46 protein-coding genes, 8 tRNA genes, 1 pseudogene and 1 riboswitch are annotated in these 56,238 nt (G+C 72.1%); of the genes and pseudogenes, 27 read left to right on the forward strand and 28 right to left on the reverse strand.

From position 1 onward, the window contains the following. Positions 1 to 217: hypothetical protein (locus ACFV9M_RS29975; protein ID WP_385071359.1), on the forward strand; the 217-nt coding region annotated here is incomplete at its 5' end. 275 nt (positions 218 to 492) lie between these two features. On the opposite strand, the gene ACFV9M_RS29980 is transcribed toward ACFV9M_RS29975, so the two are convergent. Next, positions 493 to 1,053, reverse strand: coding sequence for a MarR family winged helix-turn-helix transcriptional regulator (locus ACFV9M_RS29980; protein WP_385071362.1), 561 nt, complete (start codon positions 1,051 to 1,053; stop codon positions 493 to 495). A 140-nt stretch (positions 1,054 to 1,193) separates the two neighbouring features. Here ACFV9M_RS29980 and ACFV9M_RS29985 point away from each other — a divergent pair, with 140 nt between their 5' ends. Continuing rightward, complete coding sequence (locus tag ACFV9M_RS29985) at positions 1,194 to 2,480, forward strand: MFS transporter (RefSeq protein ID WP_385071479.1); 1,287 nt, start codon at positions 1,194 to 1,196, stop codon at positions 2,478 to 2,480. Between the two features lie 82 nt (positions 2,481 to 2,562). Here the strand turns inward: ACFV9M_RS29985 and ACFV9M_RS29990 are convergent, their stop codons facing one another. Beyond that, positions 2,563 to 4,215, reverse strand: a complete 1,653-nt coding sequence (locus ACFV9M_RS29990) for a SpoIIE family protein phosphatase (RefSeq protein ID WP_385071363.1) — start codon at positions 4,213 to 4,215, stop codon at positions 2,563 to 2,565. 304 nt (positions 4,216 to 4,519) lie between these two features. After that, the gene (locus ACFV9M_RS29995) at positions 4,520 to 6,025 is read right to left on the reverse strand and encodes an NAD(P)/FAD-dependent oxidoreductase (RefSeq protein ID WP_385071366.1); all 1,506 of its coding nucleotides are present in this window, start codon (positions 6,023 to 6,025) and stop codon (positions 4,520 to 4,522) included. Between the two features lie 381 nt (positions 6,026 to 6,406). Here ACFV9M_RS29995 and ACFV9M_RS30000 point away from each other — a divergent pair, with 381 nt between their 5' ends. Together ACFV9M_RS30000 and ACFV9M_RS30005 are read left to right on the forward strand one after the other, a co-directional pair. After that, on the forward strand, positions 6,407 to 7,177 hold the full coding sequence (locus tag ACFV9M_RS30000; protein ID WP_385071369.1) for a TetR/AcrR family transcriptional regulator: 771 nt from the start codon (positions 6,407 to 6,409) through the stop codon (positions 7,175 to 7,177). Positions 7,178 to 7,650: 473 nt separating this feature from the next. After that, a complete protein-coding gene (locus ACFV9M_RS30005) occupies positions 7,651 to 9,648 on the forward strand; it encodes a sigma-70 family RNA polymerase sigma factor (RefSeq protein ID WP_385071372.1) in 1,998 nt (665 codons plus the stop codon). A 15-nt stretch (positions 9,649 to 9,663) separates the two neighbouring features. Here the strand turns inward: ACFV9M_RS30005 and ACFV9M_RS30010 are convergent, their stop codons facing one another. Both ACFV9M_RS30010 and ACFV9M_RS30015 read right to left on the reverse strand, forming a co-directional pair. Further along, on the reverse strand, positions 9,664 to 9,798 hold the full coding sequence (locus ACFV9M_RS30010; RefSeq protein WP_385071375.1) for a hypothetical protein: 135 nt from the start codon (positions 9,796 to 9,798) through the stop codon (positions 9,664 to 9,666). A gap of 41 nt (positions 9,799 to 9,839) precedes the next feature. Further along, positions 9,840 to 12,017, reverse strand: coding sequence for an asparagine synthase-related protein (locus ACFV9M_RS30015; RefSeq protein WP_385071377.1), 2,178 nt, complete (start codon positions 12,015 to 12,017; stop codon positions 9,840 to 9,842). Positions 12,018 to 12,741: 724 nt separating this feature from the next. Here ACFV9M_RS30015 and ACFV9M_RS30020 point away from each other — a divergent pair. The 4 genes from ACFV9M_RS30020 to ACFV9M_RS30035 all read left to right on the forward strand — a co-directional run bounded on the left by ACFV9M_RS30020 (position 12,742) and on the right by ACFV9M_RS30035 (position 18,184). Then, the gene (locus ACFV9M_RS30020; protein WP_385071379.1) at positions 12,742 to 14,166 is read left to right on the forward strand and encodes an MFS transporter; all 1,425 of its coding nucleotides are present in this window, start codon (positions 12,742 to 12,744) and stop codon (positions 14,164 to 14,166) included. Between the two features lie 201 nt (positions 14,167 to 14,367). Beyond that, positions 14,368 to 15,627 carry an L-2-hydroxyglutarate oxidase gene (gene lhgO / locus ACFV9M_RS30025; protein ID WP_385071382.1) on the forward strand — a complete coding sequence of 420 codons (1,260 nt, stop codon included), beginning with the start codon at positions 14,368 to 14,370 and terminating at the stop codon, positions 15,625 to 15,627. A gap of 127 nt (positions 15,628 to 15,754) precedes the next feature. Next, positions 15,755 to 16,558, forward strand: coding sequence for a tRNA (guanosine(46)-N7)-methyltransferase TrmB (gene trmB, locus ACFV9M_RS30030; RefSeq protein WP_385071385.1), 804 nt, complete (start codon positions 15,755 to 15,757; stop codon positions 16,556 to 16,558). 171 nt (positions 16,559 to 16,729) lie between these two features. Further along, entirely contained in the window at positions 16,730 to 18,184 is a 1,455-nt protein-coding gene (locus ACFV9M_RS30035) for a PrsW family intramembrane metalloprotease (RefSeq protein ID WP_385071388.1), read from the forward strand. A 221-nt stretch (positions 18,185 to 18,405) separates the two neighbouring features. On the opposite strand, the gene ACFV9M_RS30040 is transcribed toward ACFV9M_RS30035, so the two are convergent. The 3 genes from ACFV9M_RS30040 to ACFV9M_RS30050 all read right to left on the reverse strand — a co-directional run bounded on the left by ACFV9M_RS30040 (position 18,406) and on the right by ACFV9M_RS30050 (position 21,244). After that, positions 18,406 to 19,434, reverse strand: a complete 1,029-nt coding sequence (locus ACFV9M_RS30040) for a M23 family metallopeptidase (protein ID WP_385071391.1) — start codon at positions 19,432 to 19,434, stop codon at positions 18,406 to 18,408. Positions 19,435 to 19,441: 7 nt separating this feature from the next. Next, positions 19,442 to 19,600, reverse strand: a riboswitch (cyclic di-AMP (ydaO/yuaA leader). Between the two features lie 349 nt (positions 19,601 to 19,949). Continuing rightward, a tRNA-Met gene (locus tag ACFV9M_RS30045) sits at positions 19,950 to 20,023 on the reverse strand. Positions 20,024 to 20,107: 84 nt separating this feature from the next. Next, a complete protein-coding gene (locus tag ACFV9M_RS30050; RefSeq protein ID WP_385071393.1) occupies positions 20,108 to 21,244 on the reverse strand; it encodes a dihydrofolate reductase family protein in 1,137 nt (378 codons plus the stop codon). Between the two features lie 132 nt (positions 21,245 to 21,376). Between ACFV9M_RS30050 and ACFV9M_RS30055 the strand changes: the two genes are divergently transcribed. Both ACFV9M_RS30055 and ribA read left to right on the forward strand, forming a co-directional pair. Continuing rightward, a complete protein-coding gene (locus tag ACFV9M_RS30055) occupies positions 21,377 to 21,898 on the forward strand; it encodes a MarR family winged helix-turn-helix transcriptional regulator (protein WP_385071396.1) in 522 nt (173 codons plus the stop codon). Positions 21,899 to 22,058: 160 nt separating this feature from the next. Beyond that, complete coding sequence (ribA, locus tag ACFV9M_RS30060; protein ID WP_385071399.1) at positions 22,059 to 22,694, forward strand: GTP cyclohydrolase II; 636 nt, start codon at positions 22,059 to 22,061, stop codon at positions 22,692 to 22,694. A 34-nt stretch (positions 22,695 to 22,728) separates the two neighbouring features. Here the strand turns inward: ribA and ACFV9M_RS30065 are convergent, their stop codons facing one another. From ACFV9M_RS30065 to ACFV9M_RS30080, 4 genes are all read right to left on the reverse strand, one after another. Beyond that, positions 22,729 to 23,409: an NUDIX domain-containing protein gene (locus ACFV9M_RS30065; protein WP_385102571.1), complete on the reverse strand. Its 681-nt coding sequence runs from the start codon at positions 23,407 to 23,409 to the stop codon at positions 22,729 to 22,731. Further along, entirely contained in the window at positions 23,406 to 23,795 is a 390-nt protein-coding gene (locus ACFV9M_RS30070) for a DUF4406 domain-containing protein (protein WP_385071482.1), read from the reverse strand. Before ACFV9M_RS30070 ends, ACFV9M_RS30065 begins: the two co-directional genes overlap by 4 nt. 61 nt (positions 23,796 to 23,856) lie before the next feature. Beyond that, positions 23,857 to 24,645 (reverse strand): DeoR/GlpR family DNA-binding transcription regulator, encoded by a 789-nt coding sequence (locus ACFV9M_RS30075; RefSeq protein WP_385071405.1) that lies wholly within the window; start codon positions 24,643 to 24,645, stop codon positions 23,857 to 23,859. A 119-nt stretch (positions 24,646 to 24,764) separates the two neighbouring features. Continuing rightward, positions 24,765 to 25,196, reverse strand: coding sequence for an ArsI/CadI family heavy metal resistance metalloenzyme (locus ACFV9M_RS30080; protein WP_385071408.1), 432 nt, complete (start codon positions 25,194 to 25,196; stop codon positions 24,765 to 24,767). A 199-nt stretch (positions 25,197 to 25,395) separates the two neighbouring features. On the opposite strand from ACFV9M_RS30080, the gene ACFV9M_RS30085 reads away from it, so the two are divergent. Next, positions 25,396 to 25,773, forward strand: a complete 378-nt coding sequence (locus ACFV9M_RS30085; RefSeq protein WP_385071410.1) for an ArsR/SmtB family transcription factor — start codon at positions 25,396 to 25,398, stop codon at positions 25,771 to 25,773. A 67-nt stretch (positions 25,774 to 25,840) separates the two neighbouring features. Here the strand turns inward: ACFV9M_RS30085 and arsB are convergent, their stop codons facing one another. Further along, a complete protein-coding gene (gene arsB / locus ACFV9M_RS30090) occupies positions 25,841 to 26,998 on the reverse strand; it encodes an ACR3 family arsenite efflux transporter (RefSeq protein ID WP_385071412.1) in 1,158 nt (385 codons plus the stop codon). After that, on the reverse strand, positions 26,995 to 27,303 hold the full coding sequence (locus ACFV9M_RS30095) for an ArsR/SmtB family transcription factor (protein ID WP_385071415.1): 309 nt from the start codon (positions 27,301 to 27,303) through the stop codon (positions 26,995 to 26,997). The genes arsB and ACFV9M_RS30095 overlap by 4 nt, the downstream gene beginning before the upstream one ends. 80 nt (positions 27,304 to 27,383) lie before the next feature. Between ACFV9M_RS30095 and ACFV9M_RS30100 the strand changes: the two genes are divergently transcribed. Together ACFV9M_RS30100 and ACFV9M_RS30105 are read left to right on the forward strand one after the other, a co-directional pair. Continuing rightward, complete coding sequence (locus ACFV9M_RS30100) at positions 27,384 to 27,806, forward strand: arsenate reductase ArsC (protein WP_385071417.1); 423 nt, start codon at positions 27,384 to 27,386, stop codon at positions 27,804 to 27,806. Next, positions 27,803 to 28,339, forward strand: a pseudogene (locus ACFV9M_RS30105) (hypothetical protein); the annotation flags it as partial. The gene ACFV9M_RS30100 and the pseudogene ACFV9M_RS30105, both read left to right, overlap by 4 nt. 266 nt (positions 28,340 to 28,605) lie before the next feature. Here the strand turns inward: ACFV9M_RS30105 and ACFV9M_RS30110 are convergent. The 5 genes from ACFV9M_RS30110 to ACFV9M_RS30130 form a co-directional block, all read right to left on the reverse strand. Continuing rightward, positions 28,606 to 28,678 (reverse strand) — tRNA-Lys (locus ACFV9M_RS30110). Positions 28,679 to 28,769: 91 nt separating this feature from the next. Further along, complete coding sequence (locus ACFV9M_RS30115; RefSeq protein ID WP_385071419.1) at positions 28,770 to 30,323, reverse strand: amino acid permease; 1,554 nt, start codon at positions 30,321 to 30,323, stop codon at positions 28,770 to 28,772. 142 nt (positions 30,324 to 30,465) lie between these two features. Further along, positions 30,466 to 32,718, reverse strand: coding sequence for a DEAD/DEAH box helicase (locus ACFV9M_RS30120; protein ID WP_385071422.1), 2,253 nt, complete (start codon positions 32,716 to 32,718; stop codon positions 30,466 to 30,468). Positions 32,719 to 33,042: 324 nt separating this feature from the next. Next, the gene (locus tag ACFV9M_RS30125) at positions 33,043 to 33,576 is read right to left on the reverse strand and encodes a hypothetical protein (protein ID WP_385071424.1); all 534 of its coding nucleotides are present in this window, start codon (positions 33,574 to 33,576) and stop codon (positions 33,043 to 33,045) included. An 85-nt stretch (positions 33,577 to 33,661) separates the two neighbouring features. After that, a complete protein-coding gene (locus ACFV9M_RS30130) occupies positions 33,662 to 34,012 on the reverse strand; it encodes a metallopeptidase family protein (protein WP_003999986.1) in 351 nt (116 codons plus the stop codon). A gap of 84 nt (positions 34,013 to 34,096) precedes the next feature. Between ACFV9M_RS30130 and ACFV9M_RS30135 the strand changes: the two genes are divergently transcribed. The 7 genes from ACFV9M_RS30135 to ACFV9M_RS30165 all read left to right on the forward strand — a co-directional run bounded on the left by ACFV9M_RS30135 (position 34,097) and on the right by ACFV9M_RS30165 (position 40,851). Next, positions 34,097 to 35,692: a metallophosphoesterase gene (locus tag ACFV9M_RS30135; protein WP_385071427.1), complete on the forward strand. Its 1,596-nt coding sequence runs from the start codon at positions 34,097 to 34,099 to the stop codon at positions 35,690 to 35,692. Positions 35,693 to 35,772: 80 nt separating this feature from the next. Then, positions 35,773 to 35,845, forward strand: a tRNA-Glu gene (locus tag ACFV9M_RS30140). A 38-nt stretch (positions 35,846 to 35,883) separates the two neighbouring features. Continuing rightward, positions 35,884 to 35,958: transfer RNA gene (locus ACFV9M_RS30145), tRNA-Asp, on the forward strand. 24 nt (positions 35,959 to 35,982) lie between these two features. Further along, a tRNA-Phe gene (locus ACFV9M_RS30150) sits at positions 35,983 to 36,056 on the forward strand. Between the two features lie 266 nt (positions 36,057 to 36,322). Next, positions 36,323 to 40,267, forward strand: coding sequence for an ATP-dependent RNA helicase HrpA (gene hrpA / locus ACFV9M_RS30155; protein WP_385071429.1), 3,945 nt, complete (start codon positions 36,323 to 36,325; stop codon positions 40,265 to 40,267). A 94-nt stretch (positions 40,268 to 40,361) separates the two neighbouring features. After that, positions 40,362 to 40,436, forward strand: a tRNA-Asp gene (locus ACFV9M_RS30160). A gap of 226 nt (positions 40,437 to 40,662) precedes the next feature. Then, entirely contained in the window at positions 40,663 to 40,851 is a 189-nt protein-coding gene (locus tag ACFV9M_RS30165; RefSeq protein WP_385071432.1) for a DUF6274 family protein, read from the forward strand. A gap of 561 nt (positions 40,852 to 41,412) precedes the next feature. On the opposite strand, the gene bldC is transcribed toward ACFV9M_RS30165, so the two are convergent. After that, complete coding sequence (gene bldC / locus ACFV9M_RS30170; RefSeq protein ID WP_003949541.1) at positions 41,413 to 41,619, reverse strand: developmental transcriptional regulator BldC; 207 nt, start codon at positions 41,617 to 41,619, stop codon at positions 41,413 to 41,415. 576 nt (positions 41,620 to 42,195) lie between these two features. Then, positions 42,196 to 43,038 (reverse strand): hypothetical protein, encoded by an 843-nt coding sequence (locus ACFV9M_RS30175; RefSeq protein WP_385071435.1) that lies wholly within the window; start codon positions 43,036 to 43,038, stop codon positions 42,196 to 42,198. Between the two features lie 220 nt (positions 43,039 to 43,258). Here ACFV9M_RS30175 and ACFV9M_RS30180 point away from each other — a divergent pair, with 220 nt between their 5' ends. Continuing rightward, on the forward strand, positions 43,259 to 44,359 hold the full coding sequence (locus ACFV9M_RS30180; protein WP_385071438.1) for a Leu/Phe/Val dehydrogenase: 1,101 nt from the start codon (positions 43,259 to 43,261) through the stop codon (positions 44,357 to 44,359). Between the two features lie 337 nt (positions 44,360 to 44,696). Continuing rightward, a complete protein-coding gene (locus tag ACFV9M_RS30185) occupies positions 44,697 to 44,942 on the forward strand; it encodes a DUF3073 domain-containing protein (protein ID WP_385071441.1) in 246 nt (81 codons plus the stop codon). 105 nt (positions 44,943 to 45,047) lie between these two features. Here the strand turns inward: ACFV9M_RS30185 and purM are convergent, their stop codons facing one another. The 7 genes from purM to purS form a co-directional block, all read right to left on the reverse strand. Further along, positions 45,048 to 46,127 (reverse strand): phosphoribosylformylglycinamidine cyclo-ligase, encoded by a 1,080-nt coding sequence (gene purM / locus ACFV9M_RS30190; RefSeq protein WP_385071444.1) that lies wholly within the window; start codon positions 46,125 to 46,127, stop codon positions 45,048 to 45,050. 37 nt (positions 46,128 to 46,164) lie between these two features. After that, positions 46,165 to 47,691: an amidophosphoribosyltransferase gene (purF, locus tag ACFV9M_RS30195; RefSeq protein WP_385071446.1), complete on the reverse strand. Its 1,527-nt coding sequence runs from the start codon at positions 47,689 to 47,691 to the stop codon at positions 46,165 to 46,167. 222 nt (positions 47,692 to 47,913) lie between these two features. Further along, positions 47,914 to 48,711 carry a sterol carrier family protein gene (locus ACFV9M_RS30200; RefSeq protein WP_385071449.1) on the reverse strand — a complete coding sequence of 266 codons (798 nt, stop codon included), beginning with the start codon at positions 48,709 to 48,711 and terminating at the stop codon, positions 47,914 to 47,916. Between the two features lie 160 nt (positions 48,712 to 48,871). Beyond that, positions 48,872 to 49,681: an META domain-containing protein gene (locus ACFV9M_RS30205; RefSeq protein WP_385071452.1), complete on the reverse strand. Its 810-nt coding sequence runs from the start codon at positions 49,679 to 49,681 to the stop codon at positions 48,872 to 48,874. A 182-nt stretch (positions 49,682 to 49,863) separates the two neighbouring features. Then, positions 49,864 to 52,122, reverse strand: a complete 2,259-nt coding sequence (gene purL, locus ACFV9M_RS30210; protein ID WP_385071455.1) for a phosphoribosylformylglycinamidine synthase subunit PurL — start codon at positions 52,120 to 52,122, stop codon at positions 49,864 to 49,866. Next, positions 52,119 to 52,799, reverse strand: coding sequence for a phosphoribosylformylglycinamidine synthase subunit PurQ (gene purQ / locus ACFV9M_RS30215; protein ID WP_385071458.1), 681 nt, complete (start codon positions 52,797 to 52,799; stop codon positions 52,119 to 52,121). Before purQ ends, purL begins: the two co-directional genes overlap by 4 nt. Next, positions 52,796 to 53,068 (reverse strand): phosphoribosylformylglycinamidine synthase subunit PurS, encoded by a 273-nt coding sequence (purS, locus tag ACFV9M_RS30220; protein WP_385071461.1) that lies wholly within the window; start codon positions 53,066 to 53,068, stop codon positions 52,796 to 52,798. Before purS ends, purQ begins: the two co-directional genes overlap by 4 nt. A 333-nt stretch (positions 53,069 to 53,401) precedes the next feature. On the opposite strand from purS, the gene ACFV9M_RS30225 reads away from it, so the two are divergent. The 5 genes from ACFV9M_RS30225 (at position 53,402) to ACFV9M_RS30245 (ending at position 56,180) form a co-directional block, all read left to right on the forward strand. Next, entirely contained in the window at positions 53,402 to 53,719 is a 318-nt protein-coding gene (locus ACFV9M_RS30225; RefSeq protein ID WP_385071463.1) for an Lsr2 family protein, read from the forward strand. A gap of 136 nt (positions 53,720 to 53,855) precedes the next feature. Beyond that, positions 53,856 to 53,927 (forward strand) — tRNA-Gly (locus ACFV9M_RS30230). Between the two features lie 80 nt (positions 53,928 to 54,007). Continuing rightward, a tRNA-Gly gene (locus tag ACFV9M_RS30235) sits at positions 54,008 to 54,080 on the forward strand. Positions 54,081 to 54,342: 262 nt separating this feature from the next. Then, positions 54,343 to 55,272, forward strand: coding sequence for an ABC transporter ATP-binding protein (locus tag ACFV9M_RS30240; protein ID WP_385071466.1), 930 nt, complete (start codon positions 54,343 to 54,345; stop codon positions 55,270 to 55,272). Between the two features lie 164 nt (positions 55,273 to 55,436). After that, positions 55,437 to 56,180: an ABC transporter permease gene (locus ACFV9M_RS30245; RefSeq protein WP_385071485.1), complete on the forward strand. Its 744-nt coding sequence runs from the start codon at positions 55,437 to 55,439 to the stop codon at positions 56,178 to 56,180. Positions 56,181 to 56,238: the final 58 nt, after the last annotated feature.

Consider the following 56,238-nt stretch of genomic DNA (forward strand, 5'->3'; position numbering starts at 1 on the left):
TTTTGGCACGCTGTTGAGTTCTCAAGGAACGGACGCTTCCTTTGTACTCACCCGAGAGACTCTCTCGCGGCTTTCCTCCGGGCGCTTCCCTTCGGTCTTGCGTTTCCGACTCTATCAGATCTTTTCTCGATCCGATTTCCTCGGTGCTTTCCAGGTTTCCGCTTTCGCGGTTTCCTTTCCGGCGGTTCCGACTCTATCAGATCCTTTCGGCGTCTGATTCCCAGTCAGAGGGGGGTGTCTTCCCGGCTGTTGGGCCGTTCCGACGTCTCAAACCTTAGCGGATCCGCCCCGGCGAGCGCTAATCGAGCCGCCGGCCCCAATTCGAATTGCATTCGGGCATGCCGAATTCAGTCCCGTTGGGAGATCTTGCTGTGGTGTGAGGTGCCGCTTCAGCGGCGGAGGTGCTGTCGAAGAACCGTTACGGCTCCGCGGCAACCCGAAGAACTTTACGGATCGGGGAGGGGGGTGTCAAGCGCCCCCTGTCAAGATCTTTTAATCGAGGTCGGTGAGTCGTCCGCCGGCGTCCGGCTGGGCGTGCTCCACCCGGCGCAGCAGCCTGGTCAGGACGTCTCCGAGGGCCGTGCGGTCCTCCGCGGAGAGGTCCTGGAGCAGGTCCTCCTCGAAGACGGTCGCCAGGCGCATCGCCTCCAGCCACTTCTCACGGCCCTCGGGGGTCAGCTCCACGATGACCCGGACCCGGTTGGATTCGTCCCGCTCCCGGGTCACCAGTCCCTCGGCGACCATGCGGTCGATCCGGTGGGTCATGGCGGCCGGCGTGAGACCGAGACGCTTGGCGAGGTCGCTGGGGCCCAGGCGGTAAGGGGCGCCGGAGAGGACGAGTGCCTTGAGCACCTCCCACTCGGCGTTGCTGATGCCGAGGGCGGCGGTCTGACGGCCGTAGGCGACGTTCATACGGCGGTTCAGGCGGGACAGTGCCGAGACGATCTTCTCGACCTGGGGGTCGAGGTCCTGGAACTCGCGCTGGTAGGCGGCGATCTGCTCTTCGAGGGTCGGCTCGCCGCCGATGCCGGTGCTGCCGGAGGTGTCGCCCATGGACCTCAGTATCGCACGCGGGCCGTTCACGTTGAAGTTCTTCGAGGTGTACTGTTTAGCTTCGAAATTTATCTTCGAAGTCTTCGGTTCCAAGCACTGTGCTTCGCGAACCAGTGAGCCACCATCTGAGAGAGGTGAACGTGACCAGGGCGATGGGCGCGGCGATGCGCCGGATCCACGTGGGCAACGCACTCAGCGCGTTCGGACTCGGTTTCACCGTCCCCTATCTGTATGTCTATGTGGCGCAGGTGCGGGGGCTGGGCGCCGTGACGGCGGGGCTCGTCCTCGCCGTCTTCGCCGTGGCCGCGCTGATCGTGCTGCCGTTCGCCGGTCGGGCGATCGTGCGGCGCGGCCCGCTGCCGGTCCTGACCGCCGCCCTGGTCACCGCCGCGGTGGGTGCGCTGAGCCTGGGGCTGGCCGGCAGCGCCACCGCCGTACTGGCCGCAGCGGCCGCGCTCGGGGCCGGGCAGGCCGTGATGCAGCCGGCGCTCGCGACGATGATCGTGGACTGCTCGACCGCGGAGACGCGGTCGCGGGCGTTCGCGACGCAGTTCTTCCTGCAGAACCTGGGGCTCGGTGTCGGTGGGCTGATCGGCGGGCACCTCGTCGACACCACGCGCGTGTCGTCGTTCACGCTGCTGTTCGCGATCGAGGCGGCGATGTTCCTGCTGCTGGTCGCGGTGGTGGCGACCGTGCGGATGCCGCACGCGCCGCGGGTCGGGGACGCTCCGCGCGGATCCGCGAAGGGAAGCTGGAGGCAGCTGCTCGGGAACCGGGCGATGGTGCGGCTGTGCGTGCTGGGCTTCGTGCTGTTCTTCGCCTGCTACGGGCAGTTCGAGTCGGGGCTGAGTGCGTACGGGGTCGAGGCCGCGGGGATCTCCACGTCCGCGCTCGGGACCGCGCTCGCCGCGAACACGGCGATGATCGTCGTCGCGCAGTTCGCCGTCCTGAAGTTCGTCGAGCGGCAGAAGCGGTCGCGGGTGATCGCCGCGGTGGGTCTGATCTGGGCGGTGGCGTGGGCCGTGGCCGGGTACGCGGGGCTGGGGCACGGCAGCCGGGAGATGGCGACGGCTGCCTTCGTGTCGACGTACGCGCTGTTCGGGCTGGGGGAGGCGCTGCTGTCCCCGACGGTCGCGCCGCTGGTCGCCGATCTGGCGCCGGCCGGGCTGGCGGGTCAGTACAACTCGGCGTTCGCGCTGGTCAAGCAGTTGGCGCTGGCGATCGGGCCGGCCGTGGGCGGGCCGATGGGTGCCTCGCTGCACGGGCCGTACGTGGTGACGTTCCTGGTGTTCTCGCTGGGGATCAGCGTGCTCGCCGTGCGGCTGGGGCGGCGGCTCACCGCCGAGCAGGATCAGCCGTGGCTGGTGCGGAACCGGGTGGTGGCCCGGGGCGGGGCGGCCGTGGAGCCGGTCGGCGCCGAGGCGTGAAGCCGTCGTGAGGCCGTGCGGAGGCGGCCGTCGTCGTGGACGACGGCCGCCTCCGTGCTGTCTGCCCCGGGCCGTGGCGGCGTCAGTCCGCCGTGCGGGGCAGGGCGAACTCGCACCACACCGCCTTGCCGCCGCCCGGGGTGCGTCTGCTGCCCCAGCCGGAGGCGATGGTGGCCACGATCGCGATGCCGCGGCCGGACTCGTCACCCGGTTCGGCGCGGCGGCGGCGCGGCAGGTGGTCGTCGCCGTCCGTGACCTCGATGATCAGGCGGCGGTCGGTGCGGCGCAGACGCAGGCGCATGGGCGGAGTGCCGTGCTGGAGCGAGTTGGCGACGAGCTCGCTGGTGGCGAGGACGCCGAGATCGTGCAGCTCGGTGGGGAAGCGCCAGCTGGTGAGGACGCCGGACGCGAAGGCACGCGCGCGGGGGGCCGCCTCCACGCCGCCGAGCAGATCCAGGGCGGCGTTGCGGAACAGCTCGCCGTCGGCGCCGGTGCGGTGGGGGTGCTGGAGGACCAGGACGGCGACGTCGTCGTCGTGGTCGGCGGTGACACCGGCCGAGCGGACCAGGCGGTCGCAGATCACCTGGGGGGTGCCGGTCGCGCCGGCCAGGGCGCGTTCCAGGGAGGCGATGCCCTCGTCGAGGTCCTCGTTCCTGCGTTCCACCAGGCCGTCCGTGTAGAGGACGGCCGTGGAGCCGGGGGTGAGGGGGACCGTGCCGGAGGCGTGCATCCAGCCGCCGGTGCCGAGCGGGGGGCCGGTGGGTTCGTCGGCGCGCCGGACGGTGCCGGTCTCGTCGCGGACGAGGATGGGCAGGTGACCGGCGGAGGCGTACACCAGACGTCCCTCGTTCGGGTCGTGGACGGCGTACACGCAGGTGGCGATCTGGTTGGCGTCGATCTCGGCGGCGAGGCCGTCGAGGAGCTGGAGGACCTCGTGCGGGGGCAGGTCGAGGCGGGCGTAGGCGCGGACGGCGGTGCGCAGCTGGCCCATGACGGCCGCCGCGCGGACGCCGCGGCCCATGACGTCGCCGATGACGAGGGCGGTGCGGCCGCCGCCGAGGGTGATGACGTCGTACCAGTCGCCGCCGACGGCGGCTTCGGTGCCGCCGGGCTGGTAGGTGGCGGCGATGCGCAGGTCGTCCGGTTGTTCGAGCTCCTGGGGCAGGAGGGAGCGCTGGAGGGTGACGGCGGTCTCGCGCTGGCGGCGTTCGCTGGCTCTGAGGCGTTCGGCGGCCTCGGCGTGGTCGGTGACGTCGGTGGCGAAAATGAGGACGGCGCCCTCGCCGTTGTCCTCGGCGGCCGGGGTGCAGGTGAAGGTGTAGGAGCGGCCGTCGGGTGCCTTGCGGGACTTCAGGGTGCGCGGCCGGCCGCTGCGCAGGGCCTGGTCGAGGAGCGGCATCAGGCCGAGCTCGCGCAGCTCGGGGAGGGCCTCGGCGGCCGGTTCACCGGACGGCCGGACGCCGAAGGCCGCCGTGTAGGCGTCGTTGACGTAGGCGAGGCGGTGGTCGGGGCCGTGGACGAGGGCGACGAGGGCCGGGACGCGGTCGAGTACCTCGCGGACCGGGAGTTCGTCGACGGCGGGGACCGGGGGCGGCTCGTCGGTGAGCCGTTCGGCGCGGGCCGCGGGCACGGAGCCCTCGCTGCGTCGGTCGGTGGTGGTGACCGTGTGCTCGGCCCGCGCGGCGGCGCGGCGCTGTGTTCCGGGGAGCCGGGCGCTCCAGCGCGTGAAGTTCACGATTCCTTGCCTCGTGTAGTCGTCGTCGGCCGGCTCCGGGCCCGGCCTGGGCTCCGGGGGCCGCGCGGCGGTGGCCGCACATTGTTGCAGCACACCCGGGATATGCAGCACGTGGGAAACAGCCTCGTCGTGGGGCGGGGCGGGCGGTGGCCCGCCGTGGACTCGGGAAAGGGCTAGGGGAGGTCGGGGAGGGGCTCAGGGAGGTCGGGGAGGGATGGGTCAGCAGTCTGGGGCAGGGCTGCCGTCCGGGACGACATTCGTCAGACGCCGGGGCGGGCGGTGGAGTTCCTGGATCCGGCCAGAACTACCCGTTCGGGTTGTTGTTCGAGCCGCCCTTCGGGTCGTCCCGCCGGTCGTCCCGCCGATCGTCCGGGCTGTCGTCATGCCGGTCGTTCCGGCCGTCGTCGTGCCGGTCGTCCCGGCCGTCGTTCCGGCCGTCGTCCCGCCGGTCGCCCTTGCGGTCGGCAGAAGGCTTTCCCCCTGCGGCCAGTTCGAACTCCGCACGCGGGTGTTCGAGTGAACCGAGCGAGACGATCTCCCGTTTGAAGAGCCCCGACAGCGTCCATTCGGCGAGCACGCGCGCCTTGCGGTTGAAGGTGGGCACGCGGCTGAGGTGGTAGGCGCGGTGCATGAACCAGGCGGGGTAGCCCTTCACCTTGCGTCCGTAGACGTGCGCGACGCCCTCGTGCAGTCCCAGGGAGGCGACCGAGCCGGCGTACTTGTGGGCGTACGGCCGCAGGGGCTCGCCGTGCAGGGAGCGGACGATGTTGTCGGCCAGGACCCTGGCCTGGCGCAGGGCGTGCTGGGCGTTGGGGGCGGTGTACGTACCGGGCTCGGCGGCGGTGACGTCGGGGACGGCGGCGGCGTCTCCGGCGGCCCACGCGTGCGTGACGCCCTCGACGGTCAGCTCGGGTGTGCATTTCAGCCGGCCCCGCTCGGTGAGGGGGAGGTCGGTGGCGGCGAGCAGCGGATGGGGCTTGACGCCGGCGGTCCACACGACCGTACGGGTCGGGAAGCGGGCGCCGTCGCTGAGGACGGCCGTGCGGTCCGCGCAGGACTCCAGGCGGGTGTGGAGGCGGACGTCGATGTTGCGGCGGCGCAGTTCGCTGACGGTGTAGCGGCCCATCTCCTCGCCGACCTCCGGCAGGATCCGGTCGGAGGCCTCGACGAGGACCCATTTCATGTCCTCGGGCTTGACGTTGTGGTAGTAGCGCGTGGCGTAGCGGGCCATGTCCTCCAGCTCGCCGAGCGCCTCCACGCCCGCGTAGCCGCCGCCGACGAAGACGAAGGTGAGGGCCGCGTCGCGGATCGCGGGGTCGCGGGTGGAGGAGGCGATGTCCATCTGTTCGATGACGTGGTTGCGCAGGCCGATGGCCTCCTCGACGGTCTTGAAGCCGATGCCGTGTTCGGCGAGGCCCGGGACGGGGAGCGTGCGGGAGACGGAACCGGGCGCGAGGACGAGTTCGTCGTACGCCATCTGGCGGGGCCCGGTGCCCTCCTCCTCGGTGGCGAGGGTGGTGAGGGTGGCGGTGCGTTTGGCGTGGTCCACGGCGGTGACCTCGCCGACGACGACCCGGCAGTGCGGCAGGACGCGGCGCAGCGGGACGACGACGTGGCGGGGGGAGATGGCGCCGGCGGCGGCCTCGGGCAGGAACGGCTGGTACGTCATGTACGGGTCGGGAGTGACGACGGTGATCTCGGCCTCGCCCCGGCCGATGTCCCCTCTGAGCTTCCGCTGGAGCCGCAGGGCCGTGTACATCCCGACGTAGCCGCCGCCGACAACGAGAATGCGCGCACGTTCCTTCACCATCCCATGACGCACCCGGCGTCGGAGTTGTCCACAGCCCCGGCACGGCGGGTGTCCGGACGCGGGGCGGGCACCGGGTTGGCCGAAACACCGATGTGGAGTGCAGCGGCGCAGGTCAACCGGTGTGCGCCGGGGTGCGGGGAGAGGCGCAATCGGGACGTATACGCCGCGTACTCCGATCGGGGGGCGCTCCGTGCGGAACCTGCCCCTTCTGAATTGAGTCCCGCTCAACTATGTTCGTGTGTCGACGGGGTGTAGGGGGAGGCGCTCCTCGGGTCCGCGACGGGCGGGTCCGGGTGGTCGTGGTCCCCCGGTTCCATCGCCCCGGCTTTTCGATGGCGGGGAGAGTCTCCGGGGGGAGACGTCATTACCGGGGGATCATTCATGCACATTCAGGACAGGCATTGGTCGTCCGCGTCCGCCCTTGCACCGGGCGGCGCGGTGAGCGCGGCGGCGGGTACGGGACGCGGGGACGGCCCGCGGACCACGCCGTTGCGCGTGGACGCACAGCGCAATCTGGAGCACGTGCTGCGAGCGGCGCGCGAGGTCTTCGGCGAGCTGGGGTACGGCGCGCCGATGGAGGACGTGGCGCGGCGCGCCCGGGTGGGCGTGGGGACCGTGTACCGGCGGTTCCCGAGCAAGGACGTGCTCGTACGGCGGATAGCCGAGGAGGAGACCTCCCGGCTGACCGACCAGGCACGGGCGGCGCTCGGCCAGGAGGACGAGCCGTGGTCGGCGCTCTCGCGGTTCCTGCGGACGTCGGTGGCCTCGGGTGCCGGGCGGCTGCTGCCGCCGCAGGTGCTCAGGGTCGGCGTCTCCGACGAGGACGGCGCCGAGGGCTCCCCGGCCGACGCGGTGCGGGTGCCGCAGCAGCGGTCCCAGCCGGTCGGCGGTGAGCTGCGGCTGGTGGCCGAGGAGGGCGGTCCGGCACCTGTGGACGACGCCGGGGCGGCCACGCTGCTGGAGGTCGTGGGCCAGCTCGTGGAGCGGGCGCGCGCGGCGGGCGAACTGCGGCCCGACGTGTCGGTGTCGGACGTCCTGCTGGTGATCGCCACGGCGGCGCCCTCACTGCCGGACGCGGCCCAGCAGGCGGCCGCTTCGGCGCGGCTGCTGGACATCCTGCTGGAGGGGCTGCGGTCGCGGCCCGCCGTGTAGCGGGGGGTCCGCCAGGTCTGTTGGCTCCGCCGGCGACGGCGGGCTGGTCCTGTCAGCGACAGCGGAGCCGGACTTCGTCAGCGACAGCGGGCCGGTCCTGTCAGCGCGACAGCGGAGCCGGACTTCGTCAGCGGTGGCGGGCCGGTCCTGTCAGCGACAGCGGAGCCGGACTTCGTCAGCGGTGGCGGCAGCCGTGGGGTGACTCGAAAGGGTGACGGGGGGATGGGGCGTTCCGGCGCTCCTCCCCCGGCCATCCGGCACGGGCGCGACCGGCGTGCGCGGCAGGCGGCGCGGCGCCTCTGCCGTGCGCGGCAGCCGAACCTTCTCCGTTCGGGTGAGTTCCGGCACTGGAGTGCGACGAGCCCTCACGGACGGGTGGGCGGCCCGGTCCGCGGGGATCCTGGACGAGAACCGATATGGCACTCTGACCCGGTGTTCGGGACCGGTTGGGCAGGCGGCGGGGGCTTTCCGCGATGAACGTTGAGGGGCGGGGCGGGCGGGACGAGTCACTGGGCGACGGTGGCCCGGTGGCCCGTGGCCGGGTCGCACCGCAGGTGCCCAGTCAGGGCGGACGCCCCGGTGTCCCCCGTGGCCGCGACACCGCGGCCGTGCCGCCGGACGGCGTCGGCGTCGGTGTTCCGGCGCAGCGCGAGTGGCGGGCGGACGACAGCGTCCTGCCGCCGCCGCGGGACGTGCCGCCGGCCGACGCCGATCTGGTCGGGCGGATGCGCTCGGGCGACGACACGGCGTACGAGGAGCTGTACCGGCGCCATGCCGACGCCGTGCGCCGGTACGCGCGCACCTGCTGCCGGGACGCCCACACCGCCGACGACCTCACCGCCGAGGTCTTCGCCCGCATGCTCCAGGCCGTACGCCGCGGCTCCGGCCCCGCGCACGCCGTCCGCGCCTACCTGCTGACCTCCGTCCGCCGGGTCGCCGCCGACTGGACGCGGTCGGCGAAGCGGGAACAGCTCGTGGACGACTTCGCGGTGTTCGCCGCGCAGTCCGGCCGGTCCTCCGAGGTCTCCGACAGTGACGTCCTCGACCTCGGCGCGGAGGTGCGCGCGATGCACGCGGCCGAGCAGTCCATGGCCATGCGGGCCTTCCGCTCGCTGCCCGAGCGCTGGCAGGCCGTGCTGTGGCACACCGAGGTCGAGGACGAGTCGCCGAGCGAGGTCGCCCCGCTCTTCGGGCTCGACGCCAACGGCACCCGCGTGCTGGCCAGCCGGGCCCGTGAGGGCCTCAAGCAGGCCTACCTCCAGGCCCACGTCAGCGCCACCCTCACCGGCGACGAGGAGTGCGCCCGTTGGGCCGACCAGCTCGGCACGTACGCCCGCCGCCGGCTGCGCACCCGCGCCGAACGGGGGCTGCGCAAGCACCTGGAGGAGTGCGCCAGGTGCCGGCTGGCCGCCCTCCAGATCGAGGAGGTGGCCGGAGGCATCCCGGCCGTCGTGCCGGTCGCGGTCATCGGCTGGTTCGGGGCCGCCGGGTACGCCAAGGCGGCCGCGCTCATCGCCGGCGGTGCCGGGGCCGGAGCGGCGGGGGTCGCGGGCGGCGCCGCGGCGTCGAGCGGCGGCTCCTCGGGCGCGTCGGGCGCCGGGGGCGCAGCGGGGGCGAGCGGCGGCTCCACGGGCGCCGGGGGCGGTACGGCGGCCTCGGAGGGGCTGGGCGCGCCCGTGAAGACCGGTGTCGCGGCCGGCGTGGTCGCGGTGGCGGCCGCGGCGGTGGCCCTCGCCCTCGTCGGCGACGACAGCCCCGCGCGGCAGACCGTGGCCCATCCCCCCGCCTCCGTCCCGGCCGTCCTGCCGGAGCAGCCCACGCCGGCGCCGACGTCCCGCCCCACCCGCACGCCGGAGGAAACCGCGCCGCTCCCCACGGTGATCGTCCCGGCCGCGGCCGCCACGCCGACGTCCACGTCCCAGCCCGACGGGAAGGCGACGACCTCCCCCACGCCGACTCCCTCGCCCACCCCGACGCCCACAGCCGCTCCCGACCCGGCGCCCACCGCCACACCGTCGTCGGCGCCCTCGCCGGCGCCGGCCGTCTACCGGCTCGACGAGCTGTCCTTCGACGTCACCGGCGACGGCACCGGGCCGGAGATCCGCCTGGGCGGCAGCAGTTGGTTCTGGCAGCGCTCCGAGCTGTCCATCGCCGACCGGCGGTACGCGCGCGGGGTGACCGTCCACGGCGACTCCTCCGTCACCGTCGACCTCAACCGCGCCTGCACCGCGTACGACGCCGTGGTCGGCGTCGACGACCTCACGGGGAAGCTCGGCAGGGTCACCTTCTCCGTCCACGCCGACGGGGACCGACTCTGGACGTCCCCCGTGATCGGGGGTGGTGACCCGGCCGTGGCCGTCCATGTGGACCTCACCGGGCGCCGGACGGTCCGGCTGGTGGTCGAGCCGTACGACCCCGTCGACACGCTCGCGCTCGCGGACTGGGCGGAGTCCGGGTTCACCTGCTCGTAGGCCTGTCGGGTGCTCCTAGGCCTGTCGGGAGGCTACGGCTTCCGGGGCGGCCACTCCGCTTCCACCGTCCGGCTCCATCTCCGGTTCCGGCTCCGGCTCCGGCTCCGGCTCCAGCTCCGGCTCCGGCTCCAGCTCCGGCTCCGGCTCCATCTCCGGCTCCATCTCCGGCTCCGGCTCCGGCTTCGGCTCGTTCAGCCTCCGGAGGAGACCGCCCGCCTCTGGGGAGCGATCCCCGCGGGTACCGCACGCGCGCGTGCCGGGGTGCCCGTCCAGCAGGTGCCGCGGCGGGACAGCAGGCGGCGCAGCCACAGTTCCAGGGAGACGAGGTCGGCCAGGCCGTCGAGCGGGAGGGGCTCGCCCGCCGCCGCGCCCCGCAGGGCCTTGCGGACCACCCGGGCCTCGATCAGACCCGCCTCCGCGAGGAGAGGGGCGTCGAAGAGGGCCAGGAGGGGGTCCGTGGCCGTGCGCAGGCCCGCACGGGCCGCGGCGGTGGTGGAGCCGAGGGAGGGGGCGCCCCAGCCCGGCGGGAGGTCGGCCACCCCGGAGCCCTTCAGCACGGTGCGCAGGATCGCGGCACGCGCCCCCGGTTGCACGCGCAGGGTCTCGGGGAGCGCACGGCAGGCGCGCACGACCTGGTTGTCGAGGAATGGGGCGTGCAGGCGCTGGGAGCGGATCTCGGCGGCCTGCTCCAGGACGCGCAGATCGGCCGCATGGCGGGCGAGGGCGGCACGCGCGCGGTAGTCGCCGGGACGCTGGCCGGGGCCCACACCGGCGCGGTGCGCCATGGACTGGAGGCGAACCGATACTTCAGCCAGCGCCTCTCCGGTCAGCCAGCGCGCGGCCGGACCGGGGCCGCCCCAGGCGAGGGCGGCCAGGGAGGCCCCCACGGCACCCGCGGCGCCCGCGGGATCGTCGAAGCGGCGGTGCAGGAGCCGTTCGGCGAGGCCCTCCACGCCCGCCCCGTACGGGGTACGGGCCAGCCGGCGGGCGGCGCCGTACACGCGCGCGGGGACGAACACGGACCCCTCCGCCTTCGTCAGGGCGGCGACGGGCCGGACGAGGTGGCGTCTCTTGCGGTCCATCAGCAGGTCGGCGAGGCGGGCGGGGTGGGCGTCCAGGACCTGGCGGGCGCCGTGACCGGTGAAGTGGTCCGCGCTGCCCGCGGCGAGGCGCGCGCGGTGGCGGGCGGCCGTCACCAGGCTCGGGCCGGGTTCGTCGGTCAGGGGGCCGTCCAGGTCGGCGTACGGCAGGGTGTCCTCGCCGCCGGCCACGACGACGTGGTGCAGGCGCGGGTTGGCCGCGAGGGTGCCGGCCCGCTCGACCTCGGCCTCGTGGCCGCCGACGGCCAGGTCGTTGAAGGTGACGGCCAGCAGGCGCTCGCCGGCGCCGGTGCCGTGCCCGAGGAGCGTGCCGGGTCTACCGGGCAGGCCGGCCGCGAGCAGCGCGAGCGTCCCCGAGGCGGGCCCGCCGGACAGGTCGGCGCCGATGCCCGGGACCGGCATCCCGCGCGCGGCCCGTCGCTCGGCGGGGCCCATGCCCGGGACGGGCCCGGGGTCGATGTCGGGGACGTGCCGCGGTGCGGACAGACGCGCGCGTACCGCCTCGACGAGGGCGTCACGCACGGCGTCGACCGCGCTGTCCGGGTCGGCCGGGGGCGCCGCCACGGCGAGGGAGGCGACCGGCTCGTACCCGGCGATCTCGCGCGCCCCGGCGCGCAGGATCAGCGCGTGCCCCGGCGGAACGCGCCGCACGCCGTCGTACGGCGTGGAGTCGTGCACGGCGGCCGGTACGTCCGGGGCGGCGAGGAGGGCCGCCAGGTGACCGAAGTCGAGGTTGGCCTCGACGAGGTCGGCCAGCGGCAGCGCGGCCGTCGCGTACGCCGTGCCGCCCGCCCAGGGCGTGTGGAACACCGGGCGGGCGCCCGCGAGATCGCCGCAGACGGTGATGCGCCGCCCGACCTGGACGATCGCGGTGTAGCTGCCCGGCCAGGCCGTCAGATGGCGCAGTGCCCCTCCGCGCGCGGCGAACAGTCCGACGCGCAGCTGCTCGTCCGTCGCCCCGCAGATGCCGAGCACGGCGATCCGGGTCTGGGCGTCCGCCCGCACCACGCGCACCTCGTCGGGCCGCCAGTCGCCGACCGCCCACAGCGGATCGGGGTCGCCCCACAGCAGTTGGGAGCCCACGGGGTGCAGCGTCTCGCCGTCGTACCCGATGCGCCCGGCGTCCTCACCGCGGCCGGCGTACCCGATGCGCCCGGCGTCCTCACCGCGGCCGGCGTACCCGCCGGGGCCGCCGTAGCCCGCCGCTCCGACGGTGCCGGGGCCGGTGCCTCCCGCGGCGGTGCTGCTCCATCCCACCAACCACCGCATCGACGCCTCCACAGGCTGTGGACAACCAGTGCACCGCACGAACGGTTCACATGCTGCCACGAAGAACGCGCCGCAGAAGGAGGTGACGCCGCTTGAGATCCTCGAAGTGCGCCCCCGCGAACGCCCCCGCGCCGACCTGCGAGACCATCGGGACTCGCGCGCGCGGGGCGCTGGTGGCCGCGCATGCCCTCGCATGTGCGACGCGAATGCGCCCCCGAAACGCTCCCCCAAAACCCCCCGCGCGCCCTCGATTTCCATGGCGGGAAGCGAATTCACCCACAGAACACAGGGTCGATTTTCGGCCAATTACCGAACGGGGGGCCGCCGTCGGGCCGGACCCGCACACGCTCCGTACACAGCCGCGCGCCTCGGACGGCGCGCCGGCCCGGGAGACGGAGCTCGCCTCCCGGACCGTTCCGCCGCCCGCGGGGATGGTGGCGGCGGTGTCCCCCAGCCCACTGGATCCAGTACAGCGGGCCGACCCACGCACGATCCATGGAACCGCTCCCCCCGTGGCCGGAGAAGAGCGCACGGACGGGCGCACGGCCACACAGCGGGAGCACGCCGCAACGGTGCGTACCGGGGCCCGTACTTCCGTTCGTGCCACAATCCCGCCATCCGGAAGAATGCCCCTTAACGCTTGGGATGCGGCGAACTACGCTGGGTTTACGAATGCCGCGTGGTTATGCCAGCGCGGCAGCCGTCTGTGTCGAGGGGTGGCGCAATGTCCAGGGAGCAACGCGGGCCGAACGAAAAGCTCGGCGCCGTTCTCGCCCTCGCGGGAATCAGCAACGCCGGACTCGCGCGACGCGTCAACGACCTCGGCGCCCAACGCGGGTTGACTCTTCGCTACGACAAGACGTCCGTGGCGCGCTGGGTGTCGAAGGGCATGGTGCCGCAGGGTGCCGCTCCGCACCTCATCGCGGCCGCGATCGGCCAGAAACTCGGCCGCCCGGTGCCGCTCCACGAGATCGGCCTGGCGGACGCGGACCCCGCGCCCGAAGTGGGCCTCGCCTTCCCCCGGGACGTCGGCCAGGCCGTGCGCTCGGCGACGGAGCTGTACCGCCTCGACCTCGCCGGCCGCCGCGCCGGCTCGGGGGGCATCTGGCAGTCGCTGGCCGGTTCGTTCGCGGTCAGCGCGTACGCGACGCCCGCCTCACGGTGGCTGATAACCCCGGCCGACAGTTCGGTGGCGCGCGAGGTGAACTCCGCCGAGGGCTCCGGCGCACCGCTCAAAGTCGGCCACAGCGATGTGCAGAAACTGCGGGAGGCCGCCGAGGACGCCAGGCGCTGGGACTCCAAGTACGGAGGCGGCGACTGGCGTTCGTCCATGGTGCCGGAGTGCCTGCGGGTGGAGGCGGCCCCCCTGCTGCTCGGCGCGTACTCCGACGAGGTGGGCCGCGCGCTGTTCGGGGCGAGCGCCGAACTGACCCGGCTGGCCGGGTGGATGGCCTTCGACACCGGCCAGCAGGAGGCCGCGCAGCGGTACTACATCCAGGCGCTGCGCCTGGCACGCGCGGCGGCGGACGTCCCGCTCGGCGGCTACGTCCTGGCATCGATGTCCCTCCAGGCCACCTACCGCGGCTTCGGCGACGAGGGCGTCGACCTCGCGCAGGCCGCCCTGGAACGCAACCGCGGCCTGGCCACGGCCCGCACCATGAGCTTCTTCCGCCTGGTCGAGGCCCGCGCCCACGCGCGCGCGGGCGACGCGCAGGCCGCCGGCGCGGCCCTGAAGGCCGCCGAGAGCTGGCTGGAGCGCGCCCGCGAGGGCGACCACGACCCCTCGTGGCTCGGTTTCTACTCCTACGACCGCTTCGCCGCCGACGCCGCCGAGTGCTACCGCGACCTGAAGGCACCACGCCAGGTGCGCCGCTTCACGGAGCAGGCGCTGTCGAAGCCGACGGAGGAGTTCGTGCGCTCGCACGGGCTCCGGCTCGTGGTCTCGGCGGTCGCCGAACTCGAGTCGGGCAACCTCGACGCGGCCTGCGAGCAGGGGGTGCGCGCGGTGGAGGTGGCCGGACGCATCTCGTCGGCCCGCACCACCGAGTACGTCAAGGACCTCCTGCACCGGCTGGAGCCGTACGGCGACGAACCCCGCGTGGTCGAGCTGCGCGAGCGCGCCCGGCCCCTGCTGATGGCGCCCGCGTAAACGCTTCACTTCGGGCCGCGGCGCGCCCCACTGCGCCCCGCCCCGCCGCGCCGCGCCGCGCCGGGAACGGTCGGGACCGACACCGATACCCCCGCCTGTGAACCGAGAAGCCCGTGAACCTCAAGGGACCCGTGCGACGCGGAGGCGAGACGCGGGGGGACGGGGCACGGTCCGGGGTTTCAAGGCGTTGTCAGTGGCGCAGTGCACTATCGAAGCCGGGAGGTGGTGCAGGTGGCGCGGCAGGTGCCGGGGACTCGGGCGGTCGGCTACGACTGTGACGTGCTGGTGATCGGCGGCGGAATCGTCGGCCTGTCGACGGCGCACGCGATCACGCGGGCCGCGCCGGGTACACGCGTGACCGTACTGGAGAAGGAGCCGGGGCTCGCCCGGCACCAGACGGGACGCAACAGCGGCGTCGTCCACAGCGGGATCTACTACCGCCCGGGCTCCCTCAAGGCGCGCTACGCGGTCCGCGGCGCCGCCGAGATGATCAAATTCTGCGCGGAGTACGGCATCCCGCACGCCGTCACCGGCAAGCTGATCGTCGCCACCGACCGCTCCGAGCTGCCCCGCCTGCACGCCCTCGTCCAGCGCGGCCGGGAGAACGGCATACCGGTCCGGGAACTGGGCCCCGCGCAGATCGCGGAGTACGAGCCGGAGGTCCGCGGCCTCGCGGCGATCCACGTGCGCACGACCGGCGTCTGCGACTTCACGGCGGTCGCCCGGCAACTGGGTGAGGCGTCCGGCGCGGAGATCCGCCACGGCGCCCGGGGCGTCCGAGTCGACCGCCGCCCCGGCCGCGGCGTCGCCGTGCTGACCTCCCGCGGCGACATCGTCCGGGGACGCGTCCTGGTCAACTGCGCCGGTCTGCACTGCGACGAGATCGCCCGCCTGACCGGCGACGAGCCCGGGATGCGGATCGTGCCGTTCCGCGGCGAGTACTACGAGCTGGCGCGCCCCGAGCTGGTGCGCGGCCTGGTCTACCCGGTCCCCGACCCGGCGTTCCCGTTCCTCGGCGTCCACCTCACCCGCGGCATCGACGGAAGTGTCCACATCGGCCCCAACGCGGTCCCGGCGCTGGCCCGGGAGGGGTACGGCTGGGGCGTCGTACGCCCGCGGGAGGCGGCGGCGACGGCGGCCTGGCCCGGGGTGTGGCACCTGGCCCGACGGCACTGGCGTCACGGCGCCGGCGAGCTGCGCCGGTCGCTTTCCACGGCGGCCTTCGCGGACGCCGTACGCCGGCTGCTGCCGGCCGTCGAGGACGGGGACCTGGTGCGTGCGGCGGCCGGAGTGCGGGCCCAGGCGGTGCTGCGGGACGGCAGCCTGGTGGACGACTTCCTGATCCGGGAGGGCCCCCGTACCGTCCACGTCCTGAACGCCCCCTCCCCCGCGGCGACGGCCTCTCTGCCGATCGGCCGGGAGGTGGCCCGGCGGGCCCTGGGGGCGCTGGTCAGCGACTGATCCCCGCCGCGCGGGCGTTCGTCCCCGCCCCCACCCCCGCCCCCGTCCGCCCCCACTCCGCCGCACGGCCCGGCTCGCTCGGCCGGGCAGGAACCCCGTCCACCCACGCACGTAAAATCGGCCCACTGTGTCTGACTCCCTGAACACCCCCGACTCCCGACCCGCCCCCGGCGAGTCCCTCCGCCGCACCCGCGCCAAGGGCGAGCCCCGCTTCCCGGACGGCCCCAAGGCCGACCCCGCCGGCTCTCACTTCGAGCGGCGGATCCGCAGCTTCCAGCCCCGCCGCAGCCGGGTGACCACGGGACAGGCCGACGCGCTGCAACGGCTCTGGCCGAAATGGGGGCTCGACATCGACGGCCACCCCGTCGACCTCACCGAACTGTTCGGGAACGACCACCCCGTCGTCCTGGAGATCGGCTTCGGCATGGGCGAGGCCACCGCGCAGATGGCGGCCGGCGCCCCCGGCACCAACCTCCTCGCCGTCGACGTCCACACGCCCGGCCAGGGGAACCTCCTCAACCTCGCCGACCACAACAGCCTCACCAACATCCGGGTCGGCAACGGCGACGCGATCATCCTGCTGCGCGAGATGCTCTCCCCGGACTCCCTGGACGGCCTGCGCGTGTACTTCCCCGACCCCTGGCCCAAGAAGCGCCACCACAAGCGGCGCCTCATCCAGCCGGAGTTCCTCACCCTGGCCGCGACCCGCCTGAGGCCCGGCGCGCTGCTGCACTGCGCGACCGACTGGGAGCCGTACGCCGAGCAGATGCTGGAGGTGCTCACCGCGCACCCCGACTTCGAGAACACTCAGGCCGACGGCGGCTTCGCGCCCCGGCCCGGGTTCCGGCCGCTCACCCGTTTCGAGGGACAGGGCCTGGACAAGGGGCATGTGGTGCACGATCTGCTGTTCCGTCGCGTACAGCACGGCTGACCCGAGCGCCCGCCCCGCCCCGTCCCGCCCCGCCCCGCCCCGGTCATCGTCCCCGGCCCACACCGCCCCCCACGCCCACGCCCACATTCACGCCCACGTTCACGCTCATGCCGATGCCTCCACCCCCCGACCCCCTCCACCGCCGTCCTCTCCCTCGTTAGGGTCGATGCCGTGGCCACCAGCCCTCCGTATCCGCCGCACCCGCCACAGCCCCCGCAGCCGCCGCAGTCCGGCGCGGTGCCGGAGGGCGGTGGGATCCGGCACGCACACTGGTGGCAGCACACCTGGGTGCGCTACGGCGCCCTGATCACCCTGCTCACCCTGTCGGGACTGGTGATCCTCGCCCTGGTCCGCGAACAGACGGGCACCCAGGGGTTCCTGGTGGGGCTGGGACTGGCCGTGCTCCCCGTCCCGCTCCTCATAGCCGTCTTCCGCTGGCTCGACCGGGTCGAGCCCGGCCCCTGGCGGAACCTGGTGTTCGCGTTCGCGTGGGGGGCCTGCGCGGCGGCGTTGATAGCGATCGTCGCCAACAGCTTCGCCACCCGCTGGATAGCCACGGCGACCGCCGACCCCGCGGGCGCGGACACCCTGGGCGCGACGATCGTCGCCCCGGTCGTGGAGGAGTCCGCCAAGGCGGCCGCCGTCCTCCTCGTCTTCCTCTTCCGCCGGCGGGACTTCACCGGGCTGGTCGACGGAGTCGTCATCGCCGGCGTCACCGGGACCGGCTTCGCGTTCACCGAGAACATCCTCTACCTCGGCAACGCCTTCGGCACCGACCAGCTCGCCGGTGACGGCGGTATCGCCTCCGTCACCGCCGCGACCTTCTTCGTGCGCGTCATCATGTCCCCGTTCGCGCACCCCCTGTTCACGGTCCTGACCGGCATCGGCTTCGGCATCGCCGCCCTCTCCGGGGAACGCCGGCGCGCACGCCGGGTCCTGCTCCCGCCGGCCGGCCTGCTGCTCGCCATGCTCATGCACGCCCTCTGGAACGGCTCGGCGTCCTTCGGCGAGTGGGGCTTCTTCGCGGTGTACGGGGTGTTCATGGTGCCGGCGTTCGCGGTGCTGACCTGGCTGGTGGTGTGGACCCGCCAACGGGAACTGGGCACCGTCCGCGAGGAGCTGCCCGCCTACGCCGCCGCGGGGTGGCTCACCCCGGGGGAGCCGTACGCGCTCGGCTCGATGCGCGCCCGGCGGCTGGCCCGCGACCACGCCCGCCGGTACCTGGGCAAGCCCGCCGCGCGCGAGGTGGCGAGGTACGAGGCGTACGCGACCTCCCTCGCGTTCCTACGGCACCGTGGGCGCCTCGGCCGGGCCGGCGCCGACTTCGTCGTACGGGAGCGGGAACTGCTCAACGAACTCTGGCGGCGCAGGGATGTCGCCCGCCCCGCCCTGGAGCATGCGGCCCGTATGACGGCTCCCCCGGTCCCGTTGGCCGTGCCGCCGTGGCCGGTGTACGGGGTCCACGGACACGGTCATCCCGGCTACGGCCATCCCGGCTACGGCCATCCCGGCCAGGGACCCTCCGGCCAGGGGCCCTCCGGTCACGGACAAGGCGGTTACGGACAAGGCGGTTACGGGTACCCGACGGGACCGGGGCCGTACCCGGGGCACGGCCCCCGGCCGTGAGGGACACCACGTAAGGACGCCCCTCGGAGTCGGCGGTCCGGCCGAAGACGTTGCCAGTCATGCGCCAGTCATTTGCCGGTCACGCTGCATGCCAACTCCAACGCCAACTCCAACTCCAACGACTTGGCCGGAGGCGCGTATACCACGCCTCCGGCCAAGTCCTGGCGAACATCCGGGAAGCCACCTCACCGGCCCCCGGAAGACTCAGGCAGTACGGGATCTCAGGGGTTGAGCCCCTTGTCCCGGAGCCAGGCCGCGGGGTCGACGCCCGAGCTGCTGCCGCCCGGGTGGACCTCCAGGTGGAGGTGGGCGCCCGTGACGTTGCCGGTGGCGCCGACGCGGCCGATCACGTCGCCGGTGGAGACCTTCTGGCCGACGCTGACGCTGATGGAGGACTGGTGGGCGAACCAGAGTTCGGTGCCGTCGTCGAGGGTGAGCACGGTCTTGTACCCGTAGGACCCGTCCCAGCCCGCCGAGGTGATGGTGCCGCTGTGCACGGCCTTGATCAGGGTGCCGGTGGGGGCGGCGAAGTCGAGGCCCGTGTGGTACCCGGAGGACCAGTAGGCGCCGGCCTGGCCGAACGTCGAGGTGATGGTGTACGAGGACGTCGGCAGTGTGTACTGCTTGGCGAGCTCGGCGAGGCGCTCGGCCTCGGCCTTCTTCGCGGCCTCCTCGGCGGCCTTCTTCTTCGCGGCGGCGGCCTTGGCCTCCGCCTCCTTCTCCGCCTTGGCGGCCGCGTCTGCCTCGGCCTTGGCGGCGGCGGCCTCGGCGGCGGCCTGCGCCTTGGTCTCGAGTTGGGTCTGCTGGGACTCGGCCTGCGCCATGATCCGGCTGCGCAGCGCCTCTCCGGCGTCGGCGGCACTGTCGCCGCTGTCCTCGTCGGCGACCGTGGTGCCGAAGGTGCTGAGGGCGGACGCGGACGTGGACTCCTCGGGGGTGTCGTCGTCCGAGATCAGGGAACCCACGGAGGGGAGGTCCGGCATGGAGATGGAGACCGGGGGCTTGCCCGTGTTGGCGCTGGCCATGCCGCCCGCGCCGACGGCGGCTATGACGCCGACGCCGAGAACGGTGGAGCTGCGGGCGAGTCCGCCGCGCTGCTTCGCGACGCGGTGCCGGCCGCGGACCGGGCGAATGGAATCCGCGGTGGGGTTCCACTCCTCCCAGGGGCCCTCGTCGGTGCGGTAGCCGCCGTAGCCGAAGGGCTGGCCGGGCGCGATCGGGGCTTCTGGGGCAGGCGGGTTGGACGCCACGCGGGCGTACTCCTTTCCTTCCGTCGCCTACCGGGTTAGCTGACGGGTTCGGAGCGGGAAGGTCTCCTACGCGCGTATACCGGCCGTTACCTCACGGCGGCTCCGCGTGATTCACCCCAAGGTGGTGGTTCCCCGGTTCCCTTACGGGATTCGGCGCGTGCGCACGGAGCCGCCTCTTGTGACGGCTGGGACGACCGCGCTGCGTTATCGAACGTTAATAGACCCGGGGCTGGGTTTCCAAGCCGTTCCTCTTGATCAACAACATTCATGGCCTGGACTTTTGCCTCAGGATCGATGAAATCTGGGCGAGTTGACCCCGTGTCGAACGCGCCGCACCCACCACGGCTTTTGTGATGGTGACTCAGTTGTTATGCGCAGGGCGCTCGTCCGCTCACGTTCCGTAAGGGATGGTCCCGGAGGCTTCGGGGCCTCGGAGGCCGGGCGCCGACGCCGCGACGGTGCAACACACCGAGGGCCGGAACCCTGTGATCAGGATTCCGGCCCTCGGCCTTCAGTAGCGGGGACAGGATTTGAACCTGCGACCTCTGGGTTATGAGCCCAGCGAGCTACCGAGCTGCTCCACCCCGCGTCGTTATGACACCAGTGTACGCCATCCGCGGGGCCCGACGCACACACGCTCCCGGGGGGTGGCTCGCACGGGGCCCGGCCCGTATCAACTGCCCTGCAGCAGATGCAGGTTGGGCGCCATGGCCCGTTCCTCGTACTCGGCCAGGACGGCGACGTCGACGCCCGCGGCCGTCAGCAGGCCGGTGCCGTCGGCGCCGGTCACGAAGGTGTCCGGTTCGCGCCAGGCCGTCACCACCCTGCGGACGCCCGCGGCGAGGACGAGGCGGGCGCAGGGGGTCGGGCGGGAGGAGCGGTGGGCGCAGGGTTCGAGGCTGCTGTAGACGGTGGCCGTGGCCAGGCGGGGGTCGGCGGGGTCGATCTTCGCGAGGGCGGCCTCCTCGGCGTGGACGACGGGGTCGCCGGCCTCGCGGGAGTGGCCGCGGGCCAGCTCCGCCCCGTCCGCGGCCACCACCACCGCGCCGACGCTGAACGCGGTCCGCGACGGCGGGCAGGCGGCGGCCAGCTCGCAGGCGAGGGCCAGCCAGTGCCGGTCGGCGGCGGTGGGGAGCGGGCCGGAGCCGGGCGCGGTGGGCTCGTAGCGCATCAGGACGACGTCGTCGAGGCGCCGTGTCTCGACGAGTCGCAGCCGTCCGCCCTGGTAGCCGCCGGGCCCGAAGAGCCGGGGCGCGTCCGGGTCGCCCACGAAGAGGGGCGCCAGGACGAGCTGGAGTTCGTCGGCGAGGCCCTCCTGGAGGAGCTGGCTGTGGATGGTTCCGCCGCCCTCGACCATGAGCCGTCGTACGCCCCGGACGTCGTGGAGGTGTTCCAGCAGCCGGCGCCAGTCGAGGTGGGGGCCGAGGGGTACGACGTCGGCGGCGAGGCCGAGTGAGCGGGCGCGCTCGGCGCCCAGGTCGGTGGTGTACACGGCCTTCTCGCCACCGGTGTGCCAGAACAGCGCCGCCGGGTCCAGTTCTCCGGAGCCGCTGACCATGACCTTCAGGGGGTACTCCGGCCTGCCGGCCGCCCGGCGCGCGGCCCGGCGCGCGGGCGCGTTGACCAGGAGCCGGGGGTTGTCGGCGCGGAGGGTGCCCGCGCCGATCAGGATCGCGTCCACGGAGGCCCGCACCTCGTCGACCCGGTCGAAGTCGGCGGGGCCGGAGAGCAGCAGGCGGTCGGGGCCGGTGTCGTCGAGGTAGCCGTCGAGGGAGACGGCTGCGGACAGCAGGACGTACGGGTACGGCATCGGCGCGGCCTCTCCGGGGACGGGCGACGGGGTCTTGGCGCGGCGGGGTCCTGGCGCGGCGGGGGCGCGGCGGCAGGAGGCCCGCGACTCCTGGTTCTTGGTTCAACTTTGAAACAAACCTACACTGGAAGCATGACGACCCGCTGGCTCACTCCCGAGGAGCAGCGCGCATGGCGCGCGTACGTCGCCGGATACCTCCTCCTGGAGGACGCGATCGACCGGCAGCTCCAGCAGGAGGCCGGCATGCCCCACCTGTACTACTCGATCCTCGCCCACCTCTCCGAGGCTCCGCAGCGGCGGCTGCGCATGACCGGTCTGGCGGAGAAGCTGAAGATCACGCGGAGCAGGCTGACGTATGCGGTGGCGCGGCTGGAGAAGGACGGCCTGGTGCGGCGCGAGGAGTGCCGTGGCGACAAGCGCGGGAGCGTCGCGGCCCTCACCCAGGAGGGCATGACGGTGCTGGAGCGGACGGCGCCGGGTCACGTCGACACGGTGCGCGCCGCCCTCTTCGACCGGCTCACGCCGGAGCAGGTGGGGCAACTGGAGGAGATCTTCACGCGGGTGGCGAAGGGGCTCCAGGAGGGCGGCGGCGAGACCGCGCCCGAGGATCTGCCGTGGCGGCGCCGCTCGTCGCCCTGTCCCGACGGCCGCTGAGCCGCCCACCGACATCATTGCTTCAACTTTCAAGCATGAGGTAGGGTCCCGACCACCCAACTGCTTCAAACCTGAAGCAGTGGGCGTATGGCAGATGTGCGGCGGAGGGACCGTGCACTGCCCGCGCCCCCGCCCCCGCCCCCCGACCCGGAGAACCCGCATGCCCGACACCCCCGCCGCCACCCCGCGTGCCCGCGTCCGGGTACCGCTGCGCTTCCACGACGGCTACGCGGTCGACGCCGACCTGGTCACCTTCCACGGTCTGACCGACGGCCGGGAACACCTGGCCGTCGTCCTCGGCGAGCCCGGCCCCCGCCCGCTCGTCCGGTTGCACTCCGAGTGCCTGACCGGCGACGTCCTCGGCTCGGCCCGCTGCGACTGCGGCCCCCAGCTGCGCGAGGCGGTCGAACGCATAGCCGAGCGGGGAGGCGTCCTGCTCTACCTCCGCCAGGAGGGCCGCGGCATCGGCCTGTACAACAAGCTCGACGCCTACGCCCTCCAGGACCAGGGCCTGGACACCTACGAGGCGAACGCCGCCCTGGGCCTGCCGGAGGACGGCCGGGACTACACGGCCGCCGCCCAGATGCTGCGGGCCCTGGACATCACGGCCCTCGACCTGCTGTCCAACAACCCCGACAAGGCCGGCCAGCTGCGCGCGCTGGGCATCGACGTCCACGACCGCGTGCCGACGGGCGTCTTCACCACCCCGCACAACGTCCGCTATCTGCGCGCGAAGGTGCTCCAGACGCAGCACACGCTGCCGCTGGCGGACCTCACGGGACTCGGCGTGGGCTGACGCGGCCGGCCCCGAGCCGCCACGCGCTCCGTACTCACCGGCGGGCGAAGGGCCCGTCGAGCGCGGCCCACTGGAGCAGCATGATCGTCTTGGCGTCGGCGACGGCGCCGGTGCGGATCGCCTCGAGCGCCTCGTCGAAGGGCAGTTCCACGACGGTGATGTCCTCGCCCTCCTCGGCCACCCCGGCGGTGTCCGCGCCGGGCGTGGACCCGTCGTAGGGCGCGGCGAAGAAACTCAGGCGTTCGGTGACGGAGCCGGGGCTCATGTAGGCGTCGAAGACGTGCTCGACCTCGTGGACGGTCCGTCCGGTCTCCTCCTGCGCCTCGCGGCGGATCGCCTCCCGCGGCTCGTCGCCGTCCAGCAGCCCGGCCGCGGTCTCCAGCAGCATGCCGTCGGGGTGCCCGTTGACGTAGGCGGGCAGCCGGAACTGACGGGTCAGCAGGACCGTACGGCGTGCGGGGTCGTAGAGCAGGATCGTCGCGCCGTCGCCCCGGTCGTAGGTCTCGCGCCGCTCGCGGCTCCAGTGGCCGTCGCCGTGCCGGTAGTCGAAGGTGGTGCGGCGCAGCACCGACCAGTCGCAGGCGAGGACCTCGACGTCGAGGACGCGGACGCGGGGGTTGCCGGTCAGGTCGCGGCCGTGGCGGTCGAGACCGGTACGGCCGCGGGGGTCGGGGATGTCGATGCCCGGCCGGCCCGGACGCACGTCCCCGGTCACCGTCCGCCGCCGGAGGGGAGGTCGGCGCAGGCCAGGTCGCCGCACGGGATGTCGGCGATCCCGGTGTACACGTCCTTGCCCCGCGCCCGGGCCCGGGCCACCATCCGGTCGGCGCCCTCGGAGGGCCCGCCGATGCGCAGGACGGCGTCGCAGCGGTCGAGGAGGCGCTCGGCGACGGGGTGGAACAGCTCCGCGAAGAGCGGGTCGTCGGGGCCGGTGCTGCCGGCCGTCTCCAGCAGCGGCAGCGCGAGCGCCTCACCCGTGACGGGCAGGTGCCCGGCGCGGAAGAGGGTGAGGGCGGCCTCGTTCATGGCCCGTACGTTCGCGGCGAGCTGGGCGGGGTCGTCGCCGGTTCCCGAACGGTACGGGCCGGCGACGAGGATCATCAGGGGTGGACGGGGCACGGCTCACTTCCTCGGCTGGGTTTGCGGGACGGGCTCGGACGGTTCAGACGAGCAGCGTCTCGACGCCCGCCTCGCGCAGGGCGTCCAGGGTCTGCGGGCCGCCGGGGTGGGTGGCGGGGTCGGCCGCGGCGGCGTCGGTGACGAAGGTGTGCACGGCGTCGAGCGGGGCGACCTGGCTGAACGCGCGGACGCCGAGCTTGGTCGCGTCGGCCACGGCGACCGTGCGGCCGGCCTGGGCGAGTCCCGCCTGCTTGACGGCCGCGTCGTCCAGGGAGAACTCGGACCAGCCGTGCTCGGCGTGCACCCCGCCGATGGACATCACGAACACGTCGAACGCCAGCGACTCCAGCGTGCGCAGCGCCAACGGCCCCACGAGGGACCGCTCCCCCGGCCGTGACCGCCCGCCGACGACCAGCAGGTCGATCCCCGGCCGGTCGGCGAGCCGCACCGCCGCCTGCACACTGAGCACGGCGACCGTCAACGGCCCGCGCGCGGCGAGGTGTTCGGCGACGTGCACGGTGGTGGTCCCGGCGTCGAGCAGCACCCGCGCCCCCGGCTCCACCAGGCCGGCGACGGCCGCCCCGAGCCGGTCCTTGGTGGCGGTCTGCCACCCCTCCCGCGCCTCGAACCCGCCCCCCTCCTCACGCGCCCGCCCGGCAACGGCCCCACCGTGCACCCGCCGCACCAGCCCCTGCTTCTCCAGCGCGTCGAGATCCCTGCGCACGGTCATCTCGGACACCCCGAGCCGCCGGGCCAACTCGGCCACGGAGACGCGGCTTTCGGCTCCCTGGACGAGGCGGAGGGTCAGATCGAGACGGTGGGCGACACTCATGACGGCATTTCTACCACACGCTTGAGCGAATGAACATTGCCATGTTCGAAGTGGGTGAGGCGAGCGGAAGCGCGCGGGACGTGCGGAACGAAGGGGGCCGAGCGGACGACGGGCGCCGGCTACGCGCCGTGCGCCCGCGCCGGGCCCGTGCAGCAGATACCGTCCGGCTCCCTGGTCAGGGTGTCGGTGTCGGCCTTGACGACGTACACCTCCCAGGGTTCGCGGCCGGGGCCGTGGATCCAGACCTTGTCCTGGAGGGCGTAGCAGCAGGACGTGTCGGTCTCGACGTCGGTGGTGAGGCCGGCGTCGTTCAGGCGGGTGGTGGCGGTGTGGACGGCCTCGGTGCTGTCGACCTCGACGCCGAGGTGGTCCATGCGGGTCGGCTCACCCGCCGTTCCTTCGACGAGGACGAGCTTGAGCGGGGGGTCGGCGACGGCGAAGTTGGCGTAGCCGTCGCGGAGCTTGGCGGGCGGGGTGCCGAACAGGGTGCTGTAGAAGGCCACGGACGCGTGCAGGTCCGGGACGCGAAGGGCGAGTTGCACGCGGGACATGACGTACCTCCCGTGAGGGGTGATTCATCGCTTCCGTCGACGATTCGACATTCATCGATGTACGAGCACAGGGCCAGCGTGGCACCTGAATCGACGAGTGTCAATATAGATGCTTATCTAATCAAGCAGCCTTTGCGGGCCGCTGATCCCGTCACCCCGCCCCCACCCTCCTTGGTTCGACGCATGTCAACATAGACGCATGTCGAACACCAAGGTGCTGCCGCTGCTGGAGCCCGCCGCCGACGGGGCCGGGGCGCCCTGCTGTCCGCCGCTCACCGAGCGCCCGTTCACCGCGGACGAGGCCGAGACGGCCGCGCGGATGTTCAGGGCGCTCGGCGACCCGGTCCGGCTACGGCTGTTCTCCGCCGTGGCCTCGCACGAGGGCGGTGAGGCGTGCGTGTGCGACATCTCCGACGTCGGGGTCTCCCAGCCGACCGTCTCCCACCACCTGAAGAAGCTCAAGGACGCGGGGCTGCTCAGCTCCGAGCGGCGCGGGACGTGGGTCTACTACCGCGTCGAGCCGTCGGTCCTGGCGGCGATGGGCAGGCTGCTGACCGTCGGACCGGCCGCCGGCTGAGCGCGTCGGGAGCCGGGTCGGGCGGCGCCGCGGCCGCCCGGATTCCGGGCCGGTGCGGCGCGGCGCCTCAGCCCTCCCGTGGCGCCGTCGTCTGCTGCCGGTCGGCGCCGAACCCGCGCCGCCAGGCCAGGGACACGTACACCAGCGCCACCAGGACGGGGACCTCGATCAGCGGGCCGACCACCCCGGACAGCGCCTGGCCGCTGGTCACCCCGTAGGTGGCGATGGCGACCGCGATGGCCAGCTCGAAGTTGTTGCCGGCCGCGGTGAAGGCGAGGGTCGCGGTGCGGTCGTAGGCGAGACCGATCGCCTTGCCCAGGCCGAACGTGCCGAACCACATCACCGCGAAGTAGACCAGCAGCGGCAGGGCGATGCGGGCCACGTCCAGCGGACGCGAGGTGATCGTCCTGCCCTGGAGGGCGAACAGGACGACGATCGTGAACAGCAGGCCGTACAGGGCCCACGGACCGATCCTGGGCAGGAAGCCCGCCTCGTACCGCTCGCGGCCCAGCCTCCGCTCGCCGAGGCGGCGGGTCAGGAACCCGGCGAGCAGCGGGACGCCCAGGAAGACGACCACGTTGACGGCGATCTTCCACAGCGGGACGGCGAGGTGCTGGCCGTCGCCCAGACGCAGCAGGCCGGGCAGCAGGTCGAGGTAGAACCAGCCCAGCAGGCCGAACGCCACCACCTGGAAGACCGAGTTGAGCGCCACGAGGACGGCCGCCGCCTCACGGTCGCCGCAGGCGAGGTCGTTCCAGATGACGACCATGGCGATGCAGCGGGCGAGGCCGACGACGATCAGGCCGGTGCGGTACTCGGGCAGGTCCGGCAGGAAGATCCAGGCCAGCGCGAACATCACCGCGGGCCCGACGATCCAGTTGACGGCCAACGACGCGGCCATGAGCCGTCTGTCGCCGGTGACGGCGTCGAGCCTGTCGTAGCGGACCTTGGCCAGGACCGGGTACATCATGACCAGCAGGCCGACGGCGATCGGCAGGGAGACACCGCCGATCTCGACCGCGGCCAGGGCGTCGTCCAGTCCGGGAACGACCCTGCCCAGTCCGAGGCCCACCGCCATGGCGACGAGGATCCAGACGGCGAGGAAACGGTCGAGCGTCGACAGCTTCGCGACGACGGAGGCGGTGGACGCCGACGTCCCGGTGGACCCGGCCGGTCCGGCGGACCCCGCCGGTCCAGCGGACGCCGGCGTATCGGCCCGGCTCACAGGCAGGCCCTCTTGGTGCCGGCGGCGGCGCGGGCGGACTCGGCCAGATCGGCGAACCGGCCGGCGAGACCGGCGATGACGTCCGGGACCAGCCGGTAGTAGGTGTACCGGCCGCACGGCTCCGTCTCCACGACCCCGGCCTCGCGCAGTACGCGCAGATGGTTGGAGAGGTTGGTCTGCCTCGCGCCGGTCTCCTCGATCAGGTGCGTGGTGCAGAGCGTCTCCCGGGCGAGCAGGGTGACGATCCGGAGGCGGAGCGGGTCCGCCAGGACCCGCATCAGATCAGTGTCGACCGGCGTCTTCATGGACTGATACTTTCACATCAGTCCTGACTGATACCAGCCCACGCTGATCCGATCCGATCCGCCGCGTGAAGGAAGAACCCATGCCCTCCAGCCGCCCGATCGCCTCCGTGCTCTTCGTCTGCGTCCACAATGCCGGGCGGTCGCAGATGGCCGCCGGGTTCCTCTCCCACCTCGCGGGCGACCGGGTCGAGGTGCGCTCCGCCGGCTCCCTGCCGGGCGACCGGGTCAACCCGGCCGCGGTCGAGGCCATGCGGGAGGTGGGCGTCGACATCGCCGGCGCCGAGCCGAAGATCCTGACCACCGAGGCCGTTCGGGCGTCCGACTACGTCATCACCATGGGCTGCGGCGACGCCTGCCCGGTCTTCCCCGGCAGGACGTACCTCGACTGGGCCCTGGAGGACCCGGCGGGCCGGGGTGTCGAGGCCGTGCGCCCCATCCGGGACGAGATCAGGAGCCGCGTCGAGACCCTGATCGCCGAGATCGACGCCCGACCGGGGGCGTGACCCGCCCGGCGCGGAAGGCGTCAGCCGCGCATCGGAGGCATGACCCGCGTCAGTGCGGCGGGCGCCCTGGAAGACGAAGCGGCGCCCGGGTCCGCCGAAGCCGACCCGGGCGCCACGCGGCGGGTCGGAGGCCGTACCCCCGACCACCGTCCGTAGGACCCTACTGCGAGGCCGGACACCTCGGCGTCTCCTTCGGCAAGCCCAAGACCGCGTCCGGCGAGGACCGCGTCGTCGACCTCGACGAGGGCACCGTCGGCGCCCTGCTCGCCCATCAGCTACGACAGCAGACCGAACGGCAGCAGTGGGGCGAGGCGTACGCCGATCACGGACTCGTGTTCGCCCGCGAGGACGGGAAGCCCCTGCGCCCCGACGACGTCACCAAGCTGTTCGGCTCCCTGGTCGACGAGGTCCGGTTCGACGACGACGCGCACCTTCCCGACGAGCAGCGCCGGCGACTGCGTCGGGTGCGGCTGCACGACCTGCGCCACGGCCAGGCGTCGCTCATGCTGGCCGCCGGCGTCGACCTCGCGATCGTGTCCAAGCGGCTCGGCCACAGTTCCATTTCGATCACGTCGGACACGTACTCGCACCTGCTCGGCGGAGTCGGGCGGGACGCTGCGGACCGCGCCTCGGCCCTCGTACCGCGCGCCCGCAGGACCGCGCCGGACGGGCCAGCAGCGGGCCAGCGTGACCACTTGGTGACCACCTCAGCCGAGAATCCAGCCGCCGAGCAGACCGCCGGAACGACGGAACCCCCGTCGACGCAGGTCAACGAGGGTTCCGACCCCGAGGGGTCCGGTAGGCCCTGTGGGACTCGAACCCACAACCAATGGATTAAAAGTCCACTGCTCTGCCAATTGAGCTAAGGGCCCAGGCGATGTTGCCACCCTGAGCATAGCCGGAGGAGACCGTGTCTCCGATCGGGTATCGGGGACACACGGCCCTGCCGGAGGCGGAGAAAGGTCACGGATCCGTCGTTTCGGCCACCGACCGCGCTCCGGCGGCCTCGCCGGCGGCCGTGTCGACGGCCGGGTCGGTGGGGTCGTCGGACCGCAGGAACCAGTGCCGGGCGGAGGCGATCCACCAGGCGGCGGCGAAGCCGAGGACGACGAGGACGGCGACGGGGGCGTAGTTGAAGGTCTCCCAGGTGACCGGCGAGACCTGGGGCAGCATGAACAGGACGGTGATGACGGCCACCCAGGCCACCGACACCACCCCCACGGCCCGGGACCACCGGCCCAGGTGCCAGGGCCCCCGGTCGAAGGCGTCGCCCTTGCGCAGCCGCAGCAGCGTGGGGATGACGTAGGCGATGTAGAGGCCGATCACGGCGATCGAGGTGACCGCCGCGTACGCCGTCACGTTGATCAGGTACGGCAGGCCGAGGAGCAGGGCGCCGCCGGCCGCCAGCCAGACCGCCGCGACGGGCGTGCGGGTGACGGGGTCGACGGTGCGCCAGATGCGGGAGAAGGGCAGGGCGCCATCGCGGGAGAAGGCGTAGATCATGCGGCTGTTGGCCGTCACGGAGGCCATGCCGCAGAAGAGCTGCGCGCCGATCACCACGAGCAGCAGCAGTTTGCCCGCCGTCGCGCCGAGCGCGTCGAGGAGGATCTGGGCGGGCGGTGCGCCGGTCGGGGAGGTGAGGGCACCCTCGTAGGACTGGATGGCGAAGGTGAAGCCGAGGAGGAGGACGAAGCCGGCGATCCACGACGTCCAGATGGACCGGACGATGCCCTTCGGCCCGGCCGTCGACGCGTCGCGGGTCTCCTCGGTCATGTGGGCGGAGGCGTCGTAGCCGGTGAAGGTGTACTGGGCCATGAGGAGGCCGAGCAGGACGACGTACGCGCCACTGCCCCAGCCCGTGTTGTCGACGAACTCACCGAAGACGAAGGACGCCGACCGGTGGCGGTCGGGGACGACGGCGAGCGCGCCGACGATGACCGCCACGCCGATCACGTGCCACCACACACTCACGCTGTTCAGCAGGGCGACGAAGCGCACGCCGAAGGTGTTGAGCAGGCCGTGCAGCACCAGGATGCCCGCGAAGAGCAGGATCGTCCGGCCGGGCGTCACCTCGAAGCCGAACTGGAGATTCAGGTAGGCGCCGAGGAAGGAGGCGGCCCCGAAGTCGATGCCGGCCGTCACGGCCACCTGGCCGAGCACGTTGAACCAGCCCGTGAACCAGGCCCAGGCCGCGGCCGTCCGCGGGGGAGCCAGGCGGTGGGCCCAGAAGTACAGGCCGGCCGAGGTCGGGTACGCCGAGCAGATCTCGGCCATCGACATCCCGACGAAGAGGGTCATCAGGCCGACGGCGATCCAGCCCCAGGTGATCACCGCCGGGCCGCCGGTGTTCATGCCGAACAGGTACAGCGTCAGACAGCCGGACAGGACCGAGATGATCGTGAACGAGACCGCGTAGTTGGAGAACGCCGACATGCGGCGGGCGAGGACCTGGGTGTAACCGAGCTGGGCCAGCCGTTCCTCGTCGGACGGGCCACCCGCTCTGACGTCATCTGTCATGCCCCCAGCAATTCCCCCACCGGGGGCGTGACACACGCCACAACCTGACCGGAAGCAGGCCCCGCCCCGCACGGGAAAACGCCGTGGCCCCCACCGAAGAGTCGGTGGGGGCCACGGCGTTCACTCACACGGGCCGCTGCGGTCAGCCGTTGCGCTTCCAGCGCGGCTTGTCCTCGCGGCGCCCGAAGGAACCGCCGCCGCGGTGGTCGTCACGACGGCCGTTGGGACGGTCGTGGCCACCGGCGCGGAAGCCCGGGCGGTCGTCCCGGCGTTCACGGTTGAACGGACGGTCGCTGCCCCGGTGACCGGCGCGCTCGTCACGGCCGCGGAAGCCACCGCGGTCGTCACGGCGCTCGAACGGACGGCCACCGCGGTCGTCACGGTTGAAGCCGCGCCCACCGTCACGGTCCCGGTCCCGGTCGAACGGACGACGGTCGTCACGACGCTCGAACGAACGGCCCGCCCGGTCGTCACGACGCTCGAAACCACGCCCACCGCGGTCACGGTCCCGGTCCCGGTCACGGTCCCGGTCGAACGGACGACGGTCGTCACGACGCTCGAACGAACGGCCGCCCCGGTCGTCACGGTCCCGGCCGAAACCACGGTCACGGTCCCGGTCACGGTCACGGTTGAAGCCACCACGGTCACCGCGGTCGCCACGGTCACCGCGGTCGTCCCGACGGAACCCGCCGCGGTCGTCCCGACGCTCGAAGGAACGCTCCCGGTCCCGCTCGAAGGGCCGCCGCTCCCGCCGCTCGTACGACGACGAAGCCGCCGCCCGCTCCTCACGACCGCCCCGGTCACCCCGGTCACCCCGGTCGATGTCCCGCGCGGCCGGCTGCTCCGGCACCGAGACCTCGGCCACCACCGGCGCCTCTACGGCCTCCACGGCAGCCGCCTGCGCCACGGCCACCGCCGCCTCGGGGTCCTCGCCCCGCTCACGGGCGACCCGGGCGACCAGCCGGTCGGCCTCCTCCCGCAGCTCGGCCGCACGGCGCTGCGCACGCTCCAGCTCCTTGGTGAGCTGGGCGACCTCACGCTCGGCCTGCTGCGCGGCGTTGCCCGCCGACTCGGCCTGGACCTCGGTCATCGACCGGGCACCGGTGATCTCGGCGACCTCCGGGTCGAAGGCCGCACCGCCCTGGATGATGTGACGCCCGGCGTCGACGCCGGCGTCCTCCATCAGGCGGAAGATCTGCCGGCGCTGGTGCGGCAGGGACAGGGAGACGACCGTGCCCGTACGGCCGGCGCGCGCCGTACGGCCGGCGCGGTGCAGGTAGTCCTTGTGGTCACCGGCCGGATCCACGTTCAGGACCAGGTCGATGCCGTCGACGTGGATGCCGCGCGCGGCGACGTCCGTCGCGACCAGGACGTTGACGTACCCGTCCTTGAAGTCGGCCAGGGTGCGGGTGCGCGCGCCCTGGGTCATGCCGCCGTGCAGCGCGTCCGCCTTCACGCCCGCCTCGCGCAGCTGCTCGGCGACCCGGTCGGCGCCCAGCTGGGTGCGGACGAAGATGATCGTGCGGCCCTTGCGGGAGGCGATCGCGGCCGTGACCGGCGCCTTGTCCTTCGGCTTCACGATGAGGATGTGGTGCGACATCGTCGTGACGGCGCCCTGGGCGGCGTCGACCTCGTGGCTGACCGGGTTCTTCAGGTACCGGTCGACGAGGGTCTTGATCTCGTTCTCCATGGTCGCGGAGAACAGCATCCGCTGACCGCCCGCCGGGACCTGGTCCAGCAGCTCCGTCACCTCGGGCAGGAAGCCCAGGTCGGACATCTGGTCGGCCTCGTCGAGAACGGCGATCTGCACGTTCTCCAGGGAGCAGGCGCCCCGGTTGATGATGTCGCGCAGCCGGCCGGGAGTGGCGACCAGGACGTCGACGCCGCGTTCCAGGGCGTAGATCTGGTTGCCCATCGACGTACCGCCGCAGACGACCTTCATCCGCAGGCCGAGGACGTCACCGTACGGCTGGAGCGCGTCGGCGACCTGCATCGCCAGCTCACGCGTCGGGGTCATGATGACCGCGCGCGGCTTGTGCTTCTCGGTGCGGCCGCCGGCCAGCGTGGCCAGGGTCGGCAGTCCGAAGGAGAGGGTCTTGCCGGAGCCGGTGCGGCCACGGCCGAGGATGTCCTTGCCGGCCAGGGCGTCCGGGATGGTCGCCGCCTGGATCGGGAAGGGGGTGGTCACGCCGTTCTGCGCGAGCTTGCGCACGACGCCCTCGGGCAGACCCAGGTCCGCGAAGGTCATCTGGGGCGCCTCGTCGGCGTCGACTACCTCGACGACCTCGACGAGCTCGGCCGCCTCGACGGTCGCGACGGCCTGGGCGGTCTCGACCGCCTCGGCGGCCTCGACGTTCTCGGGCACGACGACGTGATCAGAACTGGAAATGGACATGCGTATGCGAAACCTTCCGGAGTCTCGTCGGCACGCGCCCGTCAACTCCGTGATTCGCAATACGACCGCCTCAATGCGGTCAGCCACGGCAAGGGAGAGTACGCGCCACACGGCGCGCTCTGCGGTGGCGCCGGGCAAATGGGATCAAACGATCTACCACCATACGCACCCACCACCCCCGAAGGCAAACCGAACCCCGTAGACGTGGGTCACACACGGCCCCGGACAAGGGCCACCCACCCTCGCGCCGCCGACCACCCACCCGCCCCCTGCCCCGACACCCCCCGCCTCCGGCGGCGCCAGAACCCCCGACACCCACGCCACCTACACCGGCGACCCCGCCTCCGGCGCCGGCTCCCGTTCCACCAACTGCGGCAACGGCTCCTCGTGCGCCGACGACGACGGCTCCGCGACCGTCGGCTCGGGCGACGGGGACGGCGGTGGCGGCTCGGGCGACGACGGCGGCTCCGGATCGGCCGACCGGGAGGGCGTGGGCTGCTCCTTCGGCGGCTCCGGGTCCCCCGGCTTCTCGCTCCGCCCCGGCAGCGCCCCCGGCGAGGCCGCGGCGCTCGCGCCGGGCGACGCGGAGGAGACCGAGGGAGCCGGCGACCCGCCCGGCCCCACCTTCCCGTCACCCTTGCCGTGCCCGCGCCCGCCGTCGCCGCCGGCCGCGCCGAACCCGTGGCCGCCGACCGGCCCGGCGGGACCGCCGCCCGCCGCCTCACCCCCCTGGCGCCCCGCCGAACGCGACGGCTCGGCCCGGGCCCCCTCCTCGTCCCCCACGCTCATGCAACCGGCGGCCGCGGCGACGGCCATGACCGTGACGGCCAGGCGAACGGGTACGTACAAGGGGCGCACGGGCCACCTCCGGAAGCAGACACAGGAGTCAACCTCCCCAACTCCCGCCGCCCGCAGGAGGACACGCGCCCCGCACGCCCACGGCTCAGCCGTACCCCAGCGCGTGCAGCCGGGCGTCGTCGATCCCGAAGTGATGCGCGATCTCGTGCACGACGGTCACCTCGGTCTCCTCCACGACCTCCTCGCGCGTCTCACACATCCGAAGCGTGGGCCCCCGGTAGATCGTGATCCGGTCGGGCAGCACGCCCGCGTACCACTCGCCGCGATCCGTCAGCGGAGTCCCCTCGTAGAGCCCGAGCAGCTCGGGATCGTCCGCCGGCGGCTCGTCCTCCACGAACACGGCGACGTTGTCCATCAGCCGTGTCAGCTCCGGCGGGATCCGGTCCAGCGCCTCGGCGACCAGTTCCTCGAACTCCTCGCGCGTCATCTCCAGCACAGGCTCATTCTCCGGCACGACACCGCCGTACGAGACACACGAACGGCCCGCATATCCGGGGGCGCACTTGGGCATACGGGATCAATGGTCCGCGTCCGCGCCCGCCTCCCCACCGCCCTGAACCCCATGAACCGCCCGAACCGCCGAAACCACCGCCGAAACCGCCGCCGCTCCCCCCGCACGACCCCCGAACTCGCCGGCCGCCCCCGCCCCTGGGCCCGCGCCTTCGGCCTCACCTCCGTCGTCCTCCTCGGCGCCTGGCTCGGCCTGCTGGTCGTCGGCGACGTCCGCGCACCCGTCGGCCCCATGAACACGACGATGACCCTGCGCCCCTCCTTCACCGGCGGCACCAAAATCAACGTCTCTCCCCTGGGCGCCCTCCACCTCGACAGCCACACCGCCCCCGTCCGCCTGGACGTCAACGTCGACCAGCTCGACCCCACCCGCGCCCAAGCCCTCGTGGACCACCCCGAACGCCTCTCCGGACTCCAGGACGAGATCGCCCGCGACGTCGGCCACGGCACCCTCGACCTCGCCGCCCGCTCCTGCGTCGCCGTCGTCACCGGCGCGACCGCCCTCGGCCTCGCCGTCTACCGCCGCCCCCGCCGCGCCCTCGCCGCCGGCGGCCTGGCCCTCGCCCTCCTCACCGCCTCCGGCGCCACCGCGTACGCCACCTGGAACCCCAAGTCCGTCCTCGAACCCCGCTTCTCGGGCCTGCTCTCCTCCGCCCCGTCCCTCGTCGGCAGCGCCCGCAGCATCGTCACCGAGTTCGACGTCTACCAGCGCGAACTCGCCCGCCTCGTCACCAACGTGACCAAGCTCTACGACGCGACCTCCACCCTCCCCGCCTACCAGCCCGACCCCACCACGGTCCGCGTCCTGCACGTCTCGGACATCCACCTCAACCCGGCGAGCTGGAAGATCATCGCCTCACTCGTGGAGCAGTACAAGGTCGACGTCATCGTCGACTCCGGCGACACCATGGACCACGGCACCGCGGCCGAGAACGGCTTCCTCGACCCCATCGCCGACCTCGGCGCGCCGTACGTCTGGGTGCGCGGCAACCACGACTCGGCCCTCACCCAGCGCTACCTCGACGGCATGAAGAACGTCCACGTCCTCGACGACGGCCACGCGGTCACCCTCGCGGGCCTGCGCTTCGCCGGCATCGGCGACCCCCAGTTCACCCCCGACCGCTCCACCGCCCCGGGCGGCAAGAACGTCCAGGAAGCGGCCGGCGACCGCCTCGCCGCCGCCCTGCGTACCCAGCGGGCCGCGGGCACCCCCGTCGACGTGGCCGTCGCCCACGAACCCTCCGCCGCTCGCCGGACCGACGGCGAGGTCCCCCTCGCCCTGGCCGGCCATCTCCACCACGCCGACATGGAGATCCTGGAGAAAGGCACCCGGCTGCGCACGGAAGGCTCCACGGGCGGCAGCGGCCTGCGCGCCGTCGAAGGGAAGTACCCCGACCCCATCGAGGCGTCGATCCTCTACTTCGACCGCGACACCCGCCGCCTCCAGGCCTGGGACGCGATCAAGCTGGGCGGCCTGGGCCTGACGACGGCCGAGGTCAGCCGCCACCTCCCCAAGGAGAACCAGCCGGGAGCCACCCCCTCTCCCACCCCTTCCCCCACGTCCACCGCCACCCCTTCCCCCACCCCCTCCGGCACCGCTCCGTAAACCGTTTTGGCGATCCCTCCCGCCATCCCATATGCTTCTCACGTCCCCGACGCGCTGAGAAGCGCCCAGGCGGGCCGATAGCCCTCATCGTCTAGCGGCCTAGGACGCCGCCCTTTCAAGGCGGTAGCACGGGTTCGAATCCCGTTGGGGGCACGCAACATCGTGTGCGACACTGTCGTACACAACAGCTTGGTCCTGTGGAGCAGTTTGGAGTGCTCGCCACCCTGTCAAGGTGGAGGCCGCGGGTTCAAATCCCGTCAGGACCGCTGAGATTCCCTTGGGAATCTCGTGGCTGGGTAGCTCAGTTGGTACGAGCGTCCGCCTGAAAAGCGGAAGGTCGCCGGTTCGACCCCGGCCCCAGCCACAGCGAAAGGGCCCCGATCTTCGGATCGGGGCCCTTTTTCGTGTCGGCCCTTTTTCGTGTCCTGGTTCGATCGCCTCGACGAACGGGCTTCAACTCGACGAACGGGCTTCACCGCGGCATACGGCGATCACCTCGGCATACGGCGATCGCGTGGCTCCGGCCGACGGTGTCGCGTCGGCCGATGGTGTGGGACGCGTGGGACGCGGGGCCGTCGGGGGCAAAAGCGTTCGCCACGATTTTCTCCGGGATGAGATCCTGGATCGCGTATGTCTACGCACCCTGCCCCCGCCCTGGGCGCCCTCGCCCCCCGCCTGGCCGAGCTGTCCCTGCGTGACGCGCACCGGCTCGGGCGCAGGCTCGAAGGCGCGCGCAAGATCCGCAAGCCGGAGGCCCGGGCCGCTGTCCTCGCCGAGATCGAGGCCGAGGTCGCCCAGGCCGAGGAGCGGATGGGAGCGCGGCGCGCCCGTGTGCCCGCCGTGACCTATCCGGAGCAGCTCCCCGTCAGCCGGCGGAAGGACGTGATCGCGGACGCCATCCGTGATCACCAGGTCGTCATCGTCGCCGGTGAGACCGGGTCCGGTAAGACGACCCAGATCCCGAAGATCTGCCTGGAGCTGGGGCGGGGCGTGCGCGGGATGATCGGGCACACGCAGCCCCGGCGGATCGCCGCCCGGACCGTCGCCGAGCGGGTGGCCGACGAGTTGCGGACGCCGCTCGGGGAGGCCGTCGGCTGGAAGGTGCGTTTCACCGACCAGGTGAACCCGGACGCCACCTTCGTGAAGCTGATGACGGACGGCATCCTGCTCGCGGAGATCCAGACCGATCGCGAGCTGCGCGCCTACGACACGATCATCATCGACGAGGCCCACGAGCGGTCCCTCAACATCGACTTCCTGTTGGGCTATCTCGCCCAGTTGCTGCCGCGCAGGCCCGACCTGAAGGTCGTCATCACCTCCGCGACCATCGATCCCGAGCGGTTCTCCCGGCACTTCGGGGACGCGCCGATCATCGAGGTCAGCGGCCGGACGTATCCCGTGGAGGTGCGCTACCGGCCGCTCCTGGAGGAGGACTCCGAGGACGCCGACCGGGACCAGATCACCGCGATCACCGAAGCCGTCGAGGAGCTGATGGGGGAGGGGAGCGGCGACATCCTCGTGTTCCTCTCCGGCGAGCGGGAGATCCGGGACACGGCCGACGCGCTGGAGAAGAAGAAGTACCGGTTCACCGAGGTGCTGCCGTTGTACGCCCGGCTGTCGCACGCCGAGCAGCATCGCGTCTTCCAGCCGCACACCGGGCGCCGGATCGTTCTGGCGACGAACGTCGCCGAGACCTCTCTGACCGTGCCGGGCATCAAGTACGTCATCGATCCCGGTTTCGCCCGGATCAGCCGCTACAGCCATCGCACCAAGGTGCAGCGGCTGCCCATCGAGCCGGTTTCGCAGGCCAGCGCCAACCAGCGCAAGGGCCGCTGCGGACGGACCAGCGACGGTATCTGCATCCGGCTGTACTCCGAGGACGACTTCACCGCCCGCCCGGAGTTCACGGACGCGGAGGTCCTGCGCACCAACCTGGCCTCCGTCATCCTTCAGATGACCGCGGCCGGTCTCGGCGACATCGAGAAGTTCCCGTTCATCGACCCGCCGGACCACCGCAACATCCGGGACGGTGTGCAGTTGCTCCAAGAGCTGGGCGCGCTCGATCCGGAGCAGAAGGATCCGCGCAAGCGGCTCACCCACACCGGCCGGAAGCTGGCCCAGCTGCCCGTCGACCCGCGGCTGGCCCGGATGGTCCTGGAGGCCGAGAAGAACGGCTGTGCCCGCGAGGTCATGGTGATAGCCGCCGCGCTCTCCATCCAGGACCCGCGGGAGCGCCCCGCCGACAAGCAGACCCAGGCCGACCAGCAGCACGCCCGCTTCCGCGACGAGACGAGCGACTTCCTCGCCTACCTCAACCTGTGGCGGTATGTCCGCGAGCAGCAGAGGGAGCGCGGTTCGTCGTCCTTCCGGCGCATGTGCCGGCAGGAGTTCCTGAACTTCCTGCGCATTCGCGAATGGCAGGACATCTACACCCAGCTCCGTACGGTCGCCAAGCAGATGGGCATCCACCTCAACGAGCAGGACGCCTCCGGCGACAGCGTTCATGTCTCCCTCCTCGCCGGCCTGCTGTCCCACGTCGGGATGAAGGACGTGAAGGACGGCAGCAAGAACGAGTACCTGGGCGCCCGTAACGCCAAGTTCGCGATCTTCCCCGGCTCGGCGCTGTTCAAGAAGCAGCCGCGGTTCGTGATGTCGGCGGAGCTGGTGGAGACCAGTCGGCTGTGGGCCCGGGTCAACGCGAAGATCGAGCCGGAGTGGGTCGAGCCGCTCGCCGGGCATCTGCTGAAGCGGACCTACAGCGAGCCGCACTGGGAGAAGGATCAGGCGGCGGTGATGGCGTACGAGAAGGTGACGCTGTACGGCGTGCCGATCGTCGCGCAGCGGAAGGTGAACTACGGGCGGATCGAGCCCGAGGTCTCCCGGGAGCTGTTCCTGCGCAACGCCCTGGTGGAGGGCGACTGGCGCACCCATCACAAGTTCTTCGCCGACAACCGCAAGCTGCTCAGCGAGGTCGAGGAGCTGGAGAACCGGGCTCGGCGCCGGGACATCGTGGTCGACGACGAGACGCTGTTCGACTTCTACGACCAGCGGGTGCCCGAGCATGTGGTGTCCGGCGCCCACTTCGACTCCTGGTGGAAGCGCAAGCGGCACGAACAGCCCGATTTCCTGGACTTCGAGCGGGAGATGCTCATCCGGGAGTCGGCGGAGGCGGTCACCAAGGCCGACTATCCGGACGTGTGGCGGCAGGGGCAGCTGAGGTTCGCGGTCACGTACCAGTTCGAGCCGGGGGCGGACGCGGACGGGGTGACCGTGCACATCCCGCTGCAGGTGCTCAACCAGGTGACGGACGAGGGTTTCGACTGGCAGATTCCCGGTCTGCGGGAGGAGGTCGTCACGGAGCTGATCCGCTCTCTGCCGAAGCCGATCCGCCGGAACTACGTGCCGGCGCCGAACTTCGCCAAGCGGTTCCTGGACCGGGCGGTGCCGCTGGAGGGGCCGCTCACCACGGCGATGGCGCGTGAGCTGAAGCGGATGGTCGGCGTGCCCTTCGAGGCGGACGACTTCGACTGGTCGAAGATTCCCGACCATCTGAGGATCACTTTCCGGATCGTCGACGAGCGGCGCCGCAAGCTGGCCGAGGACAAGGATCTCGAGGTGCTGCGGCTGCGGCTGAAGCCGAAGGCCCGCGAGGCCCTCTCACAGGCGGCCGCGGCCACTGCCGAGCGCCGGGGTGGTGAGTCCCTGGAGCGTTCGGGCCTGTCCGACTGGACGATCGGCTCGCTCAGCCGTGTCTTCGAGACCCGCCGGGCCGGCCAGCCGGTGAAGGCGTACCCGGCGCTGGTCGACGACGGCGACACCGTGTCCGTGCGCCTCTTCGACACGGAGGCGGAGCAGGCGGAGGCGATGTGGAAGGGCACGCGCCGGCTGATCCTGCGCAACATCCCGGTCAATCCGGCGAAGTTCGCGAGCGATCGCCTGACCAACGCTCAGAAGCTCGCTCTGTCGGCGAATCCGCACGGTTCCATCCAGGCGCTGTTCGACGACTGTGCGATGGCGGCGGCGGACCGGCTGATCGGCGACTTCGGGGGACCGGTGTGGGACGAGGAGTCGTACCGGAAGCTCTACGACAAGGTGCGCGCGGAGATCGTGGACGTGACCGTACGGACGGTCGGCCAGGTGCAGCAGGTGCTGGCCGCCTGGCAGGCCTGTGAGCGGCGCCTGAAGACGGTGCGCAGCCCCACGCTGCTGGCGAACCTGACGGACGTGCGCAAGCAGCTGGACGCGCTCGTGCGGCCGGGTTTCGTGACGCAGGCGGGGCTGCGCCGGCTGCCGGATCTGATGCGGTACCTGGTGGCCGTGGACCGGCGGCTTCAGCAGATGCCGACCAACGTCCAGCGGGACACCACCCGTATGGAGAAGGTCCACGAGATGCAGGACGAGTACGCGTGGCTGCTGGAGCAGCTGCCCCAGGGCCGCCCGGTGCCGTCCTCCGTCCTGGACATCCGCTGGATGATCGAGGAGCTGCGGGTCAGCTATTTCGCCCACGCGTTGGGCACGGCGTACCCGGTCTCCGACAAGCGGATCGTGAAGGCGATCGACGCGGCGGTGCCGTGACGGTTCCTGTGCGGAGGGTGAGTTCGACCAAGGGGCTCGCCCTCCTGTACAGTCCTTCTCGCAGCACAGCGCAACACCGAGTGCCGCGAAACCTGGTCCTGTGGAGCAGTTTGGAGTGCTCGCCACCCTGTCAAGGTGGAGGCCGCGGGTTCAAATCCCGTCAGGACCGCAACATCGAGAGCCCGGGTCTTCGGACCCGGGCTCTCGTGTGTGCCGGGGCCGGGGCCGGGGCCGGGGCCGATCGCAGGGCGCGGGGCCGTTCCGGCCCGGTTCGGGAACCCCGTACGGCCTCAGTGTCGCCGTGCACGCGCCGCGCTCCCTTGACGGCGTCACATTCACCCGGTACCCCAGAGTTCAGGGCTCTGTTCCCCGCGTGGACCTCTCGGAGGTGGCGTATGGCGGCATCGGCCAGGCACGAGACGCGGGCGTTGCTCCGTGCGCATCTGTCGGCCGCGTCGTCCTACCGACATCGGACCCGCCACTGCCCGATCTGCCACCGTCTGCTGCGGCTGGCGATGGACGGCGCTCCACGGGCCGCCCAGGCCCCTCAGGAGGCCGGCGAGGGGGACGCCCCGTCGACGTGACGGCGGGCGGAACGGCGCGCACGTCGGCGCCGCGGGACCGCGATCGCGCCCCCGCGGCGCATCGGGGGCGGGGCCGCGCGCGGACCTCGGACGGAACCGCGTTCGGGACCGTCGGCGCTCAACGCCCGTACGGGCGTGGGCTGCTGGGGCGCGAGGCGGAGTCCGCGGTTCCTCTAGCGCAGACGCGGCGACGCCGACAAGGCCGGTGGCATGTGACGGGTGTCACCGCATGAGTTTCCGAAACTCGGGTTCTTACCCGTCTCCTACAACCGGTCAATTTAATATGTGCAATTGCACCACTGTGGAGGATGCCGTCCACAACCCCCGCGCAACCCTCCCAGAGACTCCCCAGACTCGGACAAGGCCACTCACAGAGCCGGCTGCTAGACAGGCGCGGACGCACAAAAAAAGATCGCGCTGGACCCGGCGGAGTCCAGCGCGACCGACGACGTACCGTGTGGGCGAGGAGCCTGTTGGGGCAGGCCCACGTCGTGTGGAGCAGGTGGTTCGGGCGTTCCGGCAGGTTGGGGGACCTGGCGTTTCGCCCGGTTATTCAGTTGTTCAGGCCTCGCTGCGCTGCTGCGGGATGCCCGCCAGCAGGGCGCGGACCTCGGCCTCGCGGTAGCGGCGGTGCCCGCCGAGCGTGCGGATCGACGTGAGCTTGCCGGCCTTCGCCCAGCGCGTGACCGTCTTCGGGTCCACGCGGAACATGGTGGCGACCTCAGCCGGGGTCAGCAGCGGCTCAGCATCAGGGGTGCGAGCGGTCATGAGCGGCCTCCTCGGGAGAACCGAACCTTCTCGGTTCTTTCCTCTAAATTCTGCACCTTGACCCGCGTTGCCCGAAATGGCGGACGCGAGTCGAGTCGGTTATAGGACGAACGGCTTGTCCTCGGCACTACAACTACACCATCTGTCCAGCCGCGTCGGCCAAACCGATGGAATTGCCCCCCAGGTGTTCATCGGCGACGGAAGCCGATGGACCGTGCCATAGCGGACAGTCACGCCAGTGTGACGATCAGTCACACGGCGATCAGGAGTCACCAGACCCCCCAAAGCGTGCAATGCTGAGATCCCGCCCACGGAGGAACACAAGCGGACGGAGGAGCCCTCCCCGGACTCCTTGTCCTATTTTGGCACGAGGGGGGGCAAGCGGCGCAAGGGCCCCGTACGTGCGGTCCATCACCCTTGGCGGTTCTTGCGGCCATACGCCCGGATCGGGGCCGGCGCCCGGATCGGCCCGACACCCCGTCAGTTCCGTGAGGTGCGGTCGACCGTACGCTGTTCGAAGCCCTGACGGCCGTGACGCACGTCACTCAGGGACCGCTTGTCGTATCTGTCACACCGTCAGTTCGCCGAGCGCCGGTGCCGCACCGACCGCCAGCGCTCCACGAGCCGGGCGTACGCCTCGCCCGCCGCCGCGCCGTCCCCCCGCCGCAGGGCGTCGATCCCCGCGGCGACGTCGGCCGCCGAGTGGTCGTTCTCCAGGTCGCCGGCCGGCAGGGCGTGCACCAGGCCGCCGTAGTCCAGCTCGACCAGCGCGCGCGGGTGGAACTCCTCCAGCCAGCGCCCCACGTCCACCAGGCCGTCGATGAGCGGCCCCTCGCCCATGGCGTCCCGCAGGGCGCGCAGCCCCCGGGCCACCCGGCGGCGGGCCTGCACCATGGGGGTGCGGTAGCGCAGCACCGGCGGCAGCTCCGCCGTCCCCTTGTCCCACTCGCGCTCCTCGTCGCGGACGAGCACGAACCAGTGCAGCGGGATCTGCCAGGCCGCCGTGCGGATCCAGGGGCGGGCGTCGGGGTTGCGGGCGAGCCAGCGCTCGTAGTCCTGGGCGGCCTGGAGGCGGACGACCGGGGGCAGCACCGCGTCCAGGACCGGTCCGGGCAGTTCGTCGCCCAGCTCCTCCAGGGCCTGCCAGCCGCGCAGCCGGGTGCGCCAGGGGCAGACGCAGACCACACCGTCCACGTCGAGCACGAAGGCGTCCCCGCTCTCGTGCACCGGGACCGCGACCGGCGGGGTGGGCAGCAGGTCGGACAGTGAGCGGCGCAGCTCGTCCTGGTAGGTGGGGCGGGCGGGGCGGCGGGCGTAGCGCTCCCAGTGGGAGCGCTCCGGTTCCGGGAAGGCTGCCAGCGGCTCGTAGACGCGCAGATAGACGGCGTACGGGACGATCACCGAGGGCACCTGGGACACGCCTCCTCCCTCCCCCTCCGGCCGTGTGGGAAACCTTCCGGCCCGCCCGGGCGGGGGCCGGAAAACCTGCAAATCGTCCCACGGCCTTACTCCGCAAGAAGGTGATCCGCAGCACCACGCGTGCGGCGGCGCGCCCAGGCTCTACGCTCGTCCCACAGGCCCCGCCACCCGTACGGGAGCCCTTGTCCCGACCGCCGCTAGTTACCCAGGAGTCACCACCGTGACCGACGTATCCGGCGCCTCCTCCGACGTCCTGCACACCCTGTTCCACTCGGATCAGGGAGGTCATGAGCAGGTCGTGCTCTGCCAGGACCGGGCCAGCGGTCTGAAGGCCGTCATCGCCCTCCACTCCACCGCCCTGGGCCCCGCGCTCGGCGGTACGCGCTTCTACCCGTACGCGACCGAGGGGGAGGCCGTCGCCGACGCCCTGAAACTCGCGCGCGGGATGTCGTACAAGAACGCCATGGCCGGGCTGGACCACGGCGGCGGCAAGGCCGTGATCATCGGCGATCCCGAAGTGATCAAGACCGAGGAGCTGCTGCTCGCCTACGGCCGTTTCGTGGCCTCGCTCGGCGGCCGGTACGTGACCGCCTGCGACGTCGGTACGTACGTGGCCGACATGGACGTCGTGGCCCGCGTGTGCCGCTGGACGACCGGCCGGTCGCCGCAGCACGGCGGGGCGGGCGACTCCTCCGTCCTGACCGCCTTCGGCGTCTACCAGGGCATGCGGGCCTCCGCCCAGCACCTGTGGGGCGATCCGTCGCTGCGCGGCCGCACGGTCGGTATCGCGGGCGTGGGCAAGGTCGGCCGCCACCTGGTGGAACACCTGCTGACGGAAGGCGCCCAGGTGGTGATCACTGACGTGCGCCAGGAAGCCGTGTGGCGGATCGCCGACGAGCACCCTTCGGTGGGCGTGGTCGCCGACACCGAGCGCCTGATCCAGATCGAGGGGCTCGACATCTACGCCCCCTGCGCGCTGGGCGGAGCCCTCGACGACGACTCGGTGCCGGTCCTGACCGCCGCGGTCGTCTGCGGCGCGGCCAACAACCAGCTCGCCCACCCGGGCGTCGAGAAGGACCTCGCCGACCGCGGGATCCTCTACGCGCCGGACTACGTGGTGAACGCCGGCGGGGTCATCCAGGTCGCCGACGAGCTGCACGGCTTTGACTTCGAGCGGTGCAGGGCGAAGGCGGCGAGGATCTTCGACACCACGCTCGCCATATTCGCGCGTGCGAAGGCGGACGGGATTCCGCCGGCCGCGGCGGCCGACCGCATCGCCGAGCAGCGGATGCACGAAGCGGCCCGGGCGGGCGGGCGGTGAGGCGGAGGGAACGGTTCCGCTGACGGCCCGAGGCGCCCCGTCCCCGCCCTCGCCCCTGGTTTGCCGGTACCGGCCGGTGGAAAGTTAGAGAGAACTCTCACTCTTCCCGGCGGGTCGTCCGCCGATAAGTGGTTAAAATCGCCACTGACCAGCGAGGACGGGGCGCCTCGGAGGCTCTGTGCACACGCGCGTGCCACGGGCGACGTACCGTATGGGTGCGGGCTCAGGTACCGTGGAAGCCCTACGGACCGGCCTCTCCGCGGAGAGTCCGTTCCGGACCATGAACGCGTGTCAAGACTCTGGGGCCGTCGAGCCCCGTCGTTGAGGGGGTCGAGCCATGGGGCGCGGCCGGGCCAAGGCCAAGCAAGCGAAGGTCGCCCGCCAGCTGAAGTACAACAGCGGCGGGACGGATCTCTCACGCCTGGCCGAAGAGCTGGGCGCATCGTCTCCGAACATTCCGCCGAATGGCGAGCCGTTCGAGGACGATGAGCAGGACGACGACCTCTACAGCCGGTACGCCGACCTGTACGAGGACGACGACGAGGACGAGGACTCCTCGCAACAACACCGTCGCGGCGCTTGACCTTGTACTGAGCACCCACCCGGTCGGTGACTTCGGTCATCGACCGGGTCTTGTGCTGTCCGCACGGTTCCGCGGGCTCCCCCGGGCCCGCGGGTTCCGCGAGGGTCAGCCGGCGTAGTCCCCGACCAGGGTGGCGCCGCCGGTGTGGTCGCCGCGCTCGGTGATCTCGCCCGCGACCCAGGCGTCGACCCCGCGGTCGGCCAGTGTCGCCAGGGCGACGTCCGTCGACTCCGGCGGGACGACCGCCAGCATGCCGACGCCCATGTTCAGGGTCTTCTCCAGCTCCAGCCGCTCGACGTTCCCGGTCCGGCCGACGAGGTCGAAGACGGGGGCGGGCGTCCAGGTGGAGCGGTCGACGGTCGCGTGCAGTCCGTCCGGGACGACCCGGGCGAGGTTGGCCGCGAGCCCGCCGCCGGTGACATGGCTGAAGGCGTGGACCTCGGTGGTGCGGGTGAGGGCCAGACAGTCCAGCGAGTAGATCTTCGTCGGCTCCAGCAGTTCCTCGCCGAGGGTGCGGCCGAGGTCCTCGACGTGCGCGTCGAGGGAGAGGCCGGCCTGGTTCAGCAGGACGTGGCGGACGAGGGAGTACCCGTTGGAGTGAAGGCCGGAGGACGCCATGGCGATCACCGTGTCACCCGTGCGGATGCGATCGGCGCCCAGCAGGCGGTCGGCCTCCACGACGCCCGTACCGGCGCCGGCGACGTCGAAGTCGTCCTCGCCCAGCAGGCCCGGGTGCTCGGCCGTCTCGCCGCCGACCAGGGCGCAGCCGGCCAGCACACAGCCCGCGGCGATGCCCTTGACGATGGCGGCGACGCGCTCGGGGTGGACCTTGCCGACGCAGATGTAGTCGGTCATGAACAGCGGCTCGGCGCCGCACACCACGATGTCGTCCATGACCATGGCGACCAGGTCGTGGCCGATGGTGTCGTAGACGCCCAGCCGGCGGGCGAGGTCGACCTTGGTGCCGACACCGTCCGTGGCGGAGGCGAGCAGCGGACGCTCGTAGTGCTTGAGGGCGGAGGCGTCGAAGAGGCCGGCGAAGCCGCCGAGGCCGCCGAGGACCTCGGGGCGCTGCGTCTTCTTCACCCACTCCTTCATCAGTTCGACCGCGCGGTCGCCCGCCTCGATGTCGACGCCGGCAGCCGCGTAGGAAGCACCGGGAACACCGGTACGGGTCTCAGACATTGCCTGGGATCTTTCGGGTTGGTGATACGTACGAGGCCTACGGGCGGCGGATCGCGTCGGACGCGGCCGTGGCGGCCGGGCCCGCGGCCAGCTCCGTCTCCAGGAGCTGCTTGCCCAGCAGCTCGGGGTCGGGGAGCTCCATCGGGTACTCGCCGTCGAAGCAGGCGCGGCACAGGTTCGGCTTGGCGATGGTGGTCGCCTCGATCATGCCGTCGATGGAGATGTACGCCAGGGAGTCGGCGCCCAGGGAGGTGCCGATCTCGTCGATCGACATGCCGTTGGCGATGAGCTCGGCGCGGGTGGCGAAGTCGATGCCGAAGAAGCAGGGCCACTTCACGGGCGGCGAGGAGATCCGGATGTGGACCTCGGCGGCGCCGGCCTCGCGGAGCATGCGGACCAGGGCGCGCTGGGTGTTGCCGCGCACGATCGAGTCGTCGACGACGACCAGGCGCTTGCCCTTGATGACTTCCTTCAGCGGGTTCAGCTTCAGGCGGATGCCGAGCTGGCGGATGGTCTGCGAGGGCTGGATGAAGGTCCGGCCGACGTACGCGTTCTTGACCAGGCCCGCGCCGAAGGGGATGCCGGAGGCCTCGGCGTAGCCGATGGCGGCCGGGGTGCCGGACTCCGGGGTGGCTATGACCAGGTCGGCCTCGGCCGGGGCCTCCTTCGCCAGGCGGCGGCCCATCTCCACGCGGGAGAGGTACACGTTCCGGCCGGCGATGTCGGTGTCGGGGCGGGCCAGGTACACGTACTCGAAGACGCAGCCCTTGGGCTTCGCTTCCGCGAACCGGGAGGTGCGCAGGCCGTTCTCGTCGATGGCGACGAACTCGCCCGGCTCGATCTCGCGGACGTAGCTGGCGCCGCAGATGTCGAGGGCGGCGGACTCGGAGGCGACGACCCAGCCGCGCTCCAGACGGCCGAGGACCAGCGGGCGGATGCCCTGGGGGTCGCGGCCGGCGTAGAGGGTGTGCTCGTCCATGAAGACGAGCGAGAAGGCGCCCTTGACCTGCGGGAGGATCTGGTGGGCGGCCTCCTCGATGGTCAGCGGCGTGCCGTCCTCGCCGACCTGGGCCGCGAGAAGCGCGGTGAGCAGGTCGGTGTCGTTGGTCGCCGCCACACGCGGGGTGCGGCCCTCCTGCTTGGGCAGGTCGGCCACCATCTCGGCGAGCTGGGCGGTGTTGACGAGGTTGCCGTTGTGGCCGAGCGCGATCGAGCCGTGCGCGGTGGCGCGGAACGTCGGCTGGGCGTTCTCCCACACGGAGGCGCCGGTGGTCGAGTAGCGGGCGTGTCCGACCGCGATGTGACCCTGGAGCGAACCGAGCGAGGTTTCGTCGAAGACCTGGGACACGAGGCCCATGTCCTTGAAGACGAGGATCTGGGAGCCGTTGCTGACCGCGATTCCCGCGGATTCCTGGCCCCGATGCTGGAGGGCGTAGAGCCCGAAGTACGTGAGCTTTGCGACCTCTTCGCCCGGAGCCCAGACACCGAAGACGCCACACGCGTCCTGGGGGCCTTTCTCACCGGGGAGCAGATCGTGATTGAGTCGACCGTCACCACGTGGCACGTCTTCGAGTGTAGGCGAGATCGACCACTGGTCCGAATTGGGGATACTTGCCAGTAACTCGATCACGCCCTGGAGGCCCACTTCGAGATCGATTCGTTTGCGCAGGTCAGGTCGGTGCGGGGGCGATCGGTTCAGCTTCCGGGAGCGCTCCCGTGGCGGCCGGGCGGGGGCTTGTTCCCGTGATGCGAGTGAGGTGTCGCACATCAATCGGCCGCTCGCGCGTCAGGACATCAACGGCAGCAGCGCCGTGAGGTCCGACCGCTCCCCGCTCGCGCTCACCCGCGCGTCCTCGACGGCGTCCTTCCAGGTCAGCCGCCCGGTCGCCAGCCGCAACCAGGTCAGCGGGTCGGTCTCGACGACGTTGGGCGGCGTGCCCCGGGTGTGCCGGGGGCCCTCGACGCACTGCACGACGGCGTACGGCGGGACGCGCACCTCCGTCGCGCCGCCGGGCGCCTTGACGGCGAGGGCGTCGGCGAGGAGCCGGGTGGCCGCGGCGAGGGCCTGGCGGTCGACGGGGACGTCCAGGCCGGGCACGGCGGCGTTAAGGTCGTCGGTGTGGACGACGAGTTCGACGGTGCGGGTGACCAGGTAGTCGGCCAGCGGGAGCGCGCCGGCGTTGGTCTGGAGCAGCCGGCCCGCCGGGTGGGCGTCGAGCAGCTCCCGCAGGCGCCGGTCGATGTCGGTCAGGTAGGTGACGAGGTCGGGGTGGCTCTCGGCGACGCCCCGGGTGAAGTCGTCGATGGCCGGGGCGTCGGCGGCGGTGGCGAACGGCCAGTCGAGGAGCACGGCGTCCTGCCGTGCCGGTTCCGGCTTGTCGAGCGCCCGGTGCACGGCCGTGACCGCCATCCCGATGTGCGCGACCAGCTCCCGTACGGTCCAGTCGCCGAGCCGGGTCGGCAGCGCGAGCTGCTCGGGCGTGAGGGTGCCGGCCGCATGCCGTACGGCGCCGAGCTGGGCCAGTACGGCGGTACGGATTCTGGCCGGGTCGTAGGTCCGGGTGCGCTTCTTGGCCGGGGGCATGGCGGTGAGCCTATGCCCTGGCGGCAGGGGTGTTCAGGGCTTTTCCGAGCGGTGGTTCAGGGCTCTTGCGACCGGTGGTTCAGGGCTTTTCCGAGCGGCCGTTCAGGGCGTTCCGAGACTGCCGTTCAGGGCGTTCCGAGACGGCCGGCTCGTCGGCGGTTCACGGTTCGGGGTCGGCCGCGACCGCCGTCACGGTCCCGCCGTCCGCGCCGGTCAGGGTGAGGGTGCGGTGGTCCAGGCGGTAGGCGACGGTGCTGTCGAAGAGGCTCAGCAGGCGCCGTTCGGTGCTCATGAGCGGGGCGGCGCACAGCTTCCGTGTGGTGGACGGGGCGCCCAGGGTGACCCGGCCGTCGCGGACGGTCGCCGAGGCGTTCACGGTGTTGCAGCCGAGGCTGCCGCCGACCTTGCCGTTCTTGTCGAAGGTGAGGTGGGGTTCGGCGCCGCCGGGGAGGGACTCGGCCGCGCCGTCCGCGGCACCGAGTGCGGTGACCTTCCAGCGCGTGCCGTGCAGCGGGGCGGCCGGCTCCTCGGTGAGCCGGACGGTGTCGCCGTCGTCGGTGGTGAGGGTCAGCCGGCCGTCCTCCACGGCCGCCGTGAGGGTGCCGTCGGCGAGCGTGCGGGCGAGGGTCGTCTCGACGGCCGTGGACTGCCCCTCGCAGGCCATCTCGGTCGCCGCGGTGTCGCTGAACCGGAGCCGGTCGCCGTCGAAGTCGGCGCGCGCGCTGAAGTGGTTGCATCCGTAGCTGCCCTGCGCCCGGCCGCTGTCGTCGATCCGTACGGTGGCGCCCGCGGGTGCCTCGTGGGTCGTGCCCCCGACGGTGACGTCGGCGACCTTCCAGTGGACGCCGGTCACCCGCTCCCCCACGCCGACGGAGCCGCTGCCGCCGGTCGTCTCGCTTCCGCAGGCCGCCAGGAGCGGGACGAGAGCCGCCGCGGCGGTGAGGGTCAGTCGCTGCTGCTGCGTGGACATGTCGGTTCGACGGGGCGAGGGGGCCGATCGGTTCCCCTCGTCCGGGACGCGGGCCGCGTCCGGGGGCGGCGTGCCGCGTCGGGCCGGCGCGGCGGCACGCAGGCCGAGGGCCGCCGGCCAGGTCCGGGGTCGGTACCTGGACGGCGGCCCTGGGTGTCGTACGGGACCGGCCGGCGGAGCCGCTACGCGAGCAGCGCCGGGATGGTGGCCTCGTGGACCTCGCGCAGCCGCGCCAGGGAGAGCGAGAACTCGCCCTGGAGCTCGACCGTGTCGCCGTCGACGACACCGACGCGGGCGGCCGGGAGGCCGCGGGCGCCGCACATGTCGTTGAAGCGGACCTCCTCCGAGCGCGGCACGGCGACGATCGCGCGGCCGGCCGACTCGGAGAAGAGGAGGGTGAAGGCGTCCAGACCGTCGGGGACGATCAGGCGGGCGCCCTTGCCGCCGAGCAGGGCCGACTCGACGACCGCCTGGATCAGACCGCCGTCGGACAGGTCGTGCGCGGAGTCGATCATGCCGTCGCGGGAGGCGGAGATCAGGATCTCGGCCAGCAGGCGCTCGCGCTCCAGGTCGACCTTCGGGGGCAGACCGCCGAGGTGGTCGTGGACCACCTGCGACCAGGCCGAGCCGCCGAACTCCTCACGCGTGTCGCCGAGGAGGTAGAGCAGCTGGCCCTCCTCCTGGAAGGCGACCGGCGTGCGCCGGGCCACGTCGTCGATGACGCCGAGGACCGCGACGACCGGCGTCGGGTGGATGGCGGCCTCGCCCGTCTGGTTGTAGAGCGAGACGTTGCCGCCGGTCACCGGGGTGCCGAGCTGCTGGCAGGCGTCGGCCAGACCGCGGATGGCCTCCGCGAACTGCCACATGACGGCCGGGTCCTCGGGCGAGCCGAAGTTCAGGCAGTCGGAGACGGCCAGCGGCTTGGCGCCGGTGGTGGCGACGTTGCGGTACGCCTCGGCGAGGGCCAGCTGGGCGCCGTGGTACGGGTCCAGCTTGGCGTACCGGCCGTTGCCGTCGGTGGCGATGGCGACGCCGAGGCCGGTCTCCTCGTCGATGCGGATCATGCCGGAGTCCTCGGGCTGGGCGAGGACGGTGTTGCCCTGCACGAAGTGGTCGTACTGCGAGGTGATCCACTTCTTCGAGGCCTGGTTGGGGGAGCCGACCAGCTTCAGGACCTGGTCCTTCAGCTCCTCCGAGGTGGCGGGCCTGGGCAGCTTGTTCGCGTCGTCCGCCTGGAGGGCGTCCTGCCAGTCGGGGCGGGCGTAGGGGCGCTCGTAGACCGGGCCGTCGTGGGCGACCGTGCGCGGGTCGACGTCGACGATCTTGCCGCCGTGCCAGTAGATCTCCAGGCGGTCGCCGTCGGTCACCTCACCGATGACGGTGGCGATGACGTCCCACTTGTCGCAGATCTCCAGGAAGCGGTCGACCTTCTCCGGCTCGACCACCGCGCACATGCGTTCCTGCGACTCGCTCATGAGGATCTCCTCGGGCGAGAGCGTGGAGTCGCGCAGCGGTACGTCGTCCAGGGTGACGCGCATGCCGCCGGAGCCGTTGGAGGCGAGCTCGGAGGTGGCGCAGGACAGGCCGGCCGCGCCGAGGTCCTGGATGCCGACGACCAGCTTCTCCTTGAAGGCCTCCAGGGTGCACTCGATGAGGAGCTTCTCCTGGAAGGGGTCGCCGACCTGGACGGCGGGGCGCTTGGAGGGCTTGGCGTCGTCGAAGGTCTCGGAGGCGAGGATCGACGCGCCGCCGATGCCGTCGCCGCCGGTCCGGGCCCCGTACAGGATGACCTTGTTGCCGGCGCCGGAGGCCTTCGCGAGGTGGATGTCCTCGTGCCGCATCACGCCGATGGCACCGGCGTTGACCAGCGGGTTGCCCTGGTAGCAGGCGTCGAAGACGACCTCGCCGCCGATGTTGGGCAGGCCCAGGCAGTTGCCGTAGCCGCCGATGCCGGCGACCACGCCCGGCAGGACGCGCTTGGTGTCGGGGTGGTCGGCCGCGCCGAAGCGGAGCGGGTCGACGACGGCGACCGGGCGGGCGCCCATCGCGATGATGTCGCGGACGATGCCGCCCACGCCCGTGGCCGCGCCCTGGTAGGGCTCGACGTAGGAGGGGTGGTTGTGCGACTCGACCTTGAAGGTGACCGCGTAGCCCTGGCCGACGTCGACGACGCCGGCGTTCTCGCCGATGCCGACGAGGAGCGCGTCGGACTGCGGGGCCTTCTCGCCGAACTGGCGCAGGTGCACCTTCGACGACTTGTACGAGCAGTGCTCGGACCACATGACGGAGTACATGGCGAGCTCGGCGCCGGTCGGGCGGCGGCCGAGGATCTCCACCACCCGCTCGTACTCGTCCTTCTTCAGGCCGAGTTCGGCCCAGGGCAGCTCGACGTCGGGGGTCGCGGCCGCGTGCTCGACCGTGTCCAGAGGCGTCCGGCTCATACGTTGACCAGCTTCTTGAGGATCGAGGTGAAGAAGGGGAGGCCGTCGGTGCGGCCGGTGCCGATGAGCGGCTCCACGGCGTGCTCCGGGTGCGGCATCAGGCCGACGACGTTGCCGGCCTCGTTGGTGATGCCGGCGATGTCGTTGAGCGAGCCGTTGGGGTTGAAGTCCAGGTAGCGGAAGGCGACCCGGCCCTCGGCCTCCAGCTTGTCCAGCGTGTACTGGTCGGCCACGTAGCGGCCGTCCATGTTCTTCAGCGGGATGTGGATCTCCTGGCCGGCCCGGTAGTCGGTCGTCCAGACGGTCTCCGCGTTCTCCACCCGCAGCTTCTGGTCGCGGCAGATGAAGTGGAGGTGGTCGTTGCCGAGCATCCCGCCCGGGAGCAGGTGGGCCTCGGTGAGGATCTGGAAGCCGTTGCAGATGCCGAGGACCGGCAGACCGGCCTTCGCCTGCTCGATGAGGGTCTCCATCACCGGCGAGAAGCGGGCGATGGCACCGGCGCGCAGGTAGTCGCCGTAGGAGAAGCCACCGCAGAGCACCACGGCGTCGACCTGGTGGAGATCCTTGTCCTTGTGCCAGAGGGCGACCGGCTCGGCGCCCGCGAGCCGGATCGCGCGCTGGGTGTCCCGGTCGTCGAGGCTGCCCGGGAAAGTGACGACGCCAATACGAGCGGTCACTTCACGGCCTCCGCGACAGCGTCACCGGACTCGACCTTGACGGTGAAGTCCTCGATGACGGTGTTGGCGAGGAAGGATTCCGCAAGATCGTGGATGCGGGCGAGCGCGGCCTCGTCGACGGGGCCCTCAACTTCCAGTTCGAATCGCTTTCCCTGACGTACGTCGGAGATGCCTTCGAAACCCAGCCGCGGCAGTGCGCGCTGCACCGCCTGGCCCTGGGGGTCGAGGATCTCCGGCTTGAGCATGACGTCGACTACGACGCGTGCCACTGGCACTCCCGGTGGTGTGGTGCTGAGCAGGTTCCTGATGGTGTCTCCAACAGGTGTCTTCAGACTACCCGCACAAAATTTCTACGCGAGTAGAGTTGTAGGAATCTACGTGAGCGCCATCACGATCGGGTCTCGGACGTCCGCCCCGGCGAAAAGTTCAGGGAAAGATCCCGGATTGGTCGACGAGGGGTATTGCGCTCGGACACGCGGGAAGATTTAGTCGGGCTTCCCAATGCATTGCCGGGCACTGTACAAATGAATTGGCAATAGCCGATACTCGGCACGCCATCGCAGATGAGCTGTATGCCGTGCCACACGAAGGGACCGATATTCGTGGCGCAGAAGGTCGTGGTCACTCTCTTTGACGACATCGACGGCTCGGAAGCGGCGGAAACGATCGCCTTCGGACTCGACGGCAAGTCGTACGAGATCGACCTGAATGAAACCAATGCCGAGAAACTGCGTAAGGCGCTCGCGCCGTACGTGGAGGCCGGCCGCAAGCGGTCGAGGTCCGGCAGGGCGTACCAGCAGACGGAGGTCGCCCCCGACCCGGCGGCCGTCCGCGCCTGGGCCCAGGCGAACAAGATGGACGTGCCCGCCCGCGGCCGGATCCCCAAGAAGGTCTACGAGGCGTTCGCCGAGGCGCAGTGAGCCGTTCCCCGGCAGGTCCCCGGGGTCCGTCAGCGGCCCCCGGGGACAACCGACTTGCGCTACCCCCCACATGGTCGGCTAATGTCTGGAGCACGCCGCCGGGCGGGGCCGGAAAAGCCCAGCTCACGGAGGCCGTGCGGGTGTAGTTCAGTAGCAGAACATCCCCCTTCCAGGGGGAAGGCGCAGTGTGCGATTCCTGTCACCCGCTCTGCATCGCCGTCCCGACCACCTCGGTGGATCAGGTAGGCTGGTGCTCGCGCCGATCGGTGAGAGCCGGTCGGAGGCAATGCGGACGTAGCTCAGTTGGTAGAGCGCAACCTTGCCAAGGTTGAGGTCGCGAGTTCGAGCCTCGTCGTCCGCTCGGGAATGAGACCCCGGTCCTCTGGACCGGGGTCTTTTCGTGTGCCACCGCCGTCCCGGCCGCCTCCCTTTCCCCCGCGCCTTCTGACATTTGTCATGCGGAGTGATGACAGCGCGCACTGCCGCCCGCGCCCGACGGCCGGGACGCTGAAGCCATGGATGCCGGGGAAGTCAGGACAGCCAGGGAAGCCGGGTCGGCCGGGGACAGCGGGCCTACCGGGGACACCGGGGACACCGGGGACACCGGGGACACGGTAGAGCGTGTGATCGAGGTCACCGACCTCCGTCGGGTGTACGGGGGCCGGTTCGAGGCGGTGCGCGGGATCTCCTTCCACGTCGGCCGGGGAGAGATCTTCGCCCTGCTGGGCACCAACGGCGCCGGGAAGACGTCGACGGTGGAGCTGTTGGAAGGGCTCGAACGGCCCGACGGCGGGCGGGTGACGGTCCTCGGCCACGACCCGCACGCCGAGCGGGCCGCCGTACGGCCGCGTACCGGGGTGATGCTCCAGGAGGGCGGCTTCCCCTCCGAGCTGACCGTCGAGGAGACCACGCGGATGTGGGCCGGGTGCGTGAGCGGGGCCCGGCCGGTGGCGGAGGCGCTCGCCCTGGTCGGACTGCCCGGGAAGGCCCGGGTGCGGGTCAAGCAGCTGTCCGGGGGCGAACGGCGGCGGCTCGACCTGGCGCTGGCGCTGCTCGGGGAACCGGAGGTGCTGTTCCTCGACGAACCGACGACCGGTCTGGACGCCGAAGGGCGCCGGGACACCTGGGACCTGGTCCGATCCCTGCGCGACACGGGGACGACGGTGCTGCTCACCACGCACTACCTGGAAGAGGCGGAAGGACTCGCCGACCGGCTGGCCATCCTGCACGACGGGCGCATCGCGGCCGCCGGGACACCCGCCGAGGTGACCGCCACACAGCCGTCCCGGATCTCCTTCCGCCTGCCCGAGGGGTACTTCATCGGCGATCTGCCGCCCCTGGCCGAACTCGGCGTGTGCGACCACGAGACCGACGGGCGCCTCGTGCGGCTGCGGACCCGTCAGTTGCAGCGGGCGGCCACCGGGCTGCTGGTGTGGGCCGAGCGGACCGGCGTCGAACTGCGGGGGCTGGACGTGCGGTCCGCGTCGCTGGAGGAGGCGTTCCTCGGCATCGCGCGGAGCGCCGGGGAGAGGAACGAGGAGGACGCGGCATGAGCGGCGCCACGGCCGGGGGGCAGGGGACGCCGGGGGCCTCGGGGACACCGGGGACACCGGGGACACCGGGGAGGGACGCGGTGGGCACGAGGAGGGGTGCGGTGGGCGCGAGGAGGGGTGCGGTGGGCGCGGGCAGGGGTGCGGGGACCACGCCGGTGAGCCGGATGGGCGCCCTCGCGCGGGCCGAACTGACGCTGCTCGGGCGGAGCAGGGCCACTCTCGTGGCCGCCGTACTGGTGCCGCTCGCGCTGCCGTTCAGCCTGCGGTCGGTGGTCGACGAGATGGATGTCGGCGAGGCCGGGCTCACCGTCGGGCTGGTGCTGCTGCCCGCCGCGATCGGGTTCTCGCTGCTGTTCGGCGTGTACGGGGCACTGACCGGGATCTACACCGCCCGGCGTGAGGAACTCGTGCTGAAGCGGCTGCGCACCGGGGAGCTGCGGGACCCGGAGGTGCTCGCCGGTTCCGCGCTGCCGGTGCTCGCCACCGGGCTCGTGCAGTGCCTGGTGCTGGCCGTCGGCTGTACGGCCTTCCTCGACGTGCCGGCCCCCGAAGCGCCCCAGCTGGCGGTGCTGGGTGTGCTGTCGGGGCTGGTGATGTGCGCGGCGCTGGCGGCGGTCACGGCGAGCCTGACCCGGACCGTGGAGAGCGCGCAGGTCACGACGATGCCGTTCGTGCTGGTGTCGATGGTCGCCTCCGGGGTGACCGTACCGCTGGAACTGCTGCCCGACCGGGTCGCCTCCGTGTGCGGACTGCTGCCGCTCAGCCCGGTCGTCACCCTCGTCCGCGGCGGCTGGACCGGCGACCTCTCGGCACGCGAGACGGCGGCCGCCCTGGCCATCGCGCTGGCCTGGACGGTGGCCGCGGTGTTTGCTGTACGGCGGTGGTTCCGGTGGGAGCCGCGGCGCTGACCGGTCGGAAGCGGGGGGCCGGGACCGGGCGCACCGGACGCCGGTCTCCCGGGGCGGC

Origin of the sequence: Streptomyces sp. NPDC059895 (genome assembly GCF_042731035.1) — a bacterium.
In the GTDB taxonomy this organism is placed as follows: domain Bacteria; phylum Actinomycetota; class Actinomycetes; order Streptomycetales; family Streptomycetaceae; genus Streptomyces.

Excerpts from the sequence above, each read along its gene's own strand:
- ACFV9M_RS30165 (WP_385071432.1), top strand. The coding sequence starts at position 40,663 with ATGGCGGCATCGGCCAGGCACGAGACGCGGGCGTTGCTCCGTGCGCAT.
- ACFV9M_RS30020 (WP_385071379.1), top strand. The coding sequence starts at position 12,742 with ATGTCCAGGGAGCAACGCGGGCCGAACGAAAAGCTCGGCGCCGTTCTC.
- bldC (WP_003949541.1), bottom strand. The coding sequence starts at position 41,619 with ATGACCGCTCGCACCCCTGATGCTGAGCCGCTGCTGACCCCGGCTGAG.
- ACFV9M_RS30055 (WP_385071396.1), top strand. The coding sequence starts at position 21,377 with ATGACGACCCGCTGGCTCACTCCCGAGGAGCAGCGCGCATGGCGCGCG.
- ACFV9M_RS30115 (WP_385071419.1), bottom strand. The coding sequence starts at position 30,323 with ATGACAGATGACGTCAGAGCGGGTGGCCCGTCCGACGAGGAACGGCTG.
- ACFV9M_RS30245 (WP_385071485.1), top strand. The coding sequence starts at position 55,437 with ATGGGCGCCCTCGCGCGGGCCGAACTGACGCTGCTCGGGCGGAGCAGG.
- ACFV9M_RS30080 (WP_385071408.1), bottom strand. The coding sequence starts at position 25,196 with ATGTCCCGCGTGCAACTCGCCCTTCGCGTCCCGGACCTGCACGCGTCC.
- ACFV9M_RS30000 (WP_385071369.1), top strand. The coding sequence starts at position 6,407 with ATGCACATTCAGGACAGGCATTGGTCGTCCGCGTCCGCCCTTGCACCG.
- ACFV9M_RS29995 (WP_385071366.1), bottom strand. The coding sequence starts at position 6,025 with ATGGTGAAGGAACGTGCGCGCATTCTCGTTGTCGGCGGCGGCTACGTC.
- ACFV9M_RS30005 (WP_385071372.1), top strand. The coding sequence starts at position 7,651 with ATGAACGTTGAGGGGCGGGGCGGGCGGGACGAGTCACTGGGCGACGGT.
- ribA (WP_385071399.1), top strand. The coding sequence starts at position 22,059 with ATGCCCGACACCCCCGCCGCCACCCCGCGTGCCCGCGTCCGGGTACCG.
- ACFV9M_RS30135 (WP_385071427.1), top strand. The coding sequence starts at position 34,097 with ATGGTCCGCGTCCGCGCCCGCCTCCCCACCGCCCTGAACCCCATGAAC.
- ACFV9M_RS30120 (WP_385071422.1), bottom strand. The coding sequence starts at position 32,718 with ATGTCCATTTCCAGTTCTGATCACGTCGTCGTGCCCGAGAACGTCGAG.
- purL (WP_385071455.1), bottom strand. The coding sequence starts at position 52,122 with ATGAGCCGGACGCCTCTGGACACGGTCGAGCACGCGGCCGCGACCCCC.
- ACFV9M_RS30085 (WP_385071410.1), top strand. The coding sequence starts at position 25,396 with ATGTCGAACACCAAGGTGCTGCCGCTGCTGGAGCCCGCCGCCGACGGG.
- hrpA (WP_385071429.1), top strand. The coding sequence starts at position 36,323 with ATGTCTACGCACCCTGCCCCCGCCCTGGGCGCCCTCGCCCCCCGCCTG.
- ACFV9M_RS30075 (WP_385071405.1), bottom strand. The coding sequence starts at position 24,645 with ATGAGTGTCGCCCACCGTCTCGATCTGACCCTCCGCCTCGTCCAGGGA.
- ACFV9M_RS30050 (WP_385071393.1), bottom strand. The coding sequence starts at position 21,244 with ATGCCGTACCCGTACGTCCTGCTGTCCGCAGCCGTCTCCCTCGACGGC.
- ACFV9M_RS30095 (WP_385071415.1), bottom strand. The coding sequence starts at position 27,303 with ATGAAGACGCCGGTCGACACTGATCTGATGCGGGTCCTGGCGGACCCG.
- ACFV9M_RS30100 (WP_385071417.1), top strand. The coding sequence starts at position 27,384 with ATGCCCTCCAGCCGCCCGATCGCCTCCGTGCTCTTCGTCTGCGTCCAC.
- purM (WP_385071444.1), bottom strand. The coding sequence starts at position 46,127 with ATGTCTGAGACCCGTACCGGTGTTCCCGGTGCTTCCTACGCGGCTGCC.
- ACFV9M_RS30010 (WP_385071375.1), bottom strand. The coding sequence starts at position 9,798 with ATGGAGCCGGAGCCGGAGCTGGAGCCGGAGCCGGAGCTGGAGCCGGAG.
- ACFV9M_RS29980 (WP_385071362.1), bottom strand. The coding sequence starts at position 1,053 with ATGGGCGACACCTCCGGCAGCACCGGCATCGGCGGCGAGCCGACCCTC.
- ACFV9M_RS30200 (WP_385071449.1), bottom strand. The coding sequence starts at position 48,711 with ATGCCCCCGGCCAAGAAGCGCACCCGGACCTACGACCCGGCCAGAATC.
- ACFV9M_RS30185 (WP_385071441.1), top strand. The coding sequence starts at position 44,697 with ATGGGGCGCGGCCGGGCCAAGGCCAAGCAAGCGAAGGTCGCCCGCCAG.
- ACFV9M_RS30070 (WP_385071482.1), bottom strand. The coding sequence starts at position 23,795 with ATGATCCTCGTCGCCGGCCCGTACCGTTCGGGAACCGGCGACGACCCC.
- ACFV9M_RS30015 (WP_385071377.1), bottom strand. The coding sequence starts at position 12,017 with ATGCGGTGGTTGGTGGGATGGAGCAGCACCGCCGCGGGAGGCACCGGC.
- ACFV9M_RS30205 (WP_385071452.1), bottom strand. The coding sequence starts at position 49,681 with ATGTCCACGCAGCAGCAGCGACTGACCCTCACCGCCGCGGCGGCTCTC.